We start from the raw sequence: 42,849 nt of genomic DNA on the forward strand, positions 1-42,849 counted from the left end.
CGGGCAGTTGTGGGCGCGGTGGTTGCTTCAGTCGTGCAAGATCCGATGGTGTATGTGTCTGGCGGCAGCGAGCATCAGGGACCTGCGGGTGGCGGACCGATCGCGGTGATTGCGCGTCAGTCAGCATTCGGTACACCCTGAACTTGCGATTGACTAAGAGAATGCGATGATGAAGTGCAACTTTCAGTTGCTCGCCCATGTCCGGCAAACTCATCTCCGGCAAACCTATGTCTGGCAAACTTATGTCTGGCAAACTTACGACGCACGTTCTGGATACGGCTCAGGGTCGCCCTGCTGCCGACTTGACCATTGAACTATGGGCGATCGACCCTGCCTCCGAGCAAAAAACGCTGTTAAAAACCGTGCAAACGAATACCGACGGACGCACAGATGCGCCATTGCTGACGGGTAAACTCCAAATCGGCGTTTACGAACTGGTGTTTGCAGTTGGTGATTACTTTGCTCAGTCATCCCTCAGCACACAAACCCCGCCGTTTCTCGATCGGGTTCCGGTTCGCTTCGGCATCGCGGATGCAGCTACTCACTACCATGTGCCACTGCTGGCGTCGCCGTGGTCCTATAGTACATATCGGGGAAGTTAGTCGTTGCATTCGTCATTCATGCTCTATGCCAACGCTGCTGGTTAAAAACATTCATACGCTAGTGACGATGGACGCCGATCGTCACGAAATCCGACACGGAGCAATCTTCGTGCGAGACAACGTGATTGAGCAAGTAGGAACGACCACAGAACTGCCGCAGACCGCAGATGAAGTGTTGGACTTACGCGATCGCCACGTCGTTCTGCCAGGACTTGTGAACACGCATCATCATTTCTTTCAATGCCTGACGCGAGCAGTTCCAGCGGCACAAAGCTGCGATTTATTTAACTGGCTGAAGACGCTGTATCCGATTTGGTCAAATCTCACCGCCGAAGGCGTCTACATCAGCGCCCAGCTTGCAGCCGCTGAGTTAATGCTGTCCGGCTGCACCACCGCCAGCGACCATCTCTATCTTTTCCCCAACGATTGCACGTTAGATGACGAAATTCGAGCTATTCAGGCGATCGGGCTGCGGTTCCATGCCAGTCGCGGCAGCATGAGCGTTGGTGAAAGCCAAGGTGGACTGCCGCCAGATACGCTGGTGGAGCGAGAGCCAGACATTCTCAACGATTCGCAGCGACTAATCGAGCAGTACCACGATGCCGATCGTTATGCGATGCTGCGAATCACGCTTGCGCCCTGTTCGCCATTCTCGGTGTCGCAAGCCCTAATGCGCGAATCGGCAACCATGGCGCGAACGTATCCGAACGTGCGGCTACACACACATCTGGCAGAGAATAAATCAGACGTCACCTACAGCCTGGAAAAGTTTGGCATGATTCCCGGTGACTATGCGGAATCGGTCGGCTGGCTGGGTGAAGACGTGTGGCATGCTCACTGCGTACAGCTTAGCGAGGCGTCGATCGCCAAGTTTGGCAGAACCGGAACGGGCGTAGCTCATTGCCCCTGTAGTAACATGCGGTTGGCAAGCGGGATTGCGCCCATTCGCACCATGCTGAACCACGGCGTTCCGGTCGGCTTGGGCGTCGATGGCTCTGCCTCAAACGATTCGGGGCATCTGCTTCAGGAAGCCCGCACTGCCTTGCTGTTGGCTCGCGTGCGGAACTGTGATGCGGCAGAAATGACGGCGCGGCAGGCGCTGGAATTGGGAACAATCGGCGGTGCTCGCGTACTAGGGCGCGATGACATCGGAGTTCTAGCTCCTGGCATGTCAGCAGATTTTGTTGTCGTGAATCTGGACCGTCCGCAGTTTGCCGGAGCGATCCACGATGTTGTGGCGGCGCTAATTTTCTGTCAAGTCGATCGCGTCGATTACAGCTTCATCAACGGCAAAAAAGTGGTAGATCAGGGACGCTTGACCACAGTAGAAATGGAGCGGCTGGTCGAACGTGCAAACCAGCTGGCACAAGCATTGGTAGACGGCAAATGACCTACACGATCGCAGACTTAAACCAGCTCAGTCAGGATGCATTTACTGAGGCATTGGGTGCGGTGTTTGAGGACACACCAGCGATTGCTCGACAGGCTTGGCACGATCGTCCGTTTGCAGATGTGATGGAACTGCATCAGGCAATGGTAGCGGTGGTGGACGCAATGAGCCAAGACGAGCAACTGGCGTTGATCCGAGCGCATCCAGACTTGGGCACACGGGCAAAAATGGCACCCGCATCCGTGCAGGAGCAAGCCGGAGCCAGATTAGATCGATTGACTCCAGAGGAATACGATCGCTTTCTATCCCTCAATCAAGCATACAAAGACAGATGCGGCTTTCCATTCATCATCGCTGTTAAAAACCACACGAAAGCCAGCATTTTAGAAGCGTTCGATCGCCGCTTGCAGAACTCCCTCGACGCCGAACGACAGCAGGCGATCGACGAAATCGCTCACATTGCCCACTTCCGCCTGTTGGATTTAGTGAGGTGATCAACGCAGGACTTTTAACCAAAACCTCGGAGGTTTAAGCCACCAGGTGGGTTACGATGCCTGATGCTTGATTAAAACCTCCGAGGTTTGCCTAATACCAATTCGGAATTCGGAATTGTAAACGCTCGATCTCGTCAACGTTTCAGTCGTTTGATCGGTAGCTGGAATTAGAGAATTGGTATAAGTCCTAAATCTCACCTTTGCAATTACGCGGCTTTGGTGGAAGGGACGATCGCGATCGTTCGCCGATCGGAGCCGCGCAGAACACTCAATTCTGACGGCACGCCGACGCGCTCTCCGGTCAGGTACTTGTGCAAATCGTCAATGCTGCCGATCGTCTGCCCGTTAAAGCCAATGATGACATCCCCTTCGATCAGTCCAGCGCGACGAGCCGGACTCTCCGGCTCCAGCGATACTACCAGCACGCCACTTTCGGCTTCCAAGTTGTGGAAGCGCACCAGTCGTCGATGCAGCGGCACCGTTTGTCCCGCCACCCCAATGTAGCCACGGGTAATTTCGCCATTTTGGATTAGCGCGGCTGCCACAAGTTTGGCAGTGTTGATCGCGGTAGCAAAGCAAATGCCCTGAGCAGGCAGAATCACCGCTGTATTAACGCCAATCACCTCGCCGCGAGAATTCACCAGCGGTCCACCCGAGTTACCTGGATTCAGCGCTGCGTCGGTTTGAATCACATTATCGATTAGCCGACCCGACTTAGCCCGCAGCGATCGACCCAAGGCGCTGACCACGCCCGCTGTCACCGTGTACTGGAAGCCGTAGGGATTGCCGATCGCGATCGCCAACTGCCCCACCTTAATCGATTGCGAATCTCCCAGCTTTGCCGGAACAAGATGCGGTGCGTGAATCCGCACTACGGCAAGGTCAGTGTCGGGGTCATCGCCAATCAGTTCTGCGCCATAGTGCTGCCCATCAGGAAGCGTTACTTCAATGCGCGTCGCTCCGTGCACCACGTGGCTATTGGTCAAAATGTAGCCATCGGGCGTAATGACAAAGCCGGACCCATTGCCGCGATTCTCTTGAGGCTGACGCCGATCGCGCCGCTGCGCCGCTTGATACACTTCGATGTTGACCACAGACGGGCTGACTCGCTCGGCTGCTGACGTTACCGCATGGGAATACGCATCGAGAAGTTGGTCATCTGAAGGAGACGGAACCGACGCGAGCGATCGCTCCTCAGATTCAGAGTTAGATACCAGTCGTACCGGAGTCATATCGCTTACCCAAAAGACGTGGATCTTTTGTAGCGAATTTCCCCGATTGCTCGATGGCGAGAAATCCGTACCCTACACGGGAAGCTGCGACAGCCAATCCAGCATCAGCGGGTTCACCACCTCTGGTCGATCGTCGTGGGGACAGTGCCCCGTGTCAGGAATCGCCACAAACTTCAGTGGATGAGTCTCCGCATGGTTTCGGTACAGTTTCGCTGCCGAAATTGGCGTCCACGGGTCTGCTTCACCCCACATCACCAGCAGCGGCACATTCACTTTAGGTAGCAGTTCCGCTGGAGTCGGACCGGGAGGAGCCGTCAGCACCGAAGCAAACACCTTTTGCGCGCCTTCATCACACGAAGGCGCGTACAGCATATCCACGAGTTCATCGGTGACCGCCTCGCGATTGCGGTAGACCTGACTCAGCGATCGACGAATCCGCTCCTTCTTACGAACCTGGTTAAACACCAGTGGACCGAAGCGCGGCGATCGAACAAGATTGGTGAACGTCGCCATAATCAACCGCAGCGGCGGAGCTAGCTCATCAGGGCGATGGTTCATGCCGCCCGCACAATTGAGCAGAATGCCGCCTCGCGCCAGTTCGGGATGGTTCGCCAGCAGCATCAAACACAGCAAGCCACCGATCGAGTTGCCGACAAACACCGTTGGCTGATTGATGTGTGCGGCGCAAAAATCCTTCAGCAGTTCTTGCCACACGTCCAGCGTGTAGTCGATCGCGGGCTTATCGGAACCGCCGAAGCCCAGCAGATCGATCGCGTAGACGCGGTAGCCACCCGCTGCTAGGGCTGGAATGTTTTTGCGCCAATGCCCCAGCGAGGCTCCAAAGCCGTGAACCAGCAGCAGCGACGGACCGTCGCCCATAACGGTGTACTGGATGTTGTAGTTCTGCCAGGTCCAGAGGTGTTTTTCTAGCGGAGTTGCTGTTGTAAGTTGCTGTACCACAATCTTTATGAAGAATCTTAAACACTTTTATCCTAGCGGTTCTAGCAACCGAAGCGCACATTTGCTTACTCGACTTCCGAATAAAAGCATCAAAGGCTGTGTGACCAGTGATGGTTAAGGCGATCAGTAGAACTGCTTCTTGCACTTAGTCATTATTATGCTGCAACTAACAGTAGCCTCAATCTCCACAACAACGACTTACTTTGTCAATTCAATCTGCTTTAACAGAGTTGCTGGATGGCGTGAACCAAGATAAAGCAAGACCTTCAGCAACTAACTTCTCTTCGTTCAGAATTCGCTCGAATGGAACATGACCTGCTACTTTCTCGCGTTCCCAAAATTGAGTCGCATATCGATGAGCAAACGCTTCCTTTTCTTGATCGGGCTTGCTCCAATACAAATCATTATTCTCATCGTCTTGCACACTTTCCAAATAATCAACGTAATGTCCAACTTCGTGTGGCAGCGTTCGGTATAACTGGGTACTACGATTTGATTCTAAACTTGTGTGAACTGCATAATATCGACGCTCAGAAACAACTCGATGACCGTCCTGTGCAAGACGCTCTAGCTCTTGAATCTCATCAGGGGTCAAAGACTTACTCCACCGCTGAACTGTTTCAACCGGTTGTGCTTCGAGATGAATCGCGACTCCAGTATATTGATGAATTTCCGACCAGTATTGTAGTCGCCCCCAAACTGGGCTCAGAAGACGCTCTTTACGCTTGGGCTGACGCAGCACAACTAAACTAATTGATTCCACATCTTTTGAGGGAAGTAAACTTAGAACTTGCACGATGTCATCAGGCGTACAAGCATGTAGAAAACCTGGTTGAACTGGCTCAACTAGAATCGTAATTTCGCGCTCGCCAACGCGCCGAACGATCGCAACAAAATCTTTTAGTTTTTCATAGAAGAGCGGCACACCTGCCCAAGATTCAGAAATTTGCATCCGGTTATTTTGACCATATCCTGACTTTGAGGTGCCAATATTTTTATTTCTACGTCGGGCATCCCAACCAGGTCTTCGCATTTTGGTAAGAACTAAGTGTTACATCTGAACAAGTAATCTTTATGTGCTTGTTTCCAAGACAACTTAAGCAGTACAATAATGGACTAAACAGAATTCCCTGAATATATTCATTTATCTTTGTCATCTACAGCAGATAGTCAAACAACTCAAATTAGATGTTGTCCTGTCCGGCTTCCCGCTCTAAAAGTAGTGTTACGGGTCCATCGTTTTTGATCGTCACCTGCATCATTGCCCCAAATTTCCCAGTTTCTACCCGCAAGCCGCTGGCTCGCAGTAGCGCGACGAAGCGATCGTACAGCGCCTCAGCCTTGGACGGTGTAGCCGCGCGATCGAACGACGGTCGCCGACCTTTGCGACCATCGCCATACAGCGTAAACTGGCTCACCACCAGCAGTTCACCGCTGATCTCCTGCACAGATCGATCGAATCGTCCATGTTCACCGTCAGGAAACAGCCGCAGATCCAGGCACTTCCGCGCCATCCACTCCAGTTCAGCATCCGTATCCGTATCGGCAATACCCACCAGCAGGTTTAGCCCCCGTCCAATCCGCCCAATCACCTGTCCGTCCACGCTGACATGAGAAGCCGTAACGCGCTGAATCACAACTCGCATGACGATCGCCCTAGAGGTAATTGGGATGCAAACGAGGATGAAGCAGCCGATCGACGACCTCCCCATGCTGGAGATGCCGTTGAACAATCTCTGGCACATCGTCCGGCTTGACTCGGCAATACCAGATTTCATCCGGCAGCACTCGCACCGTTGGACCCATATTGCACTGTCCCTGACAGCCGCAGTCAACAACCGTCGCGATCGCCTCCGCTTGCTGCTGAAAGGCTTGCAGCACCTCAGCAGAGCCGTTGGCAAGGCAATTCGTGTACTGACAGACAAGAACTTGTCTCATGGATGTTGAATTATGAATTGCAAATTACGAATTCATAATTATTTACCAAAGCCTCGCCCACGACTGGTAGCTGGCAGCGTAAAACAGTTCTCCACCTGCGATCGCAGCGCTTCGTGGTCTAAGTTCTGTCCAATCAGCACCAGTTGATTCTTTGGCGTGCTGGTCCATTCGCTATCGTCCAGCGAGAAGCGCTTGCCGCTGAGGTGGAAGATGTGCCGCTTAGGACTTTCACTGAACCAGAGAATGCCTTTAGCGCGGAAAACGTTCTCCGGTAGCTGATTGTCGAGAAAGTACTGAAACTTCTTGATATCAAATGGCTTGTCGCTCTGGATTGAGACGGAGGTAAAGCCGTCATTCTCTAAGTGGTTCGAGTGGTGATGGTGGTGCTCATGGTCGCAGTGCCCGTGGTCGTGGTCGCAAGCAGAGTGGTCGTGGTGGTCGTGCGCGTGGTCATGCGCCTCATCATGCGCGTGGTCGTGATGATCGTGCGCGTGGTCGTGAGAATGCTCAGGCTCAGCGGCGTCAAAGTATTTATCCGACTCAAACAGCCCAACGCTAAGAATCACGGGCAGCGGAACTTGACCTTTAACAGATCGCAGAATCCGTGCTCCTTGCTTAATCTCGCGAATTCGAATCTCTAGCGCATCCAGATCGCCTTCGTCCACCAAATCGGCTTTGTTCAGCAGAATAATGTCACCGTAGGCAATCTGGCTGTAAGCAGCTTCGCTGTTGAACAAGTCCAGACTAAAGTTCTCGGCGTCCACAACCGTCACGATCGAATCCAGCCGCGTCATGTCGCGCAGCTCCGTGCCCAAAAACGTCAGCGCGACGGGCAGCGGATCGGCAAGTCCGGTGGTCTCGACAATTAGGTAGTCAATGTTGTCCTGCCGCTCCATGACCTTGTAGACCGCTTCAACCAAATCGTTATTGATGGTGCAGCAGATGCAGCCGTTGCTGAGTTCCACCATGCTGTTGTCGGCGTCAGTCTTCACGATCAACTCGTTGTCGATGCCAATTTCACCGAATTCGTTGACGAGCACCGCCGTCTTCAGTCCTTGCTGGTTCGTCAGAATGTAGTTCAACAGCGTTGTCTTACCGCTGCCCAAAAAGCCCGTAATGATGGTGACAGGCAAGCCGTGTTTGGAAGCGTCCATAGCCGATTCAGAAGTCGCGGCAGATTGCATAAGACAGTCCGAAATGTAAATGGGCAGAGATGTGTCTATTAATAGCTTAGCCGATCGCCCCCCAAGCGCCTGTCATCGCTTTCGACAAGCGAAAGTTTGCGGGGGGAAAACTGGCGCGATCGCCAGCCTCTACAGCTCAACATCATAAAACTAGTTAACAATGGAGTGGTAGGCTGGGCGCTGTCCGCCATTTGTCGTTCATTTCTCGCATCCCATGAGCTTAGTCATCCACAACACCCTCACGCGCAGCAAAGAGCCATTTGAGCCGCTCACACCGGGCAAGGTGCTGATGTACTGCTGCGGCGTCACGGTATATGACTACTGCCACCTGGGTCACGCCCGATCGTACATCGTGTGGGACACCATTCGTCGCTACCTGACGTGGCGCGGCTATGACGTGCGCTACGTCCAAAACTTCACCGACATCGACGACAAAATTCTCAACCGCGCCAAAAAAGAAGGCTCCTCAATGGCAGCCGTAGCAGAGAAGTACACGCAGACGTACTTCGAGGACATGCAGCGCCTCAACATTCTGGAAGCCGATGCCTATCCGCGTGCCACTCGCACGATCGACGGCATCCAAACGCTGATTCAGCAACTGCAGGAAAAAGGCTTTGCCTACCCGGCTGACGGCGATGTCTACTACGCCGTTCGGTGCAACTGCGGCTACGGCAAGCTTTCTGGTCGCACGCTCGACGACATGAAGGCAGGAGCCAGCGGGCGCGTAGACGACGGCGCTCCCAAAAAGAAAGACCCCTTTGACTTTGCCCTCTGGAAAGCGGCGCGACCCGGAGAGCCGTTTTGGGAGTCGCCGTGGGGCAATGGGCGTCCGGGCTGGCACATCGAGTGCTCCGCAATGGTGCGAGAGCACTTGGGCGAGTCGATCGACCTCCACGTGGGCGGCTCGGATCTGGTGTTTCCGCACCACGAAAACGAGATTGCTCAGTCTGAAGTCGTGACAGGTCAGCCGCTTGCTCGCTACTGGATGCACAACGGCATGGTAAACGTGGGCGGCGAGAAGATGTCCAAATCCTTGGGCAACTTCACCACGATTCGCGGACTGCTGGACTCGCCCAACGCGCCCGAACCGATGGCAGTGCGGCTGTTTGTGCTACAAGCCCACTACCGCAAGCCGATCGACTTCACCGATGACGCCATGATCGCCGCCCAAAATAGCTGGAATACGCTGAAAGAAGGGCTGCTGTTTGGCTACGAGTACGGATCGCAGCTAGGTTGGGACGATCGCACCCAAGCGGCTCCACAGTTGACTTCCTTTACAGAGCAGTTCCAAACCGCAATGGACGATGACTTCAACACGCCCGTTGCGCTTGCAGTCCTGTTCGATTTAGCCAAGCAGCTTCAGCGGGAAGGCAATCTCTTTGTGCATCAGGGCAAAACCGAAACGGAGGCAGAAACGCTGCATCAGCAGTGGCAGACGCTCGTCTCACTGGCGCAGGTGCTAGGACTGGAGGCAGCGCCAGCTGAAAACACCTCCGAGGCAGACGGACCAAGTGACGCCGAGATCGACGCTCTTGTCGAGCAGCGATCGCAGGCGAAGCAGGCGAAAAACTTCGCTGAAGCCGATCACATCCGCAGCAAACTCCAAGCTCAAGGCATCACGCTGATCGACCAACCCGGCGGGATCACTCGCTGGCACCGCAGTTAGCGGTTCCCTAGTGGCGATTAGCCTCTCGATTTAGCGAGAAATTTGGACGGTGAACGTCGTCCAGCTTTGGCTGCTGTTGACGTCGATCGTTCCCCCGATTTGTTCCACGAGCTTCTGCACGAGGGCAAGCCCCAAACCGGTTCCTCCCTGCTTCCAGGGATCAGCATTGGGAACACGATAAAACTTCTCGAAAATTCGCGGTAGCTCGCTAGCAGGAATTTCTGCTTGATTGCGGATGGTGAAGACGATCGCAGCCACTGCTTTTGAGCCTGCCTCTGCTACCTTGGTCGCCGCTTCAACCTTAAGGCTAACGGTTCCCTTAGCAGGAGTATATTTGCAGGCATTGTTGAGCAACTCTACTAGAACTCGCTCTAAGCTGCTGTGATTCACCATCAGATAAGGCAGGTCTGAAGACACGTCTATTTGCAGGAGTTGCTGCCGTTCTTGAGTTCGCACTTGAAACGGTTCCACAATGTGGGGTATCCATTCAGTCAGATCGATCGCTGTGACCAGAACTGACGCTTGCGACTCGGTTTCTAACCGCTGCAAGTCCAGCAGATCGCTAATCAAATCGGCTTCTCGTATACACTCTGCCTCTAGAATCTCTCGATAGCGCTGAAACTTCTCTGGCAGAGGCGCAAGTTTAAGCATTTGGAGCGCCATTCGCATGTTTGTGATCGGCGTGCGGAGTTCATGCGATACCGTGCTGAGGAAATCATCTTTCAATTGGTTCAGGCGCTCTAGCTCAATCACCAACTGTTCTTGTTCGGCTTGTCGCTGCCGTGCGGTTTCGGATTGCTGCCGTGCGATCGCCCCCGAAATTACAGCTGCGACAGATTGTAGGAAATGAACATCATCGCGAGTAAATACTCGCTGCCGAGTTGTGTAAGCGCCCAAAACGCCAAAGGGCTGTGTTTCACCCGCAATCACAACGCTGATGACGCTGATGACGCCATGCTTTACCAGTAAGGGAGGCTTAGTGAAGCGCGTTTCGCTAGAAAGATCATTTACAACAACAGGGCTGCTGCACTGTAGAGCATACCCTGCAGGTGAATCTGCTCCGTCAATGGTCGCTTGCCCAACAGTGCCTTGCTGCCAACCAACTCCCGCACGCAGCAGCAGCGCATCGCCTTCTGGCAGTAACTCTAAAACGTTGGCGTATTCCACATCCAAGCTGTCAGCCACCCGAACGACCGCTTCATGTAGCAGCGGCAGGCTCAGCCCCGTGAGCGCCTGCTCACCCAATTCTGCAACAGCGGCTTGCTGGTGAGCACGAGATTGCAACGCAGCTTCCGCTTGCTTGCGTTTGTCTATCTCGCGCCAAATCAACACACTGGAAGCCAAAATCAGAGCCGCGGCAATACTGCTGCTTAAAACAGTCAGCAGAGTGAGGGTTTGAGCGTGAGTTTGTTCCTGCTGCAACTGCTTCCGCAGTCGTTGGTTTTCCTCAAGCTCAACGTTTTGGCTGAGGCGGTGAATGGAATCCATGCCGGGCTGTTCTTGCTCCGTTTGCACCACGCGCCGGACTAAAGCAAACTTGGCGGGTTGGAGATCGATCGAATCGATCGAGTGCTGGAGTTCTACTAGGTGCGTCTTCTCAGAGCTCATGACGCTCATACGGTGCGGCTGAGAATGTGCCAGCTCTACAGTCCGTTCAACGGCGCTTTGGTAGGACGACAAGTACTGCCGTGCTGTAAGTGGATAGTCGCGCTGTGCGGTCTCGGCATCCGTAATCTGCGCAATCAGACGCTGATCTGTGGCTAACACCGGGTAAATGTTCGTCACGCGCTGATTCAGCTTCCCGAGTTGCAGAAAACTGGCGTAGGAGATGCTGCCGATACTCACCAGCAGGATGAGCACGAAGCGGAAGCCCCCAATTGTTCCTTCTAGGAGTCCACTCCGGGCGAAAAGTCCTTGCAGGTGCATGAAGGCTCCCCAATGATGATCAACGTTTCCTCAGTAGCAGCAAGCCAAAAGCCTTAGAGCGTTGAGCGTCAGCAATCCATGCTTTGAATCGGCACAATGCGCACAATGGAATAACACCATTGGCGCATGACGCGTGATCCTGGAGCAATTGGCTAGCGTTGGGTACTGAGATCGCGTTTGAGCCGCAAAAATGCCTTTACTCGCGCCAACAGTTCATCTAGATTAATAGGCTTGTAGATGAAGTCATTGGCTCCCACATTTAGCCCCTCAGCAGCACTTACATGGTTGTGTGCTGTGAGCAGCAAAATTGGAATAAAGGGGATTTGGCGGTTTTGTCGAATTCTACGAGTCACCTCGTAACCGTTCACTCCTGGCATCATGACATCAAGCAGGATTAGATCTGGTGGCGCAAGTTTCACTTTTTCGAGTGCTTGCGTCCCGCTCTCAGCTGTTTCAACGCAATATCCTTCAGCTTCTAAAATGGCTTGAACTAGAAATAAATTATCAGCTAAGTCATCAACTACTAAAATGCGGGAACCTTTGAAACACACAGCAATGTCCTACTTTTTTGCAATTTCTAAAGAAATTGGCGGAATTAGGTAACGTAACCAGCTTAACGCTAATTTTTCTGCGAGCGCTTAATATATAACCTTGGATAGGGGTTATAGCGCTGACCATTGCTTCGCCAAATGGTACTTATAGGGTTCCCAATTCAATCAGGTATATCTACAGAACCTGCCCCCTTTTTGCAAGGAAAGGGAAACTTTGGCTCTCTCTTTATGCCAGAGAGGAGTCAAGTGTCCCTCGGCGGAGCGAGAACGCTGCTATGTAGCAGCAGTATAGATTTATAGCAGCGTTCTGAGTGGCGTACTTTTCATCGGGGCGATCGCCCTACTGCCAAGAACGCAGCTTGAAGTTACAGAAGCTGATAGCGTTGCCATGCAGCGTTCAGTTCTGGTTCACCACAGAACTTGTGATCAATCCCAAGCAGTATCGCTGACTACTCCGCGAGCCGCGACCAAGCGCGCCATCAACTTCCGTACAGCCATCCGACTAATACTCTGTTTTGACCGAAGCGACCGATAAGCCCTATCACCCCCTCAGCTCTCGCGCTACAATCGCGGCATTGACGCTTGCAGCCGTATAACTATGTTTCTTGATGAACTGATGCCTCTTGTACGGGAATTATCCCAACAGCCGATCGCATTTTTTGGTGGGTTCTTTTCGGGCGTTTTTCGGCTGAATTTAGCCGATGATCCAGTAAAAAGCTGGTTAGACCAGCAAACAGGAGTCGTAGCGTCTCCATCCGCCACCACAGAAGTCCACAATGGCAATGGCGGAGGTCCGCAGTCGATCTCGATCGATTAGTGCCGCTTAGTATGTGACATGCGCGACTTTCTTGAGTAGGGAGAATATGGTATTACCGACCCGTAGGGTTTATTACGATCGCGGGTCGGATCAATTTATTTGTGATCGCAACCATCCGTACAGTGTAAAAAGTAAGCTGCCGTCGTTCTGCGACGGTGGTTTTTGCTTGCTTACTCCTACGATTTAACCCTGGCTTCTCTGTTCCAATTACCGATTTCTCATGACTATTTACGTTGGAAATTTATCCTACCAGGCAACCGTCGAAGACTTGACCGAAGTGTTCGCTGAGTACGGCACAGTAAAGCGCGTTTCCCTGCCGACCGATCGCGAAACGGGTCGAATGCGTGGCTTCGCGTTTGTAGAGATGGCAGAAGACGCTCAGGAAGACGCGGCGATCGCAGAATTAGACGGTGCTGAGTGGATGGGTCGCCAGCTAAAAGTCAATAAGGCGAAGCCCCGCGAATCCGGCGGTGACTTTCGTCGCTAGGAACTTTTACCTCGTCTTACCGCAAAGGTGCGGCTTCTATGGCAATCTAAAGCTAATAGCTATTCGCTAATAGCTATTAGCTTTTACTGCTGTAGAAACTTTACGGTGTATGCAAACTCTGCCCAGTCCTCTTGCTTCGGCACCTTCTCCCACGGCGGTTGATACGTCGATTCAGCGCCGCAAAACCCGTCCCGTCCCCGTTGGCAGCATTACGATCGGTGGCAGCCATCCAGTGGCAGTGCAGTCGATGATCAATGAAGACACGCTGGATATTGACGGTTCGGTTGCAGCAATCCGTCGCCTGCACGAAATTGGCTGCGAGATCGTCCGTGTTACCGTGCCCAGCATGGCGCACGCCAAGGCAATGGAGGAGATTCGTCGCAAGCTGATTCAAACCTATCAGCCCGTGCCGCTAGTAGCAGACGTACACCACAACGGCATGAAGATTGCCTTAGAAGTTGCAAATTACGTCGATAACGTGCGGATCAATCCGGGTTTGTACGTGTTCGAGAAGCCCCGCACCGATCGCACCGAGTACGCCCAAGCCGAATTTGACGAAATCGGTGAAAAAATTCGCGAAACGCTGGAGCCGCTAGTCATCTCGTTGCGCGATCAAAACAAATCGATGCGAATTGGAGTAAATCACGGTTCTCTAGCAGAGCGGATGCTGTTCACCTATGGCGACACGCCAGAAGGCATGGTGGAGTCAGCGTTAGAGTTCATCCGAATTTGCGAATCCCTCGACTTCTACAACATTGAAATTTCGCTCAAAGCCTCCAGAGTTCCCGTGATGATTGCGGCGAATCGCCTGATGGTGCAGCGAATGGATCAACTGGGCATGGACTACCCGCTCCACTTAGGTGTTACCGAAGCAGGCGACGGCGAGTACGGTCGCATCAAGTCTACAGCCGGAATTGGAACGCTGCTCGCAGAAGGCATCGGCGACACGATTCGCGTCTCCCTTACCGAAGCCCCTGAAAAAGAAATCCCAGTGTGCTACGGCATCCTGCAAGCCTTGGGTCTCCGCCGCACAATGGTTGAGTACGTCGCCTGTCCATCGTGCGGACGTACGCTGTTTAACCTGGAAGAAGTGCTCCACAAAGTCCGAGCAGCGACCAGTCACCTGACCGGGTTGAACATTGCGGTAATGGGCTGCATTGTTAATGGTCCGGGCGAAATGGCGGATGCAGACTACGGCTATGTGGGTAAGCAAGCAGGTTACATTTCGCTATATCGCGGTCGTGAAGAAATCAAAAAAGTTCCGGAAGCGGAGGGTGTTGCGGAGCTAATTAACTTAATCAAGGCAGACGATCGCTGGATTGATCTATAAGTTAGAACTGATGAATTGTGGATTGCGAGTTTTGAATTAACGAGTGCAGTTGTACAACTGATTACTGACAAATTCACAATTCATAAGTTTTGCTACAGCAGAACTATAAAGCCTGTTCGTAGATCACTGATTGAACGCGATCGCTGTGCTAGATTGAGCATAATCTTTTTGCAGTCTCTCACGCTCAGAACTATGGCAATTGCGAATCGTGGGCTTCTTTTAGGTGCAACGGCTGTTGCTATAACGGCTCTAACGGTAACCGGAGCCGGACTCCGTTTGTCTGAAGGGCAAGCCTTTTTTCGCGATAGCCCAAAGGAGTTAGTTGATGAGGTTTGGCAAATCATCGATCGCACCTACGTCGATGGCACCTTTAATAAAGTGGACTGGAAAGGTGTTCGCAACCAATATCTCAATCGCTCTTACACCAACAAAGAAGAGGCATACAAAGCCATCCGCGAAATGCTGGAGAAGCTCGGTGATCCCTACACGCGCTTCATGGACCCGCAGCAGTTCAAAAACATGCAGATTGACACCTCTGGTGAGCTGTTTGGCGTTGGGATTCAGCTAGCAGCGGATGAAAAGACCAAAAAGCTGACGGTGATCGCACCGATCGAAGATTCTCCTGCCTTCGCTGCGGGCGTCTTATCGAAGGACATCATCACCAAGATCGACGGCAAGAGCACTGAAGGGATGGATGTCAACAAAGCCGTAACCTTGATTCGTGGTCCCGCAGGCACCGAAGTCACCCTGACGATTCTGCGTGGCAGCAACGAAGCAGACTACAAGCTGAAGCGGGCGCGGATCGAAATTCATCCGGTAAAATCGGCATTGCAGACTGGCACAACCGGTAAAATCGGCTACATTCGTCTGATTCAGTTCAGCGCCAACGCACCCGCAGAAATGCGGCAGGCGATCGAAAAGCTGGAAAAGCAGCAGGTAACTGGCTACATTCTGGATCTGCGCTCGAATCCCGGTGGATTGCTCTACACCAGCGTAGACATCGCTCGCATGTGGATCAAGGAGGGTGCGATCGTCTCAACCGTGGATCGTCAGGGTGAGCAGGACCGGGAGCGGGCAAATCAGCGATCGATGACCGACAAGCCGCTGGTAGTGCTGGTGGATGGTGGGTCGGCGAGCGCCAGCGAAATTCTGTCCGGTGCTCTACAAGACAACAAGCGTGCTGTGATCGTCGGCAGTAAAACGTTCGGTAAGGGTCTGGTTCAATCGGTGCGTGGTCTGGGCGACGGGTCTGGGCTGGCCGTTACGATTGCCAAATACCTCACCCCAAACGGTCGCGACATTAACAAGCACGGCATTGACCCGGATGTCGAAATTAAGCTATCCGACGAGCAGCGCCGCGCCCTTAGCAGCGAGCGTGACAAAATCGGTACGCCTGCTGACCCGCAGTATGCCAAAGCATTAGAAGTTTTGACGCAGCAAATTCGGGCAGCACAACCTCAGGCACCCCAGGCGCAGAAGAAATCTTGAATCGCTAGCTGTTTGTGATTAGTCATTCGTTCTTAGTTATCGAGCACACAGCTCTATCTAAGAGCTAAGACTGATCACAACTCTCTTGCTCAAGCAGGTCTGCATTTACCAGCGCGAATTAGACCAACTCGGCGAGCGATCGCTTCTGACTGGGATGTAAAGGGACCCCACTGTTCGCGATCGCCAGCGTTTGTGGATGCTTGGCTAAGCATCACCTCACTTTCGGGCAGGATGGCACACTGACCATTCTCCTGCCTCACCACGTACCAAGAAGCGTCTGCTGTCATGAGTCTTACAAAGGGTGCGTAATTAGGAGGTCTGCCAATGAAGTTAACCTCTAGCAGACATTCTGATAGTACACGGTTGGTTTTGGGAAAACTGCTTCTAGATTCAATGTTGATTGCCACGAGCAGCGCCCGCAGGGGAACCGCCCAACTGGCACGAATGCAACTGAATCTTTCCGGATAGTTGAACGGTTTGGCAGTCGTTATTTTCAGTGGCGCAATCGTTCCAGCCCTTCCAATCGTCCTTTTTTTGCCGCTCGGAGCTTGTGTAGAGAAGTAGCGTTATGACAGAACCCCAGCGTCCGCTTAGTTCGCCGCCACCGCCGCCTCGGATTCCGCCCGTTCCACCACCGCCTGCACCCAGAATGGCGAGCAATGGAGCGACGGTCGCGGCAACCCAGCAAATGACCGCGCCCATGTCTACAACTGCTCTACCAACGATGGTGGCGTCGTCTGCAGCAGCAATGCCAGCGGTTATGTCTGACCACACCATTCCCGTTGGGCAAACCCCCACGGTTGCAGCACCGCCTGCGGGGTCTGCGAATGGGCACCGTTCTATTCCGCCGTCTGCACCTGCAAATGGGCACCGTCCGGCTCCGCCACCTGCCATGCCGGTAGCTCGCAAGCCAACTAATGGCTCACCAACGCTAGCAGAAATTGTGCGAACAGCCTATGATAAGGGCTTCTCGGATGTGCATGCGGGCGTAGGTGAGATTCCGCGCTTCCGCAACCGGGGAGAAATTGACACGACGGATTGGCCCGTCACGGATCGCGACACCTTCTTTAGCTGGCTTCAGGAGATCCTCACAGATGAAGAGATCCGTCACTTCGAGGAGCATCTAGACTTTGACGGCGCAACCCAATACGAGTTCGCCCGCGTCCGAATCAACATTTTCGACTCGCTGCACGGACCCGCGATGGTGCTGCGACTAATTCCGCTCAAGATTCTCACGATCGAGCAGCTAAATCTGCCGCCTGTTTTCAAAGACATTTGCCATTACCACAAAGGCTTAATTCTAATTACAGGTCCAACCGGATCGGGTAAATCCACTACGTTGGCAGCCATGATTGACTACATCAACAAGGAGATGCCAAAGAATATTATTACGATCGAGGACCCGATCGAATTCGTGCATCGCAGCCAGAAAGCACTGATCAAGCACCGGGAAGTAGGAATGCACACCCTCAAGTTTGACAATGCCCTGAAAGCAGCGCTGCGGGAAGATCCAGATATCATTCTGGTGGGTGAAATGCGGGACAAGGAAACAGTCAATACTGCCCTAAAAGCGGCGCAAACTGGACACTTGGTCATGGGCACGCTGCACACGAACAGCGCCGTCAAGACGATCGAGCGGATTTTACAACTTTACGAACCTGATCAGCAGGCTCCAATTCGGGTGTCGCTAGCGGAGTCGCTTGTCGCCGTAGTTGCTCAAGGCTTGTGTCGGACCACTGATGGCAAACGTGCTGCATTCCACGACATCCTGATCAACACAGATGCGATCAGAGATTACATCCGCCGAGGAGAAATCGAGGAAATCGAGCAAATTATTCCCCGCTGCACCTTTGATGGTATGTGCACGATGAATCAGTCACTCTACAAACTGTACGAAGCGGGACGCATCACCGAGGAAACCGCACTGGAAATGTCGCCGAAGCCAAACGAAATGGCGCAAGCGCTTAGAGGGCGGGTGTAGGATGTTGCTAAGTTTACCTGAGCGGGCGATCGCTCGTTCAGGAGCTGCCCCTGCACATCCATCGGTGCCCCACTATTGAAGCCCAACTCTAGCCCTCCCGTTCTATTCAAGGGAATTGCGCTATTTACGCCGGGGGGGGATTTAGTCTACTGCATTGACCCGAACAAGCAAACTCGCTGGCACTTGCATCTGTGCGCTGCGCTGCAAGAACTACTGGGATTGCCAGAGCCGCCTCATTTTTTGGTGCCTTGCTATACCGCAACGGTCGATCGCTGGCGTGATTCCCACACGCAGGTGATTCAAACAGCAGCCGAGGCAGCTCCTACAGTTCTCAGATATCAGCCACTCCTAAACGTCATCTTCGAGACAGAGAATTTGATGTGGCAGCCTGCGTTGGTGCCAGAGGGGGTATGCGACGCGATCGTGCTGGCAACGTACCGTCAGCAGTTTCCACAGCTTTGGGAAGCGCACGATCTGGTTGTGCGGTATGAACAGGCAGTGTCCTATACCCATACCGGCCTGGATGTCGTTGCCGAATCTGTAGATGCTCCCATCACTGACCAAAGCGAAGGCTACGTTTTGAGACTATTTGTATCGGGGCACAGTTTAGCAACGGAGCGGACACTGCAAACGCTACACCAGTTTTTAGACCAAGCTCTGGGGCAGCCCTACACCTTGAAGGTAATTGATGTGCTGCAACATCCGGAGCAGGCAGAACGCGACCAGATTTCAGCCACCCCTACGCTGGTGCGTGTCCACCCGCGTCCGATGCGTCGGATTGTTGGAACGTTGCATACGCTCGATCAGTTACAGCGGCTGCTGGGACTACCAGAGAGCTAAAACTAAACCATACACCCAAGGCTGTACTCTCCAAGGAAGCGTTACGCTTAAGAATGTATGCCTACCTAAGCTGCTGTAATGCTTGACACGGTTGACGCTATCCTTAGTCGCGCCCTCAACAATCATGATCTGACCCCGGAAGAAGGCGTTGTGTTGCTGACGGCACGATCGCCCGACGCGATCGCTCAAATTCGCCGCACGGCTGATGTTCTGCGGCAGCAGCAAGTCGGTGACACCGTTACTTACGTGATCAACCGCAACATCAACTTCACGAATATTTGTGAGCAGCACTGTAGCTTCTGCGCGTTTCGTCGGGATGAGGGTGAAGACGGCGCGTACTGGCTCGATTTAGAACAAATTTTGCAGAAGGCAACAGATGCTGCCCAGCGCGGCGCTACCGAAATTTGTATGCAGGGCGGCTTAAATCCCAAAGCAAAGCGGAATGGCACCTCCCTTGCCTACTATGTGCGCATTATTGAAGCTATTCCCCAAGCCTTTCCTGATCTGCATCTGCACGCATTTTCGCCACAAGAAGTGCAGTTCATTGCTCGAGAAGACGGACTGCGGTATGCGGATGTGATTGTGGCTCTGCGCGATGCGGGTGTCGGGTCGCTGCCAGGAACAGCAGCAGAGGTGCTGGATGACGACGTGCGGCGCGTGCTGTGCCCAGAAAAGATTGATACAGCAACCTGGCTAGAAATTCTTAGGACGGCTCATCAGCAGGGGATGCCGACCACAAGCACGATGCTTTCAGGACACATCGAAACGCCCATGCAGCAGATGCGGCATTTGCAGCACCTGCGATCGCTCCAGCAGTCGGCTTTGGAGCGGGGTGATCGAGGCATTACCGAGTTTATTCTGCTGCCCTTCGTGGGACAGGAAGCACCAAAGCCGCTGCGACGTCGGGTGGGTCGAGATCAGCCGGTGCTGACCGATGCCTTGCTGCTGACAGCCGTTGCTCGAATCTTTCTGGGACGCTGGATTCCGAATCACCAGCCTAGTTGGGTAAAGCTGGGACTGGCGGGCGCGATCGAGGCTCTGTCGTGGGGCTGTAACGACATCGGCGGCACACTGATGGAAGAGCACATCACAACAATGGCGGGCGCACAGGGTGGCACCTGTATGGAGGTGGAGACGCTGCAAGGGGCGATCGCGACATTAGGGCGTCCTTACCAGCAGCGAGATACGCTGTACCAGCCTGTTAGAAGCCCAGAAGTGCAGGCCGCATAGTGTTACATGGTTTTTGCAGGTGAGTAGTACAGCTTCGATTGATCCAGTTATTTCAAAAGGTTCTGAACGCTACATGGGCTTTGTGGAAAAGCTTTCTGGTACAAATTCTCAGGTAGGGACGCCGTGAAGAACGACGAGTTGAGCTTGCGGGAGCTATGTTCGCGAGATCTGTCAGGATCTTCAAGTTCCAGAGCCGTAAGCGTTCTGCCGCTTTTCCAAAGAGATCACGACATTCTTCACCTGTTGCACCTCAGGTTTGTTAGAGTGTCTAGGTCATTACTCATACTGTTGAGTTAGGAAAGCCCTCTTCCCATGATTGACAAGAAAAAGAAGCCGTCTCTCCTGCTGACGCTTGGAACTGTAGTGTTGTTGGTGGGTGGTGGTGGCGTAGCCTATTGGTTGCTGACTCAGCGGGGTGGCGGACCCGGAGAGCTACCTGTGGGTGCAGAAGCCATTCCTCAGGACGCGCTGATGGCAGTGTCAGTTTCGACTGATGAAGGGCAGTGGAGAAAACTGCGAGAGTTTGGCACACAGCAGAGTCAGGCAGCGTTTGACCAAAATTTGGCGCAGTTGCGCGATCGTATTCTCACAGCAAACGGCTTCGACTACGACAGGGACATCAAGCCCTGGGTGGGCAAAGAAGTCACCGTAGCATTTCTATCGCCGCAGACTGGGCAAGCTCCGACCTCTCCTCAGCAGCAGGCGACGGTTGCCGTTCTGCCGATCCGAGACGCCCTACGAGCAAAGCAGATTTTAGACAAGCCGCGATCGCCCGCTGCAGGTAAGCTGACAAATCGCGTGTATAAAGGCTTTCAGATTCAAGAGACCCAGGGCGGACCCTCACAGAACTACTCCGCGACGGTGCTGGATGGCAAGCTGCTGCTGGTAACAACTGACCCAAAGGCAACCGATCGCGCGATCGATACTTACAAAGGCGGGGCTGCTCTCAGCGCGACTCCGGGCTACACTCAGGCACTGGGGAAAGTCTCGGCAGTGCAGTCTTTCGGTAAGGTCTATGTCAACCTGCCCGCTGCCGCTGCCGTAACTGCCAATTCAGGGCGATCGGCGTCGCCGCAAAGTTTGGCGCAGGTGCAGCAGCTTCAGGGCTTGGCGGCAACGATGAGTCTAGAATCTGAGGGCGTTCGATTCAAGAGTGTATCGTGGCTGAAGCCGGATAGCCAGCGCAAGTACGACGTAAAAAATACGGCACGGCGAATGCCCGATCGCCTGCCTGCCGACACGCTAGTCATGACATCCGGCGGCAATCTGAAGAAATTCTGGGAGGATTACAGCCAGGGTGCATCAACTAGCCCTGTTGCCCCCGTCAATCCTGAGGCACTGCGAAACGGTGTGAGATCTACGGTTGGTCTGGACTTAGACAAGGACTTGCTGCCCTGGATGGAGGGTGAATTTTCGTTGGCGTTGGTGGCTGCACCGGAAGGTGGGTCGCCCAACTTACCGTTTGGGCTGCTGTTTATGGTGCAGTCGAACGATCGCCGGACTGCTGATGCAAGCCTCAAGCAGCTCGACGATGCGATGGCAAGCAGGTACAAATTTAAGGTCGAGGAATCGAAGATCGGCAACCAGTCAGTGACAAACTGGTCGCTACCGGTCGGTGGTCCAACGATTACTCGTGGCTGGTTAGATGGCGATGTCGCGTTTCTGTCGCTGGGTGCGCCGATCGCCAGCACGATCGTGCCGAAGCCCCAAGCATCGCTCTTAGATAGTGAGCCGTTCAAGAAAACCGTGCCCACTGAGCTGCAACCGAACAACGGGCACTTTTTCTTCAATGTAGACCGCGCCATTAATACCAAGGGTCTGCCGCTGTTTCAACTGCCACCGGGAAATCGGGAGATTTTTGCGGCGATGAAATCGATCGGCGTCACGGCAGCAATCAGTGATGAACGCAGCACGCGCTATGACGTATTTGTTGCCCTGCAAAAGAACGGCAATCCCGCGCCGCTGCCTAGCCCAACAATTCCACCCACCACAGGCACCTCCAGTGGGTCGCCCAATCCTGCCTTGGGCATTCCTGCTCCGGTTCCGTCGCCTTAGACAAGTAAGCTGCTGAAATTGAAGGGGCTGGGATAATTCTAGTGATAACGATCGCTGTATTGAGATCGTTACCACTTTCATTGCGTTTCGTCATAGCCACGGACTCAATGACAAGCGCTAGACGTGTGCTGGAACAATCCTGGAAGCAGGTGAAGGCAATGATTCCTACTAAATATAAGAGTAAGCTTTCACACTCGATGTCCTATCCCATTCGCGCTGGAATATTGTCAGAGTCATTAGCAGATACACCGCAGTTTGATAAACTTAGCGTTGCCTTCTATGATTCCTGTCAAGATTCGCGTAAGCTCAAGAATCCTACGAAAATTTTGAGCGTTGGTTATTCTTATCTACAAGCTAGCTTGACTAGCTCGAATCGAGCAATTGAGTACGGTTGGTTCAAGCCAGAATGGTCAATTACGGTTTATCCAGTACCTAGAATTTGCGTAGATTTGGTCAGGAATCAGTTAGTAGAAACAGGCTTGGTCAGGATGAATCAATGGTTGCATCAACATAAAACTGCTACTGGAAAAATTGGTCACTGTTGGCTGCACTGTTTCTATGATCTAGAAACCCATATGCTCAGTTTTAGCGAGGATGACAGCCTCCCAGGATGACATAAGATTGTGTTTTAGTCCGACCAGCTCAGTAATTGCAGCACACCACTCCGTTAAGGCAGTTGAGATTAAGCGTTTAGTGGTAATTCTGAAGCGACTTGCTACTGCTTAAGTGTGCTGCCCTGCCTACTGCTGGACAATCGACGACATTCCCCAAACCGCTACCGCTTGACTGCACCAACGGAGTGAAGCGTCGTAGGATAGAACTAGAGCATTGCGCTGCTTCGCACTGTCAGGAGAGACATAGAGATGGATTTAGTTAAGCTTCAAGGGCTTCTAGATAACGCGGCGTTTGCCGTCTTGTTGGTCACAATGCTGGTGTATTGGGTAGGGGTAGCGTTTCCGCGCGTGCCTTTCCTGGCAAATTTGGGGACGACAGGCATGGCGATCGCCAATCTCTGCATCGCTGCCCTACTAAGCGCTCGCTGGCTAGAAGCGGGCTACTTTCCGTTAAGCAATCTTTACGAGTCGCTGTTTTTCCTGACCTGGGGCATTACGGCAATCCACTTTGTTGCCGAAACCATGAGCCGCAGTCGCCTAGTGGGTGCAGCGACGGCTCCGATCGCGATGTCGATCGTGGCATTTGCTACCCTGACGCTACCTGATGATATGCAAGCTTCGGCTCCTCTGGTGCCTGCCCTAAAGTCGAATTGGCTAATGATGCACGTTAGCGTCATGATGCTGAGCTACGCGACGCTGATGGTGGGAGCGCTACTGGCGATCGCGTTTTTGGTCGTCACCCGTGGGCAATCTGTGGAGTTGCGAGGTAGCTCCGTTGGGACAGGAGCCTATCGCGATCGCAGCTACACCCTCCACGCAACCAGCGAGATTCCAGCCGCGTCGGCGAATGGTAACAGTGCTACGGCTGTCCTCACCGCTCCCGCAGTGACGCCGCTGCCTCTGTCTCCCCAGCGCCTCAGCCTAGCCGATACCCTCGACAACATCAGCTACCGCATCATTGGTTTGGGCTTTCCCCTGCTGACGATCGGCATCATTGCTGGAGCCGTCTGGGCAAACGAAGCCTGGGGTTCCTACTGGAGTTGGGACCCGAAGGAAACTTGGGCACTGATTACGTGGCTTGTGTTTGCCGCGTATCTGCACGCCCGCATTACTAAAGGTTGGCAGGGTCGTCGCCCAGCGATTCTTGCGGCAACTGGGTTTGTCGTTGTTTGGGTCTGCTATCTCGGCGTGAATCTCCTAGGAAAAGGACTACACAGCTACGGTTGGTTCCTTTAGTTTCAATCGTTAAAAGTCACGATGTCCAATCGCTGGGCGATACCTGGAAGGGTTTGCGAACTGTGTGAGCGCGATGTTGCTGCCTTAACTGAGCATCACCTCACTCCCCGTCAGAAAACCAAGCGCAAGCATCTCGATCCGGGACCGACGATCGCCCTCTGCCCTGCTTGCCATCGTCAAATCCAGGTTCTGTTTGACCACAACCGTCTCGCTCGTGACCTCAACACCGCAGAGGCGCTCAAGCGTGATCCGCAGATGCAAAAATTCCTTGCCTGGGTGAGCAAGCAAGACCCCAACAAGCGAGTGAAGGTCGATCGGAAACTAGCCTAGGAAAGGTTAGGTAATGGGTTCAAACCTGATACCTACTTCACCTCTGTTACGCGCCAGCTCAGCTTCAGATTGATCCAAAAATTCCAAACGGTGACAATCGCGATCGCCAATAGGTTCGCCGCGTAGCGATTGATTCCTAATACATTGAAGAACAGATTCAACAGCAGCACGTTCAGAATCAAGCCCATCAAACAGACCAGATTGAACTTCAGGAATCGCTTCAGACGAGGTGTCCAGCCTCGTTGTCTCCGAGCAACGTCGCCAAACGTCCAGAGGTCGTTCCAGAAAAAGTTGTTGACGATCGCCGTCTCTGCTGCCAAAATCTTGCTGCGCGTCAGCGCCCACCCCAACATTGACGGATCGCTGAGCAGAAATAGCATTGCCATATCGACAACGACACCGCTCAAGCCCACAACCCCGAAGCGGAGAAATCGTCCTGCTGGAAACCGCAAGCGCTGCCGCAGTTTACTGATGCGTCCGCGCGATCGCAGCTTTAGCAAATGCAAAATGTAATCTACATACTGCTTCCAGGTGACTTTGCTTTCGCCTTCTAGACGCTCTTGGAACACATAGCCCACTTCTGCCACATGGCGAATGTCGCCGCGACCCAGCACTTCGATCAATATCTTGTAGCCCATTGGACTCAGTTCACGATCGACGATCGCCCGTCGCCGCACCAAGAAATAGCCGCTCATCGGGTCCGTGACTCGACCCACCACATTGGGCAAAATCATCAATCCCAGCAATTGAGCGCCTCGCGATAGAATCCGTCGCGTAAAGCTCCAATTGCTAACGCCACCGTCCTCTACGTGGCGGCTGGCAACGACCAGATCGGCTCCTTTGTCGATCGCCTCTAGCAGCTTCAGCAGTGTTTCCGGCGGATGCTGTAAGTCGCCATCGATCACACCGAGGATCTGCCCCCGTGCCGCCTGCCAGCCGCGAATCACCGCTGTAGACAGCCCTCGCTCATGCTCCCGTCGCATTACTCGCAATTGGGGAAATTCCGCCGTGAGATCCTGTGCGACTCTCCAGGTTTCGTCCGGGCTGTCGTCATCCACAATAATTAGTTCGTAGTCGCCAGATGTTGCATCGTCCAGCAGAGCACAGAGCGTCCGGACTAGATGCTCCACATTTTCGCTTTCGTTGTAGGTAGGAACAACCAGCGACAAGTGAACAGTCTGCTCCTGCTCTAGCACAGAGCGATGGTAGCCTCTGCCCTCAAGGTTCGAGGAGAGTGGCGATACGGCAAGGGAGCCAGCGGGTGTGGATAACAGGGTATTCACCAATTGACCAGCGTTGGGTAGGGGTTTCTCGATAGCTAGTGTTTCTGCTTCTGAATTTCTGCGCTACGGTCTTAAGGCTAGATTGCGCTAACCAATCATACCGACAGCGCAACCATTCGCCCATCGGGGAGATCGCGTCACTCTGTGAAGCAATTTTAACAATACTATGCTTCGCTCAATTAAACGTACCTGAGTAAAAACCAGGTACGTTTGTCCATTCAGCCCTGTTTCCCAAACTTCTTTGCTGGTGACACCAGGCTTTTTGGAAGCCCATACCCCATCAACCTACGAATTAGACAACATTTATTTAGTACACACAAGTTACTAGCACCAGGCTGCAATAGGCAGGCAACGCCATTCTTGGTGTAGCGTGCATTCAGCTAGGCAGCATTCTGGCAAGAATCGGTAGATAGACCAGAACTCTAATCGCTAACAGCTATTAACAATTAGCGACTAGAGAATATTCAACCTAAGTGACACTCTACTGTTGCAGCAGAGTTAGCGTTTTCTCGCTGGTCTGGCTGCCCCTTGTCGCATTGAGACTGACCTCGTACCGGGTTCCTGGAACCGCAACAGTGGGTTTGAAGTTGAAACTGAAGTTGCCTTGAGCATCGGATTGGACCTGTTGGCTCAGAATGTCGCGATCGATACCAACAATGCCTATCACCGACGTTCTCGCCTTCACGTTCACACTAATCGTGGTGTTGGGGGCGCTGCGTCCGGTCACCTGGACATTGCCGCTAACGCGAGTGTTGTTTTGCGGAGTCAGAATTTCTAGCGGCAGTTGCGCTGTGTTAGTCGTTGTGCCGCCGCCAGCAACGAGGTCGCGGTCCAGCCGAGCCCGAATCGTTTGATCCCCGGACTGCAAGCTTGCTGTCACCGTCGCGGCTCCTTGTCCAAAATAGTCTTGACGTCGCACGACGTATTGCCCTTCGTAGGTGCCGGGAGACACTTCTCGGAGAGGCTGGTTTAGCGCCACGCCCTCGATCGAGAACGTTGCCTTAGCATTGGGAGTTCCCGTCAGCGTAAAGTTCAGCTCGGTTCCTGGCTCAATCTGCTGCACGGGTTGAACCGTGAAGCGGCTGATCGAAGGAGTTTGCGACGTGCTCGTTGTGCTCGTCGTTCCGCTAGTCGTGTTGCCCGCTACGAGTGGCTCCTGCAATCGCACACTTGTGATTTGCCCTCCACGAGTTAGATTTGCCCGCACGACCGTATTTTGAGACACCTGATCGCGGCTGCGAAGCGTGTAGCGTCCTTCGTACACGCCGGGTGCAACTTCCCGCATCGGTACGTTATTTACCAGAGTGCCGATCGTCAGCGTCGCGTTCGCATTCGGAGTTCCCTGAAGCCGGAATACGAGTTCGCTGCCAGGAGATGCCTGCTCGATCGGCTCGACGGTGAAGCTGTCGATTTGTGGAGCTTGTTGAGCCTGCAATCCTGAGGAGTTTGTTTGAGTTATCCCTGGTAGCGCTGCAACTGAACCCAGCAACACAACTGTCAGTGTAGTTGTTAAAAATTTGCTTGTCATAGTTACCTCAAACTTAAATCAATTGAACACAATCGGTCCTTCACCAGTGCAACGTAACCTCTGGTTTCCGCCGTCTATCCTGTGTTGTAAACCGGACTCTACCGATCGGTGGATCCACTGGCTGTAAAAATCTGGTTTAACGACTGGCTAAATTGATTTCGAGCAGCACGATTTATACCAACTCTCTAAATTCTAGCTACAGATCAAATCACTAAAATGTAGGCGGACTCCGGCTTCTGCAGTTTCGTAGCTTGCTTCTCGCGCAGCGAGTATTCCGAATTCCGAATTGGTATTACTGCACCCACCTTTCACAAAAATCTGCAATTGGGCGATCGCCTTCGCGATCGCCGCTGAAAAAGAAGTCATACCAGTTCTCTAAACTTCAGCTAAAGATCAAACGGCTGAAACGTTGATGAAATCCAGCTTTTGCAATTTTGAATTGCGAACTCTGAATTCCGAATTGGTATCACTCCCAGCCAGCTAGCGCTGGCATGGCTGCTGGCTTAGGGTGATGATATTGTGGCGATTCCAGGCACCAAGCGCCGTGCCTATCTTGAAGAAGCTGTTGCGGCAACGGCTAGCACGCTGACCTTCGAAGACCTCCAGCGACTTGAAGAAGGGCACCGAGAGGCGCTGCGGCAGGAGAGCGCTGTGCGAATCAACGTATGAGTACCGTGCACCGCTAAACACCCTCTGCGGCAGTGTTTAGATGGAGCGCAGGTCTACAAGCATCTGTCGTAAGCCCTGCCGCCAATGTGGCGGATGCGTTCCAAGCAGGTCTGTCGTTTTTTGCAGCGACAGAACCGAGAATGCTGGACGACTGGCAGGTGTAGGGTACTCCGCAGTTGTAATGGGCACAACACGATCGACCTTAAGCGGAAACCCTAACGATCGAGCTTCCTCGAAAATCGCGACGGCAAAGTCGTACCAACTAGCAACGCCGCTGTTGGTGTAGTGGTAGGTACCTGCCGTTTCTGCAGACAGGTGAGGCGCGACGTCGGCGATCGCCTCTGCCAAATGCCGTGACCATGTAGGGGAGCCGATCTGATCGGCAACCACGCGGATTTCCTCACGCTCCGCGCCTAACCGCAGCATTGTCTTTACAAAGTTGCCGTGTCCCCGTGCTCCATAGACCCAGGCAGTCCGAAGAATCAGGTGCAGCGGACATGCAGCCCGAATGGCTTCCTCGCCTGCCAGCTTCGATCGACCATAGGCGCCGAGTGGATTAGTCGCGTCAATTTCTTGGTATGGAGAACTGCGGCGACCATCAAATACGTAGTCTGTAGAAATGTGAATAAGTCCGGCTCCGACTTGCTCCGCTGCGATCGCCAGCATTCCCGGAGCGGTTCCGTTCACCGCTATTGCTGCATCGGGTTCGCTCTCTGCTTTGTCTACAGCAGTGTAAGCAGCCGAGTTAATCACAAGCTGAGGATGAAGTTCTTCAATAATTTGATGAATAGAGTCGGGTTGCTCAAAATTTACCTGGTCTCGCCCGACGCAGATTACATCGCCTACAGCCGCCAGTGTGTGCTGCAACTCTTGTCCGACCTGTCCGGTTACGCCAAGCAGTAGGATTCGTTTCATTGTGAGAAGGTCGCGATAAGGTTTGAGTCTGATTTTAAGATGCCTCGTTTGCGCGCCTGTCTCACTATAGTCATGAAATTAATTGATGTTCCTGTACTCATTGTTAACGAGTTGCACCAGAAATCCACCAATCTCGCTTGAACCCATTTGTTAATAGATTGAACCGGAAAAGCTTATCGAACAACCGTTCAAGAAAGCGATTAGTCCAGCACCAGGTGAACAGGTCTTTTAGGCACATTGCACACATCGTAGCTAACAGCAGCTAAGAGCGATTGAAACCCTAGAATAATTGGTAGCGACGCTAACATAACGGTGCCGCTGGTTGCTGGAATACCTGTCTGATTACTGGTGTACCAGTGGTAGATACCAAATAATGCACCGATCGTCATCAGAAATAGTCCAACAAGTAATTCTACTGAGCCAACGTTGAAATCTCTTAGAAAATAGCTGTAAAAAATTCGTTTAAAAAAGCGATTAACGTACTTTCCCGGAAACTCTGCAAGAACGCGATTGATTCGTAAACTACTCACTTCGTCCTCGTACTTCGCCTTCATTGGCATATCGCAAACAACCGCACGGACGATGCTCAGGCGAAACAGCAAATCGCTCTCAAAAAAGTATCGTTTGTCGATCTTATGCAGCGGCAGCATTCTGAGAATTTTGGCGTGAACTGCTGTGTAACCATTGGTTGGGTCCATGATATCCCAATAGCCTGTACACGCTTTACTAATAAACGACAATGCCGCATTGCCAATCAGCCGAATCAGTGGCATGGACTCTAATAGCTGGAGGTCAAAAAACCGATTCCCTTTAACGTAATCAGCTTTGCCATTCAAAATCGGAATCACAAATTTCGGCAGCAGTGATGGGTCCATTTGACCATCGCCATCGAGCTTGACGATGACTGTTGCTCCATCGTCGATCGCTTTCACGTAGCCAGAGAGTACAGCCCCGCCAACTCCCTGATTTTCTGCATGAAAAATGACCGTCAGACGAGGATCGCAGCAACATTCTTTGACGTATAGCCCAGTTCTTTCTGGACAGGCATCATCAACAACATAAATTCGATCAACATCTTGACCAATTTGAGCGAGCAACGGCAGAATAAACGCTTTGGTTCTATAACAGGGAATGACAACAGCAATCATGCAACCAAACTCTTACAGCTAGCGAGATTTGAAGGCGTCGATCGGGACTCCAACAGCATCCTCATGTAGTAACCTAGGCTGGCGTTCTGGAATAAGATTAATGTGGGCGTAGCGGTTAAAGATTCGCTGAAACTCTGTCTCAGGCAGTTCAGGAAATATCTTTCTAAAAAAGCCTAAATGAGGAGTTGGTAACACGTGAGAAATCGATCGATAGCCCCAACCATTTAGGATTGCTCCAGGAAACCCTTCAACCGCAAGTAGGCGATTGGACTGCTCTGCCGCTTTCGCATCCAGGGATAAAGTAACACTCGTTTGTGGACGATTAAAAACTAGCCATGCGGACTGCACAGGATTGAAAGAGCCAAATGCCAGAAAACCACAAAACAATGCAGCAACAAGCAGCGCAGTGTTGCGCTGCTCAACGGTGATTCGTTTGGCAAAAACAGCTAGTAGCAGTATCGGTAGAAGTATGACTAAATCCAGTTGATCCACATACGATCTCATCGCTTTGTAAAGTACCCAACTCAGCACCGTCATGCCAACAAAGATGCTGACTCTTACTAGAGTTACTTTAATGCCCAGTTTCTGTGCCAGAAAAGCAACCAGCAGCAGCAGCAGCAATCCGGCTGCAAAAAACATCCGGACGGGAGGAATTCGATTCCACAGAAGCAGTGCCCCAACCCAAGATGGCAATGGCAGCAGTATCCAAGCCCAGGTTGCAAGAATGCCACCCGTAACTATGAATACGCCTCGTTTGAAGCTGAAACCGGACTCTTGCCACTTTCCATAGTCCAGAAACACCAGCACCGCCAGCGTGTAAAACGCACCGATCGTGCTGATTTCACAAATATTTCTTCCAATTAAAGAATCGTGGTTGTAAATCTGGGAGACTGGCAGAAACTGGGAGATCCACTGCTCAAAAACAACACTTCCCCCACTGCTAACTCGCTGACCCGGATAGACCGTGCTGGCAGTTGCCAAAAGATAGTCACGGAGATAAAAAATCACTGTACCCACGCTGGCAATTCCAGTGATACCAAGCGCGACTAGAGTCTTCCCTTTTAGCTGATGCGGGTGAAACGCTAACAGAACAATGAATCCCACAAATGCCAGCGAAATAAATAGGGGAGGATAAAAGACTGAAATCATCCAGCTAGTAGAAATCCAGTAAAAAAGTCCAAGCCTTAGCGGCAATGAAAAATTTTTAGTTAGAACAACAATAATCCAGGGAAAGAACGCGTACCCTGGTCCTAGAATCGTCCACCAATATTGCACGTATCCTGTAAAAAATAGAATAGCGGAGAGCAAAAGCGCGTGCAGTTTAGTGATACCGATCGTGCAAAATAACAAGTAATAGCCGATAATAAATATGGCAAAAATAATATAATGATGAAACGAAAATGCGTAGGCTGGATTGACTAGTCGATACAACCACAAATCAGGCTTAAACAGCAAGCCCCAATCCGCGATCGGCAGCGAAATGTAAATCCTTAAATCTTCGTTGTAGGGTGAGGTCTGGTTATAGCGCTGAAACTGATTATTTACAGTTGCCTGAGTTAATGGTGTTGCAACTGTCCATTCATCGCTCCGAATTGGGCGGGGTTTGCCGTGCACCAGTTCTTTTTTGACACCAAATTGTTCTAGGACGATTGCATAAGAAGACGGCGACCATGCACCTGCAATATACACAATCCCGCCAGTGAATAGAAACACAACCAGTAGCGTCGTAAACCCTAACCGCCGCATTCGACTTAGCATACTATCCTCGATCGCCCAACAATCAGCGATATAGTACGGCGTTTTGTGCCCCGTTCCTAGTAGTTGATAGCAAATGCTTTGCTCGCGGCTAAGTTAGAGTTCAAACAAGACATCGCGGTTTGATAGGTTGGGATTGTAGTAAGGGTCGTACTCCAACGCATCCAAATACGATCGCCACTTGTGGTTAAAATTCTGCCACTCTTTAGGCTGCAGTCCCTTCTCGCGGCTAACCGACTCATAGTGAACGAGTTGAGCAAACGGTGTTACGACATTCCGAAATCCTGCTTGATGCGCCTTCAAGCACAAATCCACGTCGTTGTAGTTTAGGGGAAATGCTTCGTCCATGCCGTTGATCTGCTGAAACACATCCTGACGCATCATCAAGCACGCCCCCGTCACTGCCAAATAGTTGCGGTTGACGATATTGGAGCAAAAATAGCCCGGATGATCGTCCTGCATGCCGTAAAACGCATGACCCGGATTGCCGTTGAGCACCATTACACCAACGTGTTGAAGGCGGCGATCGGGAAACAGTAGCTTTGCGCCAACCGCTCCAATCTCGCGCTGTTGAGCAAACTCCAGCATCGACTCCAACCAATCCGGCGTCACCACCTCCGTGTCGTCGTTGAGCAGCAGCAGCACCTCGCCAGATGCCTTAGCCGCGCCGTAATTAATGCGCCGGGAAAAATTAAACGGCTCTCGGCAGCGTACAAGGTGCAGCGTCGCCGGATCGGGAACGTGCTCGCAGATCGCCTGCAACACTGCCTCTGGGATGTCGTAGCCATCGACGAGCACCAGCTCAAAATTTCGATAGCTGCTGCGCTCTTGAATGCTGCGGATGCAGTTTTCTAACAGGCAGAGAGAACCATTCGCGGTTTCGATAGTTTTTCCGGCACTGGGAATAATGATGCTGATGAGTGGCTGTCCCTGTGGCTCTCGTCGCACACGAAAAAAGCCAGCGCGATCGGTAGTCTCCACCCGTCCCGGATAGGCGCTCCGCGCCACCATCTCCTCCAGCGCTTTACGAGCCGCGAGGTACGCCCACGGTTTCGCCTGCTCTCCGGAAGTCACGGACGCCGGAATCACGCGCCAGTGGTAGAGCACCTTAGGCAAGTGGTAGATGTTCGAGGTCTGCTCGACAACGCGCAGCACCAAATCGTAATCTTGAGCGCCCTCATAGCCCACGCGAAAACCACCGATTTGACGAATCAGGCTGGCTCGGTAAACGCCCAAATGACAGGTATACATGCAAGCGTGGAAATACTCTGGCGACCAGTCTGGTTTAAAGAACGGATCGCAGCGGTTCCCCTTCGGGTCAAGTTTGTCTTCGTCGGTATAAATAAAGTCAGCGTTGGGGCGCTGGTTGATCAGCTTGGCAACCTCGAATAGCGCCTCGATCGCCAGCTCATCGTCGTGATCTAGCAGCGCGATATAATCTCCTGTTGCCAATTCCAATGCTGAATTGCTGGCGGCAGAAATATTGCCGTTCTCTGAACGAAAGACAATTTTGATGCGCGGATCAACCCGACTGTAGTGAGCCAGCAGTGGTTGAATGTCAGGATTTGTTGAAGCGTCGTCAGCAATGCAGAGTTCCCAGTTGGGGTAAAGCTGACGGCGGACGGATTCGATCGCCTTTTTTAGCCAAGTCGCCTCCACGTTATAGACGGGCATAATCACCGAGAACGTTGGGCGCGCTTGCCACTGCGCCATCTCAGTTTCTGCTGCCAATCGATCGAGCTTGGAACGGTGCTGAGCCACCCACTGTCGGTACGTGGTTTGGCGGCGCGATCGCTCTAGAATTCGCCAGTAGATAAATTCCAGCGTGCCTCGTGTACCCCGTTCATGCCAAATCTTCTTAAGCTTAGTAAGACGTCTGAAAATCATAGAGAACGGGCAGTTTCACGAATGGAACGACGCTCTTAGCGCGACTTTAGCTGAATGAGAGGCAGCACCCAAAAAATTGCGTCAGAAAGACCGGGTCCAGACAGTCTTACCCTGACCCAATAGTCGTGTTTAGCATATCAGAAACAACTGCGTAGCGTCCGCCTGCCATTTACTCAGCCGATGTTAGCTGCGACGGGATCAGAGCATCTGCCGAGGGAATATCCTCTGGCAGAATCGTTGTTAGCACCTCATCGGTGAGCGTAGAAATTACGGCTAATCGGTTCGCCTGCTGCTCAATCGTCTTTTCAAACAGATTGCGGACCAGTCGCCCATTGCCAAACGTTTCATCGCGCTGATCGTAAAGCTGATTAAACAGCTTCAGCAGGGTTTGATTCGCCGCCTCGGTGGGCGTAAAGTGGCTGTCTTTACACATTTTGTGGAAGATCGCCAACAGCTCATCCGGCGTGAAGTCCTGGAAGTAAAAATAGCGATTGAAGCGAGATTTCAGACCAGGATTCGATTCAATAAACGTTGCCATTGGTCCCGTGTAGCCTGCCACAACTACCACCAAGCGATTGCGGTAATCTTCCATCCGCTTCAGCATCACATCGATCGCCTCTTGCCCAAAATCCTGAGCAGAGTTGCCTGACTTGAGGGCATACGCTTCATCCACAAATAGCACGCCATCCAGTGATGATTTCACTAGCTCATCCACTTTCTGCGCCGTGCCGCCAATAAACGACGCCACCATGCCTGCGCGATCGGTTTCAACCACGTGCCCTTTGCTGAGAAACCCCAACTCTTTAAGAATTCGCCCCATTAATCGCGCTACGGTGGTTTTTCCTGTACCTGGAGGACCGCCAAAGACCGAATGCAGCGAGACTGGCGTTTTTGCCAATCCGCGCTGTGCTCGAATCTGCTGCACTTTCAAGAAATTGGTTAATGTCCTAACCTCTTCTTTAATCGTCTCCATGCCAATCAGTTGATTGAGTTCATTCAGCACAGCTTGAAGTCCATCAGGCGTTGCTGTGCTAGACGTGGGATGCACAATCGTGGCGCTTGAGTTGCTGTAGGTATGGAGCAACCGCCAAACGTCCGCTAGCGCGTCCATCTCCTGCATCGTGGTGATTCCATCCGCCTTCACCATCACTTGAGCGAACCGATAAATCGCGTTCACGGTTTTGTCTAAAAAGCTAGTTCCGCGCTGTTCATCTAGCTGATTTAGCAGGGACGGTAAGGCAAACTCATCTTGTGGTTTATCCCTCGTTAGCTCTAGCAAAAGCCTCAAGGATTCCTTCTCGTAATCGCGTCGAGTTGCAGCAGCATCCCACAAATTGACGACAGCATTCAGCTTGTCAGAGTCCTGCTTAATTAGCGCAAAAGCCGCTAAGAATCCTAACAGTTCCCCCGACGTAATCTCCTTGCGACTGCGTCCACAAATTTGCACAATCTTCGCTAAATCGGTCAGGATATGCTGCTCATATCCGCCCATCTCCAGTAATGGGACAAGCGTTTTATACAGGAGGTTAGCTTCTTTTTTGATCTCCCTGGTGTTCACAGCACTCTCCTGGTACTGAAAGAAGGCTAACAACGATCGACGAATCGCGATTAGCTGCGTCTGTTGGCTTAAACAGGGTCCAGTGTACCAGGCTCAGACGAATCTAGCCTCTGACGATCGACACAGGCGCGGATCATCAGAGGCTAAAAACGAGAGCGTCGGTGATAGGTACGGAGAGGGGGGGATTCGAACCCCCGTTGAGTTGCCCCAAACTTGATTTCGAGTCAAGCGCATTCAACCGCTCTGCCACCTCTCCAGGTGGGACGAGACATGGATTTAGCGCTAGGACGAGTCCGATCGCGCAGTCCACCGCTCGGTGCTTTTCTATTCTACAGGGCAGTGGGTTTATTGTCGCTATCGAGTAGGGTCTTCACGCCCTCTCTTGGCGTCCATTGCAGCGCACCATCGCGTCCGGTCCAGTACAGGCGAGTTCCCGCCGCACGCAGACGCTCGGCGGTGTCTGGGTGGATCGCGTTCCCCGACGCGATCGCCACTTGCGGACGAAGCGCAGTGATTAGGTCTGGCTGCAACTGCCGTCCAGACCACCAAAGCACCTGGGTTGTAGGCAGCTTACCTGCGTTGACCAATGCCGTCTGCTGCTGGGGAGTCAACGACCCCAACCACAGCCAGCGCTGAGCTTGTAGTTGCAGTTCAACGATCGGCGGATCAGCGTTTACCAGCTTGAGTTGAGTAGTTCCGAGCGACGCGGTTTGTGCAGGCGTCAGGTTCACGAAGCGGTCTACCTTGCGGGCACGATCAGCACTTGCGAAGCTGTTTGGAGAAACCGCGTAGGCAGTTTTGATCGGGAGCTGCTCTCGGAGCTTAATCCAGCCGTTGCGAGTCGCGGAGTTCGACGCCGTCGCGATCGCCCAGTCAATCTGGTTGACACCCTCTTTTTGCAGAAACGGCAGCACCGTAGCACCTGTGGTCGCGTCATCTCCGCTGTTAACCAGCCCCAACCGTTGACCGTCTTGAATCACCAGGATCGGCTGGTCCTTCGCCGCCAGTACGGTGACGCGGAACAGGGCGGCTCTTGCCTGCCACGCAGGAAAAAATACTAGCCCCACTCCTAACAGCAGCGCCACCCACCAGCGCTGCTGCCACCAGCGTTGTAGCCACGTCAGCGTTAGCAGCGCATAGAGCACGATCGCCACCAGCACCGAAATTGTCCCGATCGCATAGGCGTTTCCGGGTAGCTGCCCAGAACCGTTGACGATCGCCAAAAGCGCCTGAGCCGGAAGCTTCAGCAGCCACGCCAACGCACTCCCGGCAGGCGACCAGATTAAAGCAGCGAGGGCGCTGATCATGCCGCCAATGCTGAGAAGGGAAATCAGCGGCGTCGCAATTACGTTGACCAGGATGCTGTAGGGAGACACGACACCAAAGGCATAAAGCTGCACGGGCAGCGTCCACAGGTACGCCGCGATCGGCACCGCAATCAGTGGCGAAAGTGCACTCGGCAACCAGTCAAGCCGCTGCGCGATCGGCGGCACAGTCACAAGCAGTCCCAGCGTTGCCAGCACGCTAAGCTGAAAGCCCAAATTCCAGATCCACAGCGGATTGACGACGAGCAGGATCACGATCGCCACCAGCAACGATCCCAGCGGCTTCACCTTGCGCCCCAGCACAAGAGCCACCAACCCGCCAAAGCCCATTAGCGCCGCCCGCAGCACCGCAGGCTGCGCCCCCGCTAGTCCGACAAACAGGGCAAGGGCGCCCGTACCCAGACAAAATTGCACCCGCTCCGACCAGCGGTAAGTCAACGCCAACACCACGCCTAGAATCAGCGACGTTTGGAAGCCCGACGCTGCCAGCGCATGAGCCAAACCCGCTCGCACAAAAGCGTCCTTGACCTCATAGGGCATATCCACTGCGCGTCCCCCCAGCACCATTGCGCTCACCAAGGGTCCCTCAGCTCCGCTCAACCAGCGAGCCTGCGATCGCACAATCTGCTGCTGCACCGTCCACCAGCCCCAGCGCGCTGGCTGCTCCGGCACCTCGACTGCCCTTCCCCGCATGCCGGTGAAGCAGCCTTCTTGCCGCAGGTACGCCTGAAAGTCGAAGCCGCCAGGATTGGTGGCGGGCTTAGGCAAATAGAGAGAACCCGCGACGCGAACGGTTTGCCCTGGCAATAGTTTTGCAGCCTCCGATCGCGGCACCGTTACATAAACCTTGCCGCTGACAGGCTTGCTGTTGCGATTGGGGAGAACCTGCTGAACGGTTAGCCAGACCTGTGCATTTTGGCTACGCGTCAGACGAGGCAGGCTATCCACCTCGCCGCTAACGATCCACTCCTGCTTTGCTGCATTGGGAGAAGACAGCAGCTTGCTGATATCGGTTGCGCCTGCGTAGGGCACTCTCGCCTGAAAATACAGGCTTGCTAGCAGCCCCACGACGCCTGCTGCCAGCCAGATCTGAGGATTCGGCGCGAATCTCCAGACGCGGCGAATCGTTAGCGCTAGACCAACCCCTAGCGCCAGTACCACTCCACCGCCCCAAGCAACCACCGTAGACAGTAGCCCCGCAACATACGCCAAACACAGCACGATCGTGCTAACTGACCCCATGATGAATTCCCCTCGCAACAGCGCCCAGACCGTTAGGCGTTGCTAGAGTGCCCAGAATTCCGGCGGTTAGAGCGACAGCCCCAGTCGGATTCCTAGCGCTGTGTGCACGATCAGCAAGCCCAGCGCAACGGTGCCCACGTAGGCGTGCAGCAATCGCAGGGGCGCTTTGTCGCCCCAGAAACCCGCCAGGGATAGGACGCCGTTGGTGCCCAACAGCAGCAGAGCGATCGTCCCAGTCCAGAAGTGCGGGCTTTGCAGAATCGGATGATGGTGCATGACGAGGGACAAAACGCCGCCCGTGTAACCCAGCGCCAAAAACACGGACATTAACGGAGCCAGCTTGCGGTGGTCGGCACGGCTTTTCAGCATGGCGTCTTTGTCTTGCGCCAGTCGCCCGCGCCAGCCCGTCCAGCCGACGAAGCTGCCCATGACGAAAATCACGATGCCCATCATCACCGGATGTCCCCAATGGACGATCGGGTCCGGCAGATTCAAACTGCGAAACCACTGAGCGATCGGCTCTAGCAGTTGACTCATGTTTTCGCTCAAATTAAACTCACTCAGGTTCGACATAGAGTTGCTCACATCTAAGGGGTTCCAGCTATCTACTGCTATTGACGGTTGAAGTATAGAGCCGTGTCAATCTCAGACCAAAGATTTTGTATCAGCAAGATTGGTGATAAATGCTGCATTTTGTTTGCGTCCGTCATACAGAATTTAGTATTCTCACTGGAACGAGTGCAGCCCAATGGCTCTCCTAAGAGTTTATTAATGCGTTTCGCGGATCAACAAAATCAAGGTAAAACAGCACCGAAGTCATAAAAATGCTGTTGAGCCAGCCCGATGACGTCAGGGAGTGAGAAACGGTGCAAAAGCTGATCAAATATCTCCGAGAGCAAGCCAGCGACCAAAATTTTCTCCATCAGTTGGAGCGAGTCGAAACGATCGTATCCAAAGTGCTATCGCTGGCAATGGTCATCGTAATTCTGATATCGGTGTACCAACTGGGCGCTTCGCTAGTTCAAGAATTGATCCGTCCCTCGGCTGAAGATTTTGGAACTGTTCTGTTTACAATCTTCGGCATGTTTCTTAATGTCTTAATTGCACTAGAAATTTTGGAAAACATCACTGCCTACCTGAAAAAGCATGTGATTCAAGTGGAACTCGTCATCGTCACTTCATTGATCGCCGTTGCCCGAAAAATCATTATTCTTGATCTTGAGAAGAAAGGTCCATTCGATCTGATGGCGCTAGCAGCCGCGATCGCAGCGCTCTCTGTTAGCTACTGGATTGTTCGCCGCGTCAATCAGCGATCTTCAGACTCCTGACAAACAGTTATTATCATGCATGATCAGACTGAGTGATTAGCCAGTTCAATCAAATTTTTAGAACAAAATAATAAAGGACTAATCGCTAATTTTTATGTCCCACTATTTTCAGTTTGAATCTGACTTTGTAGACTCGCTTCGCTGTATTCCCATGCAGGTGCGGCTAAAGCTAGACACGTGTGGCGTCAAGCTAAAACTGTCGCAGTGGAATCGGTTAGGGACCGACGATCGACAACGTCTGGTAGAGATGCCCTGCGAAACGGTGGCTGAAGCGCAGACGTATCACGATTTTCTGCATCGTCTGATTCTGGAGCATACGGCAACGCCTGCATCAGATTTGCCGATCGACCCGGATCCCGCTTGGCTGGACGCTTCGACCATTCCTGTAAGCGTGCAGGAAAAAGCTCATGAGGTTGGAGCAACGATCGACCTTGAGCAGTGGACTACGCTGACACCGCTTCAGCGCTTTGTCCTAATTAAGCTAAGCCGCTCTGGACATGAAAATGCCAACTTTCTACCTGCTCTGAAGGAATTTAATCTTGCCTAAACGCTGCACGAGCAAAACAAAGGGCAAGCGGGGTAGTCCGCTTGCCCTCAGATTTATTAAAGACGCTGCCGCATTCCGGCTACGTTTATTAAGAAAGTTGAACTATTTTCAGCATCATGGGTAGTTTCACGGGTGGTTTCACAAGTGTTTCTACCGCAATCTATCTCGCTGACAAGATCGCTACGAGCGTAGATCCCCTTAGAATAACGAGATGATTCCCACCAATCCAAAGCTGGTCAATGCCAATAGAGCAGCCATTGAGATTGATTCACCAAGATGCTTTTTTGTGGAATTCATGAGTGATTACCTGTTTTTTAAGGATGTCATCTACAATACCAAGCCAGCTCATGAATAGATCAGGTTCATTATGAAACTTAAATGAGCTTAATCTTACTTAATCTTTTACTCATTTCACGAACCCACTCTTGCTTGTAACCTCACTCTCGCTTGTAACGATCGTGGGGCTGATCGAGGAGAATCTTCAATACAGTCCTGAATTAAACAGTCCATGTCATCTGATTTACTGACCTCGGTGCAAACCCTATTGCAGCAAGCAGCCTCGCTGCTGCTGTACCAGTCGGTTCTGGCAGACGAGCGGGGACAGTCGTTCTTAAATCTGCTGCGGACGATTCGCTACGCTAAAGAGAACCCGACGCAAGACGCCGAGTGTCTATATGCCTATGGGCAATGGTTTCAGGCAATGGCAGCAGGAAACCAGACGTGGCACGACTATGTAGTAACGCAGATTCTCCGAGACGAGAATGTCTTTTCGCGGCAGGTGCAAGTAGCGGATCTCGATCGCCTCTCACCTGCAATCGTGGCAGCGGCTCAGCATGATCTCCACACTCTGCAATGCATCGCCGCCTGTACAGGAGAGGATCTGAGCCAGTGGGTGCAAGCCGTGGGCACAATCACACCGGTCGTTTGGACTGCACCCGCCACAGAGCGATCGTGCTTGACAGACATTGATGATTGGGCAACGGGTCTGGAGGCTTTGACGGCGCACTATCGCCGGACTGGAACGGGGCTATTGGCTGAGTATCGGGCACTGCGCTGGCAGGCGGGGCAACTGGTGGGAATTGCCCATCCCGATCCGGTAATGGTGGAGAGCTTGGTGGGCTACGAGGCGCAGAAGGAGACACTGCTAAAAAATACTGAGTTTTTGCTTAACGGCTATACAGCGCTGCATGTGCTGCTGTACGGTAGTCGCGGGTCGGGTAAGTCATCGCTGGTAAAAGGCTTGCTGCATGAGTTTGTCGATCGTCCCCTGCGTTTAATTGAAGTCAGCAAATCGGAGTTGAGGGAGCTACCCACAATCGTCGATCGACTGCGCGATCTGCCGCAAAAGTTTATTTTGTTTGTGGACGATCTGTCGTTTGAGGAAGACGAGGACGCCTATAAAGCGTTGAAGGTTGTACTGGAAGGCAATCTCACGGCTCGCCCGCAGAATGTTGTCATCTACGCCACGTCTAACCGTCGCCATTTGATCCGGGAGTTCTTTGGCGATCGTCCCCGACCCAGAGATGGCGATGAGGTTCACGCGTGGGATACGGTGCAGGAAAAGCTGTCGTTTAGCGATCGCTTCGGCTTGACGCTGACGTTTGAGCCTGCGGACCAAAAAACCTATTTGGCGATCGTGCATCATCTGGCTGCCCAAGCCGGATTGTCGCTGGATTCCGATGAGCTAACCCAGCAGGCGCTTCAGTGGGCAACGCGGCACAACGGTCGATCGGGGCGATCGGCTCGGCAGTTTGTAGATTTTCTCAGTGCAGAATTGGCAGTAGGCAAGGAAAGTAGAAGTTCAAAATTTTGAACTTCTACTTTTGAACTTAAAACCGATATCCGGCTCCAAACTGAAACCGCAATGAAGACGCGTTGCCACTGCGGTCCTGATTCAGGTTCAACTTCGTGTCGCCATAGATTACTAAATTTTTACCAGCAGATGCCTCAATGCCCGTCGTCAGCACCATGCCGCTCTGAGTTCCCAAAGGCGTTACGGTGCCTGGACGAACGATCGCGTATCCCGCTCCAGCGTAAAGATTGGTGCCGCTGCCAACCGGGAGATCGTAGGAGAGGATGGGCAGCACAGCACTGCGTTCGGAATGGACAAAGACGGTGCCCCGTACCGAAATCGGACTATTGGGCACATCATAGCGTCCCTGAAACTGGCTTCCTGCCGTTGACTGGCTAGACTGACTGTTAAAGGCTGCTCCGTTCATTTGTCGCAGGGCAGCATCGACAATCCAGTCTTGCGGCTCGATCGACTTCAGCAGATTGGGCAACTCGTCTTGCAGAGCGCTGCCATCTACTGCAACGCCAACGTAGCTGCCCTCCAATCCAGACTGCGCCAAGGCGGATTGCGTCAACAGTACCGCTCCAAGCGCACCCAATCCTAGCCAGAGTCTCATAAACGTGCTGTACATAATCTGGTCCGTTCCTGATTACGCACGTTGAGCGATCACGTCCGGAAAGGTTCATCGATCGAACTCACTGAGCGGTCCTTAATAGTCTCTTTACCTTCATTCTTAGGGATGAGCGGTACTTTGACAGAAGTATTTAATCGAGTGTCGCGATCGATCTGATTCAGACCTGCACTCGATAGCGTTTACTGTAACGTTTAGGAGACGAGACAATGGGTTGGCTACAACGATTATTCGGTATGGGAAAGCCACAAGGTGCTCAAGTGAACCCAGCACCCGCACCTGCTCCAGAGCAAGCGGCAACGGGAGAAACGAGCGAAGACGCCATTTCGCCTGAGCGCATTGGCTTAAACGGCGAGTATGACCAGAGCGGACTGGCAAAGCGGGTCGCGCTGGCCTTCGACGAAGATCCGCAGCTAGACGACATAGACACGCTATACGTTGCGCAAACGGGAACAACAGTGGTTCTTAAGGGCAAAGTCCCCAGTCAGGATATTTTAAGCCGCATGGTTGAGGTTGCTAAAGGCGTCAACGGTGCCCAATCTGTCGAGACCGATCAAGTCACGATCGGCTAATCAGCGTCGATCGTCGCTCTAAGCGAACAGCAGTTAGGATTTGTGGTTTAATCCTGTACCAATCAGACAGGTGGTTCTGCTCAACCCTCAACTGCGGAGGATTGAGCAGAGCCGAAATTCGGATTCCAAATTCCGAATTCCAAATTCCGAATTAGTACTAGTCCTTTTTTTGGATTGCTCAATGCCGTTTGTCTACTCTCGCACAGTGCGCTTTAGCGATACTGACGCGGCTGGCGTTGTGTATTTCGCATCGGCGCTGTCGATCTGCCACGAAGCCTACGAGGCGTCCTTGGCGGCAGTCGGAGTCGATCTGCGATC

General features: G+C 52.8%; 41 protein-coding genes, 1 tRNA gene and 2 pseudogenes. 22 read left to right on the forward strand and 22 right to left on the reverse strand.

What is annotated here, in order from left to right; translation table 11 throughout:
- The 4 genes from H6F43_RS12905 to uraD form a co-directional block, all read left to right on the forward strand.
- Nucleotides 1-141, forward strand: a 141-nt coding sequence (locus H6F43_RS12905) for a ring-opening amidohydrolase (protein WP_277879928.1), incomplete at its 5' end; no start/stop codon positions are given.
- A 101-nt stretch (nucleotides 142-242) separates the two neighbouring features.
- Nucleotides 243-602: a hydroxyisourate hydrolase gene (uraH, locus tag H6F43_RS12910; RefSeq protein ID WP_190343190.1), complete on the forward strand. Its 360-nt coding sequence runs from the start codon at nucleotides 243-245 to the stop codon at nucleotides 600-602.
- Nucleotides 603-627: 25 nt separating this feature from the next.
- Nucleotides 628-1,992, forward strand: a complete 1,365-nt coding sequence (locus H6F43_RS12915) for an 8-oxoguanine deaminase (protein WP_190343153.1) — start codon at nucleotides 628-630, stop codon at nucleotides 1,990-1,992.
- A complete protein-coding gene (uraD, locus tag H6F43_RS12920; RefSeq protein WP_190343154.1) occupies nucleotides 1,989-2,486 on the forward strand; it encodes a 2-oxo-4-hydroxy-4-carboxy-5-ureidoimidazoline decarboxylase in 498 nt (165 codons plus the stop codon). The genes H6F43_RS12915 and uraD overlap by 4 nt, the downstream gene beginning before the upstream one ends.
- A 206-nt stretch (nucleotides 2,487-2,692) precedes the next feature.
- On the opposite strand, the gene H6F43_RS12925 is transcribed toward uraD, so the two are convergent.
- The 6 genes from H6F43_RS12925 to H6F43_RS12950 all read right to left on the reverse strand — a co-directional run bounded on the left by H6F43_RS12925 (nucleotide 2,693) and on the right by H6F43_RS12950 (nucleotide 7,800).
- Nucleotides 2,693-3,718, reverse strand: a complete 1,026-nt coding sequence (locus H6F43_RS12925) for a trypsin-like peptidase domain-containing protein (protein WP_190343155.1) — start codon at nucleotides 3,716-3,718, stop codon at nucleotides 2,693-2,695.
- A gap of 72 nt (nucleotides 3,719-3,790) precedes the next feature.
- On the reverse strand, nucleotides 3,791-4,681 hold the full coding sequence (locus H6F43_RS12930; RefSeq protein ID WP_347272412.1) for an alpha/beta fold hydrolase: 891 nt from the start codon (nucleotides 4,679-4,681) through the stop codon (nucleotides 3,791-3,793).
- Between the two features lie 208 nt (nucleotides 4,682-4,889).
- Complete coding sequence (locus H6F43_RS12935) at nucleotides 4,890-5,630, reverse strand: hypothetical protein (protein WP_190343156.1); 741 nt, start codon at nucleotides 5,628-5,630, stop codon at nucleotides 4,890-4,892.
- 232 nt (nucleotides 5,631-5,862) lie between these two features.
- A complete protein-coding gene (gene dtd, locus H6F43_RS12940; protein WP_190343157.1) occupies nucleotides 5,863-6,324 on the reverse strand; it encodes a D-aminoacyl-tRNA deacylase in 462 nt (153 codons plus the stop codon).
- 10 nt (nucleotides 6,325-6,334) lie between these two features.
- Complete coding sequence (locus H6F43_RS12945; RefSeq protein ID WP_190343158.1) at nucleotides 6,335-6,616, reverse strand: (2Fe-2S) ferredoxin domain-containing protein; 282 nt, start codon at nucleotides 6,614-6,616, stop codon at nucleotides 6,335-6,337.
- Nucleotides 6,617-6,654: 38 nt separating this feature from the next.
- Complete coding sequence (locus H6F43_RS12950; protein WP_190343159.1) at nucleotides 6,655-7,800, reverse strand: GTP-binding protein; 1,146 nt, start codon at nucleotides 7,798-7,800, stop codon at nucleotides 6,655-6,657.
- 214 nt (nucleotides 7,801-8,014) lie between these two features.
- Between H6F43_RS12950 and cysS the strand changes: the two genes are divergently transcribed.
- On the forward strand, nucleotides 8,015-9,466 hold the full coding sequence (gene cysS, locus H6F43_RS12955; protein WP_190343160.1) for a cysteine--tRNA ligase: 1,452 nt from the start codon (nucleotides 8,015-8,017) through the stop codon (nucleotides 9,464-9,466).
- Between the two features lie 30 nt (nucleotides 9,467-9,496).
- On the opposite strand, the gene H6F43_RS12960 is transcribed toward cysS, so the two are convergent.
- On the reverse strand, nucleotides 9,497-11,392 hold the full coding sequence (locus H6F43_RS12960) for an ATP-binding protein (RefSeq protein WP_190343161.1): 1,896 nt from the start codon (nucleotides 11,390-11,392) through the stop codon (nucleotides 9,497-9,499).
- A 176-nt stretch (nucleotides 11,393-11,568) separates the two neighbouring features.
- A pseudogene (locus H6F43_RS12965) lies at nucleotides 11,569-11,943 on the reverse strand (response regulator); the annotation flags it as partial.
- Nucleotides 11,944-12,254: 311 nt separating this feature from the next.
- Here H6F43_RS12965 and H6F43_RS12970 point away from each other — a divergent pair.
- The 5 genes from H6F43_RS12970 (at nucleotide 12,255) to ctpC (ending at nucleotide 16,065) form a co-directional block, all read left to right on the forward strand.
- The gene (locus tag H6F43_RS12970) at nucleotides 12,255-12,392 is read left to right on the forward strand and encodes a hypothetical protein (RefSeq protein ID WP_190343163.1); all 138 of its coding nucleotides are present in this window, start codon (nucleotides 12,255-12,257) and stop codon (nucleotides 12,390-12,392) included.
- Between the two features lie 149 nt (nucleotides 12,393-12,541).
- Nucleotides 12,542-12,760: a hypothetical protein gene (locus H6F43_RS12975; RefSeq protein WP_190343164.1), complete on the forward strand. Its 219-nt coding sequence runs from the start codon at nucleotides 12,542-12,544 to the stop codon at nucleotides 12,758-12,760.
- Nucleotides 12,761-12,980: 220 nt separating this feature from the next.
- Nucleotides 12,981-13,247 (forward strand): RNA-binding protein, encoded by a 267-nt coding sequence (locus tag H6F43_RS12980; RefSeq protein ID WP_190343165.1) that lies wholly within the window; start codon nucleotides 12,981-12,983, stop codon nucleotides 13,245-13,247.
- A 109-nt stretch (nucleotides 13,248-13,356) separates the two neighbouring features.
- A complete protein-coding gene (gene ispG, locus H6F43_RS12985) occupies nucleotides 13,357-14,577 on the forward strand; it encodes a (E)-4-hydroxy-3-methylbut-2-enyl-diphosphate synthase (protein ID WP_190343166.1) in 1,221 nt (406 codons plus the stop codon).
- A gap of 192 nt (nucleotides 14,578-14,769) precedes the next feature.
- Nucleotides 14,770-16,065: a carboxyl-terminal processing protease CtpC gene (gene ctpC, locus H6F43_RS12990; protein ID WP_190343167.1), complete on the forward strand. Its 1,296-nt coding sequence runs from the start codon at nucleotides 14,770-14,772 to the stop codon at nucleotides 16,063-16,065.
- An 89-nt stretch (nucleotides 16,066-16,154) separates the two neighbouring features.
- On the opposite strand, the gene H6F43_RS12995 is transcribed toward ctpC, so the two are convergent.
- Together H6F43_RS12995 and H6F43_RS22265 are read right to left on the reverse strand one after the other, a co-directional pair.
- Nucleotides 16,155-16,352: a DDE transposase family protein gene (locus H6F43_RS12995; protein ID WP_190343168.1), complete on the reverse strand. Its 198-nt coding sequence runs from the start codon at nucleotides 16,350-16,352 to the stop codon at nucleotides 16,155-16,157.
- 103 nt (nucleotides 16,353-16,455) lie between these two features.
- Nucleotides 16,456-16,767, reverse strand: a complete 312-nt coding sequence (locus H6F43_RS22265) for a hypothetical protein (RefSeq protein ID WP_242025571.1) — start codon at nucleotides 16,765-16,767, stop codon at nucleotides 16,456-16,458.
- A gap of 58 nt (nucleotides 16,768-16,825) precedes the next feature.
- Here H6F43_RS22265 and H6F43_RS13000 point away from each other — a divergent pair, with 58 nt between their 5' ends.
- The 6 genes from H6F43_RS13000 (at nucleotide 16,826) to H6F43_RS13025 (ending at nucleotide 24,351) form a co-directional block, all read left to right on the forward strand.
- Nucleotides 16,826-18,046, forward strand: coding sequence for a type IV pilus twitching motility protein PilT (locus H6F43_RS13000; RefSeq protein ID WP_347272413.1), 1,221 nt, complete (start codon nucleotides 16,826-16,828; stop codon nucleotides 18,044-18,046).
- Between the two features lie 75 nt (nucleotides 18,047-18,121).
- Nucleotides 18,122-18,886, forward strand: a complete 765-nt coding sequence (locus H6F43_RS13005; protein WP_190343170.1) for a circadian clock KaiB family protein — start codon at nucleotides 18,122-18,124, stop codon at nucleotides 18,884-18,886.
- Nucleotides 18,887-18,964: 78 nt separating this feature from the next.
- Nucleotides 18,965-20,116, forward strand: a complete 1,152-nt coding sequence (cofH, locus tag H6F43_RS13010; protein WP_190343171.1) for a 7,8-didemethyl-8-hydroxy-5-deazariboflavin synthase subunit CofH — start codon at nucleotides 18,965-18,967, stop codon at nucleotides 20,114-20,116.
- 312 nt (nucleotides 20,117-20,428) lie between these two features.
- Entirely contained in the window at nucleotides 20,429-22,171 is a 1,743-nt protein-coding gene (locus tag H6F43_RS13015) for a DUF3352 domain-containing protein (protein ID WP_190343172.1), read from the forward strand.
- Nucleotides 22,172-23,034: 863 nt separating this feature from the next.
- Nucleotides 23,035-24,021, forward strand: coding sequence for a c-type cytochrome biogenesis protein CcsB (gene ccsB, locus H6F43_RS13020; protein ID WP_190343173.1), 987 nt, complete (start codon nucleotides 23,035-23,037; stop codon nucleotides 24,019-24,021).
- 21 nt (nucleotides 24,022-24,042) lie between these two features.
- A complete protein-coding gene (locus tag H6F43_RS13025; RefSeq protein ID WP_190343174.1) occupies nucleotides 24,043-24,351 on the forward strand; it encodes an HNH endonuclease in 309 nt (102 codons plus the stop codon).
- Nucleotides 24,352-24,383: 32 nt separating this feature from the next.
- Here the strand turns inward: H6F43_RS13025 and H6F43_RS13030 are convergent, their stop codons facing one another.
- The 3 genes from H6F43_RS13030 to H6F43_RS13040 form a co-directional block, all read right to left on the reverse strand.
- Nucleotides 24,384-25,634, reverse strand: coding sequence for a glycosyltransferase (locus H6F43_RS13030; RefSeq protein WP_347272411.1), 1,251 nt, complete (start codon nucleotides 25,632-25,634; stop codon nucleotides 24,384-24,386).
- A gap of 481 nt (nucleotides 25,635-26,115) precedes the next feature.
- Complete coding sequence (locus tag H6F43_RS13035; protein WP_190343176.1) at nucleotides 26,116-27,162, reverse strand: hypothetical protein; 1,047 nt, start codon at nucleotides 27,160-27,162, stop codon at nucleotides 26,116-26,118.
- 192 nt (nucleotides 27,163-27,354) lie between these two features.
- Nucleotides 27,355-27,528: a hypothetical protein gene (locus tag H6F43_RS13040; RefSeq protein WP_190343177.1), complete on the reverse strand. Its 174-nt coding sequence runs from the start codon at nucleotides 27,526-27,528 to the stop codon at nucleotides 27,355-27,357.
- A gap of 153 nt (nucleotides 27,529-27,681) precedes the next feature.
- Here H6F43_RS13040 and H6F43_RS13045 point away from each other — a divergent pair, with 153 nt between their 5' ends.
- Nucleotides 27,682-27,831: a hypothetical protein gene (locus tag H6F43_RS13045; RefSeq protein ID WP_190343178.1), complete on the forward strand. Its 150-nt coding sequence runs from the start codon at nucleotides 27,682-27,684 to the stop codon at nucleotides 27,829-27,831.
- 36 nt (nucleotides 27,832-27,867) lie between these two features.
- On the opposite strand, the gene rfbD is transcribed toward H6F43_RS13045, so the two are convergent.
- From rfbD to H6F43_RS13085, 8 genes are all read right to left on the reverse strand, one after another.
- Nucleotides 27,868-28,746 carry a dTDP-4-dehydrorhamnose reductase gene (gene rfbD / locus H6F43_RS13050; protein ID WP_190343179.1) on the reverse strand — a complete coding sequence of 293 codons (879 nt, stop codon included), beginning with the start codon at nucleotides 28,744-28,746 and terminating at the stop codon, nucleotides 27,868-27,870.
- Between the two features lie 200 nt (nucleotides 28,747-28,946).
- On the reverse strand, nucleotides 28,947-29,894 hold the full coding sequence (locus tag H6F43_RS13055) for a glycosyltransferase family 2 protein (RefSeq protein WP_190343180.1): 948 nt from the start codon (nucleotides 29,892-29,894) through the stop codon (nucleotides 28,947-28,949).
- 18 nt (nucleotides 29,895-29,912) lie between these two features.
- A complete protein-coding gene (locus H6F43_RS13060) occupies nucleotides 29,913-31,652 on the reverse strand; it encodes a hypothetical protein (protein ID WP_190343181.1) in 1,740 nt (579 codons plus the stop codon).
- A gap of 93 nt (nucleotides 31,653-31,745) precedes the next feature.
- The gene (locus H6F43_RS13065) at nucleotides 31,746-33,536 is read right to left on the reverse strand and encodes a glycosyltransferase (protein ID WP_190343182.1); all 1,791 of its coding nucleotides are present in this window, start codon (nucleotides 33,534-33,536) and stop codon (nucleotides 31,746-31,748) included.
- A gap of 169 nt (nucleotides 33,537-33,705) precedes the next feature.
- Nucleotides 33,706-35,094, reverse strand: a complete 1,389-nt coding sequence (locus H6F43_RS23145; protein ID WP_199290324.1) for an AAA family ATPase — start codon at nucleotides 35,092-35,094, stop codon at nucleotides 33,706-33,708.
- A 171-nt stretch (nucleotides 35,095-35,265) separates the two neighbouring features.
- Nucleotides 35,266-35,350 (reverse strand) — tRNA-Ser (locus tag H6F43_RS13075).
- A 73-nt stretch (nucleotides 35,351-35,423) separates the two neighbouring features.
- Nucleotides 35,424-37,661, reverse strand: a complete 2,238-nt coding sequence (locus tag H6F43_RS13080) for a ComEC/Rec2 family competence protein (RefSeq protein ID WP_190343183.1) — start codon at nucleotides 37,659-37,661, stop codon at nucleotides 35,424-35,426.
- A gap of 66 nt (nucleotides 37,662-37,727) precedes the next feature.
- Nucleotides 37,728-38,234, reverse strand: coding sequence for a DUF4079 domain-containing protein (locus tag H6F43_RS13085; RefSeq protein ID WP_190343184.1), 507 nt, complete (start codon nucleotides 38,232-38,234; stop codon nucleotides 37,728-37,730).
- A 293-nt stretch (nucleotides 38,235-38,527) separates the two neighbouring features.
- Here H6F43_RS13085 and H6F43_RS13090 point away from each other — a divergent pair, with 293 nt between their 5' ends.
- The 3 genes from H6F43_RS13090 to H6F43_RS13100 all read left to right on the forward strand — a co-directional run bounded on the left by H6F43_RS13090 (nucleotide 38,528) and on the right by H6F43_RS13100 (nucleotide 41,349).
- On the forward strand, nucleotides 38,528-38,989 hold the full coding sequence (locus H6F43_RS13090) for a phosphate-starvation-inducible PsiE family protein (RefSeq protein WP_190343185.1): 462 nt from the start codon (nucleotides 38,528-38,530) through the stop codon (nucleotides 38,987-38,989).
- Between the two features lie 94 nt (nucleotides 38,990-39,083).
- Nucleotides 39,084-39,536, forward strand: a complete 453-nt coding sequence (locus H6F43_RS13095; RefSeq protein WP_190343186.1) for a nitrate reductase associated protein — start codon at nucleotides 39,084-39,086, stop codon at nucleotides 39,534-39,536.
- Nucleotides 39,537-40,044: 508 nt separating this feature from the next.
- Nucleotides 40,045-41,349 carry an ATP-binding protein gene (locus H6F43_RS13100; RefSeq protein WP_190343187.1) on the forward strand — a complete coding sequence of 435 codons (1,305 nt, stop codon included), beginning with the start codon at nucleotides 40,045-40,047 and terminating at the stop codon, nucleotides 41,347-41,349.
- 16 nt (nucleotides 41,350-41,365) lie between these two features.
- Here H6F43_RS13100 and H6F43_RS13105 read toward each other — a convergent pair whose 3' ends face one another.
- Nucleotides 41,366-41,959 carry a hypothetical protein gene (locus H6F43_RS13105; protein ID WP_206754560.1) on the reverse strand — a complete coding sequence of 198 codons (594 nt, stop codon included), beginning with the start codon at nucleotides 41,957-41,959 and terminating at the stop codon, nucleotides 41,366-41,368.
- Nucleotides 41,960-42,168: 209 nt separating this feature from the next.
- On the opposite strand from H6F43_RS13105, the gene H6F43_RS13110 reads away from it, so the two are divergent.
- Both H6F43_RS13110 and H6F43_RS22275 read left to right on the forward strand, forming a co-directional pair.
- Nucleotides 42,169-42,531 (forward strand): BON domain-containing protein, encoded by a 363-nt coding sequence (locus tag H6F43_RS13110; protein WP_190343189.1) that lies wholly within the window; start codon nucleotides 42,169-42,171, stop codon nucleotides 42,529-42,531.
- A gap of 181 nt (nucleotides 42,532-42,712) precedes the next feature.
- Nucleotides 42,713-42,849, forward strand: a pseudogene (locus H6F43_RS22275) (1,4-dihydroxy-2-naphthoyl-CoA hydrolase); the annotation flags it as partial.

The organism is Leptolyngbya sp. FACHB-36 (genome assembly GCF_014695955.1).
Lineage (GTDB): Bacteria > Cyanobacteriota > Cyanobacteriia > Leptolyngbyales > Leptolyngbyaceae > FACHB-36.

Bases quoted from the DNA above. Each gene is read 5' to 3' on its own strand.
- uraH (WP_190343190.1), top strand. From the start codon at position 243: ATGTCTGGCAAACTTACGACGCACGTTCTGGATACGGCTCAGGGTCGC.
- H6F43_RS12915 (WP_190343153.1), top strand. From the start codon at position 628: ATGCCAACGCTGCTGGTTAAAAACATTCATACGCTAGTGACGATGGAC.
- uraD (WP_190343154.1), top strand. From the start codon at position 1,989: ATGACCTACACGATCGCAGACTTAAACCAGCTCAGTCAGGATGCATTT.
- H6F43_RS12925 (WP_190343155.1), bottom strand. From the start codon at position 3,718: ATGACTCCGGTACGACTGGTATCTAACTCTGAATCTGAGGAGCGATCG.
- H6F43_RS12935 (WP_190343156.1), bottom strand. From the start codon at position 5,630: ATGCAAATTTCTGAATCTTGGGCAGGTGTGCCGCTCTTCTATGAAAAA.
- dtd (WP_190343157.1), bottom strand. From the start codon at position 6,324: ATGCGAGTTGTGATTCAGCGCGTTACGGCTTCTCATGTCAGCGTGGAC.
- H6F43_RS12945 (WP_190343158.1), bottom strand. From the start codon at position 6,616: ATGAGACAAGTTCTTGTCTGTCAGTACACGAATTGCCTTGCCAACGGC.
- H6F43_RS12950 (WP_190343159.1), bottom strand. From the start codon at position 7,800: ATGCAATCTGCCGCGACTTCTGAATCGGCTATGGACGCTTCCAAACAC.
- cysS (WP_190343160.1), top strand. From the start codon at position 8,015: ATGAGCTTAGTCATCCACAACACCCTCACGCGCAGCAAAGAGCCATTT.
- H6F43_RS12960 (WP_190343161.1), bottom strand. From the start codon at position 11,392: ATGCACCTGCAAGGACTTTTCGCCCGGAGTGGACTCCTAGAAGGAACA.
- H6F43_RS12975 (WP_190343164.1), top strand. From the start codon at position 12,542: ATGTTTCTTGATGAACTGATGCCTCTTGTACGGGAATTATCCCAACAG.
- H6F43_RS12980 (WP_190343165.1), top strand. From the start codon at position 12,981: ATGACTATTTACGTTGGAAATTTATCCTACCAGGCAACCGTCGAAGAC.
- ispG (WP_190343166.1), top strand. From the start codon at position 13,357: ATGCAAACTCTGCCCAGTCCTCTTGCTTCGGCACCTTCTCCCACGGCG.
- ctpC (WP_190343167.1), top strand. From the start codon at position 14,770: ATGGCAATTGCGAATCGTGGGCTTCTTTTAGGTGCAACGGCTGTTGCT.
- H6F43_RS12995 (WP_190343168.1), bottom strand. From the start codon at position 16,352: ATGACAGCAGACGCTTCTTGGTACGTGGTGAGGCAGGAGAATGGTCAG.
- H6F43_RS22265 (WP_242025571.1), bottom strand. From the start codon at position 16,767: ATGGGCGCGGTCATTTGCTGGGTTGCCGCGACCGTCGCTCCATTGCTC.
- H6F43_RS13000 (WP_347272413.1), top strand. From the start codon at position 16,826: ATGTCTGACCACACCATTCCCGTTGGGCAAACCCCCACGGTTGCAGCA.
- cofH (WP_190343171.1), top strand. From the start codon at position 18,965: ATGCTTGACACGGTTGACGCTATCCTTAGTCGCGCCCTCAACAATCAT.
- H6F43_RS13015 (WP_190343172.1), top strand. From the start codon at position 20,429: ATGATTGACAAGAAAAAGAAGCCGTCTCTCCTGCTGACGCTTGGAACT.
- ccsB (WP_190343173.1), top strand. From the start codon at position 23,035: ATGGATTTAGTTAAGCTTCAAGGGCTTCTAGATAACGCGGCGTTTGCC.
- H6F43_RS13025 (WP_190343174.1), top strand. From the start codon at position 24,043: ATGTCCAATCGCTGGGCGATACCTGGAAGGGTTTGCGAACTGTGTGAG.
- H6F43_RS13035 (WP_190343176.1), bottom strand. From the start codon at position 27,162: ATGACAAGCAAATTTTTAACAACTACACTGACAGTTGTGTTGCTGGGT.
- H6F43_RS13040 (WP_190343177.1), bottom strand. From the start codon at position 27,528: ATGACTTCTTTTTCAGCGGCGATCGCGAAGGCGATCGCCCAATTGCAG.
- rfbD (WP_190343179.1), bottom strand. From the start codon at position 28,746: ATGAAACGAATCCTACTGCTTGGCGTAACCGGACAGGTCGGACAAGAG.
- H6F43_RS13055 (WP_190343180.1), bottom strand. From the start codon at position 29,894: ATGATTGCTGTTGTCATTCCCTGTTATAGAACCAAAGCGTTTATTCTG.
- H6F43_RS13060 (WP_190343181.1), bottom strand. From the start codon at position 31,652: ATGCTAAGTCGAATGCGGCGGTTAGGGTTTACGACGCTACTGGTTGTG.
- H6F43_RS13065 (WP_190343182.1), bottom strand. From the start codon at position 33,536: ATGATTTTCAGACGTCTTACTAAGCTTAAGAAGATTTGGCATGAACGG.
- H6F43_RS13080 (WP_190343183.1), bottom strand. From the start codon at position 37,661: ATGGGGTCAGTTAGCACGATCGTGCTGTGTTTGGCGTATGTTGCGGGG.
- H6F43_RS13085 (WP_190343184.1), bottom strand. From the start codon at position 38,234: ATGTCGAACCTGAGTGAGTTTAATTTGAGCGAAAACATGAGTCAACTG.
- H6F43_RS13095 (WP_190343186.1), top strand. From the start codon at position 39,084: ATGTCCCACTATTTTCAGTTTGAATCTGACTTTGTAGACTCGCTTCGC.
- H6F43_RS13100 (WP_190343187.1), top strand. From the start codon at position 40,045: ATGTCATCTGATTTACTGACCTCGGTGCAAACCCTATTGCAGCAAGCA.
- H6F43_RS13105 (WP_206754560.1), bottom strand. From the start codon at position 41,959: ATGTACAGCACGTTTATGAGACTCTGGCTAGGATTGGGTGCGCTTGGA.
- H6F43_RS13110 (WP_190343189.1), top strand. From the start codon at position 42,169: ATGGGTTGGCTACAACGATTATTCGGTATGGGAAAGCCACAAGGTGCT.